The following is a 41,616-nucleotide window of genomic DNA, read 5'->3' on the forward strand; positions in this document are numbered from 1 at the left end:
AGGGATAATTCATGTAGCTTGCTTCCCGAAGGGTATTACCCCTACTTTCGAGCTATTTTGCGTAATTACTGTGAAATACCAGGAATTTTTAATTGGTAAATTCTGCCCGCAATTGGTTAACAACTCGATCTAATCCCACAGAATGGGCAGCTTTGAATAATAAGCGATCGCCTGTTTGTATAAATGTTTTTAATCTTGCTACCAAATCAGCATGGGTAGTGAAACATTCGCAAGATATATTATCGGCACTATTAGCAATAATTTCCGCATCTTGACTATCAACTAATACCAATAAACCATCCAGATGCAAATTTTTGACCATTTCTCCAACTTTTTGATGTAGTTCTGGGGATCTTTCTCCTAATTCCTTCATTGCCCCTAAAACGGCAATTTTCCGCTTTCCGGGTGTGTCTGCTAACAACTGCAAAGCCGCTAACATGGCTTCTGGGGCAGCATTATAGGTTTCATCTAAAATCACTACATCATTAGGTAAAGTGAAGCGTTGATTTCTACCTGTGGGCATATTTACTATAATACCAGATTGTAATACTTGCCAATCAATTTCTAATACCTTGGCTACTGCTAAAGCTGCTAAAAAATTAGTAGCATTATGACGACCGGGTAAAGGTAAAGGTAGACGTATTCCCGCAACTTCTACAGTTTCATGATCAGTTAATATTCCTTGAATGTCGCCACCAGAAAGGCCATAACTGATAACTTTACCCTGCCAGAACTTCGCTGCTGTTTCCATTAATAATGGATTATCATAATTAAGAATAGCAATACTATTATTTGGCATAGTTGCTAATAATTCACACTTAGCTTCTGCAATGGCTGCTTCTGAACCAAGTAATTCAATATGTGCCGTTCCTACATTAGTAATTACCCCAATTGTCGGTTTAGCAATTTCTGTCAATTCGGCAATTTGCCCCCTACCCCGCATAGCCATTTCGATGACAGCAAAGTTATTTTGCTTAGTCAATTCTAAAAGGGTTTTGGGGACACCAATTTCATTATTAAAATTCCCGTAGGTTTTATGAACTTTGCCTTTTGTAGCCAAAACTGCGGAAATCAGTTCTTTAGTAGTGGTTTTACCTACTGAACCTGTGATGCCAATGACAGGAATAGCAAAGCTTTCGCGCCACCATTTAGCAATTTGTTGATATGCCTTTAAAGTATCTTTAACTCGTAAAACCGGAAAACCGGGATTTTCGTAATGATGATCAACTATTGCAACTATAGCCCCTTGAGCGATCGCTGTTGGTACAAAATCATGTCCATCAAACTTTTCTCCTCGCAAAGCCAAAAACACTTCCCCTGGTTGTAAAATGCGGGTATCTGTTTGTATCCCAATACCCAACTGAGTTAAGGTAGATACAGATACATTGACAGGTTCGGCTATAAGAACTTCAACCAGTTGAGAGATAGTGATAGAGACTGACATACTGATAAACGATTGGGTATTTTAAAGGTAATAACCTTATCATTTTTTGTGTCACTTTCATTGACTGGAGTTTAGATTAAATGTAAGGATTCAGGTGAGGTGATAAGATCCCCGACTTCTTTGATTGATCATCATATTTATCTACAGTCATTAGTTACCATTGAAATGTAATTTAAGCTACCTTTTTAGTTAATATATAAAAACACTAAAATATCCAATTTTCTTTATATTCTCTTAGCATTTAACACTTGTGCGTAATCCCTCATACATGATATGACTAATAAAAAGATATACGAGCTATAAACAGTAATAACGCAACTATTGGATTTATGCTTGAAGTTTAACTTGCTGACTCTTTATGCAATAATTTTGACACATACTATTTAACGGACTATAGAGTTTGTGACTTTGACAAAAATTACCCCTGGACAACCACTGACTGATACACAGAAAAATGGCTTACAGTTAGTATCCCTATTGGGTGGGGGTAAACGTGATGTAGTGTTGGCCATTGATGTAACGGAAAGTGTCGGTTTAAATGACCAAGGACGTATTCGCCTACGTCAGATAGTTGAAGACAGTCTCAAACCTGGAGATTCTGTTTATGTTGTTCCCTTTGCTCAAAATGTGGTTTTTGATGAGGTTATTTCTGTAGAAAATCCATTAGGAAAACCTATATATTTTAGCAAAAAAAATTCAGAAAATATTAATAAAGTATTAGCAAAAATTCCTTTTAATTATGATCCTAACCGCTATGGTACAGATATTCAAAGAGCAGAGTTAACAGTATATCAAGGTATCGCGCAGATTAATCAAAATCGCCTTGCAAAAAATCAATTAATTAAACCACAGTCTGTTATTTGGATAACTGATGCAACGTTAGGTACTAGGCCAGGAATTACTTCCGAAATTTGGATAGAAACTCCTGCCGATAGTCCTTTTAGAATTGCGACATCACCGGAAAGTCAAGAGAGACAGAATTGGATTAATAGTTTACCTTTACAAGAGCGATCGCTCATCATTAAAAATCAAGATAATAAAGATTATAAACTATCTGTAGTAGACCTTAATCCTACCATTCAAGAATTTTGTACACCAGCCCCCGGAGGTCAAGAAACTTGTTTAGTAAATCCTTATTTACTTAAACAGCTATGGTTTCCCAGTTTAATTTTATTATTATTAATAGCTGCTGGTGTTTGGAGTCTATGTAAATTTGCCAGATTACAGAAAAAATGGAAATTGCGAATTAGATGTGGAGATAATGCAGAAGATGAAGAAAAATTATGCATACTACCAAATAAGAAAGAAATCGCCATAGGTGAAGATAGCCCCAATTCTGTTGACTGTCCAGGAGGAGATATTAGAGGCTATTTACAACGTCAAGGAGAAAAACTTTATTTAGTCCCAACACCAGAAGCAAACATTCAACTAAACAACAAAAAAGTGACATCAAAGACTCTCATAACCAATTCTAGATTTACGCTAAATTGTCCAGATCCACGCCAGCGTGATTATCAAATAAGTGTTAAAGTTGAAAAATAGTATTTAGGGGAAAAACTATGACTCAATCATCTGCAAAAGAAACCCAATCTAGAGGCATTAATCGCACAATTTGTATCGGTTTAGGTGGCACTGGTAGAGATGTATTAATGCGAATTAGACGGTTAATTGTTGACCGTTATGGAGACCTAAATAAGTTACCAATTGTCAGTTTTGTTCACATTGACACAGATAAGGCAGCCACCCAAGTTACAGGAATTAGAACAGGGAGTACCTATCATGGTGTGGATTTAAGTTTTAAAGAAGCTGAAAAAGTCGGTGCTACGATGTCATCAAGAGATGTCACCAGGTTTGTAGAAGAATTAGAACGGAGTTCAGAATATAGTAATTATGGACCTTATGAGCATATTCGGAGATGGTTTCCTCCGCAATTATTGCAAAATATCCCAGCAGTAGAAGAAGGTGCAAAAGGGATTAGACCTGTGGGAAGATTGGCTTTTTTCCACAACTACCGAAAAATTCAAGCAGCCATTGAATCCGCAGAAAAACGCACGAAAGGACATGAATCTTTATTACTACAATCAGGTTTAATTATAGAACCAGGACTAAATATTTTTGTTGTCGGTTCTCTTTGCGGTGGTACAGGAAGCGGAATGTTTTTAGATGTTGGCTATACCCTAAAAAATCTTTATGGTGAAGACGGCGCTCAAATTTTAGGTTATTTAGTAATTAGTCCAGAATTATATGGTAATACGACTAGCATGATTGCTAATACTTATGCTGCATTACAAGAACTGAATTATTATAGTTCTCCTGGGACAAAATTTGAAGCACTTTATGATACTCAAAATGTAGTTTCTGTAATAGAAAAGCGTCCACCATTTAACTACACTTATTTGATAAGTAATCAAGCAACAGCAGAATATTCAATACTTACCCAAGGTAAACTATGTAATGTAATTGCCCATAAGATTGCTTTAGAATTTTCTGGTGAATTAGCAGCCTCTGTGAAAAGAAATAGAGATAATTTACAAGAACATATAACCAAGTATGATGATCATCCACGTCGTAATAGCCAAAACTACTTAACATTTGGACTATCAGCAATTTATTTTCCTCGTGATACTATTATCGAAATTGCTTTAACAAAGGTAGGTTTAGAGTTAGTCAGATTTTGGTTAAATGGTAAAGGTCAAAGTCCAGATCCTATTAACTTACTTGAGCAATTTTTAATTCAATATAGTTGGCATAATGACTTAGGAAAACGAGATGGTTTAACTAATAAATTAGCGGAGTCTGTAGAAGAATCTAATAAGACCTTTAGTAATAGTCTCAAAACTTGGCAAAATAAATTATCCCGGTTAATTGCTGAATGTAGAAACAAGGATGACCGCACTAATATCCGTCAGCAATTAGCAACGGAATTTTATAAACAATTTCGCACAGTGCAACCAGGAGAAACAGAAAGTAGTCGCGGTTATTGGTTGACGAAATTAATACAAGCTACTCCTAAGATTACCAAAGAACTTAGTGGGAATATTGATGATTATGTGATGCAATTACTCACACCAGTAGATCCTAATTTCTCCATTAAAAATACACACAATTGGTTAGATTCTCTTCGACACGAATTACATAAATATCAACGATATTTACAAGAATCAATTACTGATTTTGGAGGCATGAAGCGCTTAGAAGATGTAGAAAGAAAATGGGATAATGCAGAACAAACAATTGAAGATATGGAAAATAAACTAGGTTTTCCCTTTGTTGATTTCAAAAACATTCCATTTCAGGACGAGTGCAAAAAAGTAATGCAAGAAGTTTACAAAATTATCAAGCATAATTTTGAATTAACTGTATTGCAAGAAACTTTGAAAATTGTCAATCAATTACAAAAGCAAGTTCAAGAAAAAGAAAAGCAAATTGCAGCTTTTAGTAGTTTAGTAGAGGACTTAGAAAGTGCTTATGAAAAAGAGGAAAGAGAATTAAAACAATTGAATTTCGACGAAATGAGTGGAGAGGCAATTTTTGATACTGAAGATATAGAACTCTGCTATCAAACAATGATCCCAGAAAATGATAGTCGTCCTCAATTAATATTAGCAAGTTCAGAACTTACTGAAGAAACAGATAGAGGAGCATCTTTAGGATTTTTCCTGAATATGGAACGCACTACTTATTCTCAGATAAAAGAAAAAATTGATCTGAAAGTTAATACTTTATTTGCTTTTCGCGGTAGAAATATTGTTACTTCTGTGATTAAACGATTCATGCAGAAATATTCTTTATCTGCACGTTCAATTCGTTTAAAGCAAATTATCCAGGAATCTCAACCACTTTTACGTTTAGATGTAGAGGATAGGTATTTTGTAGATGATAAGGGCAAAAGCAGTAAATTAATAGGTTACAAGGATACAGAAGAATTAGAAGTGGGACAGTTTAAAAGTTTATTGACACAGGATTTATCTGTACAACAAAGTGACTTACAAGAAATGCAAGCAGATGATGAAATTTTATTTGTGAATGAATACGGTGGGTTTCCTTTGAGATTAATTATTGGTTTGGGAAGAATGAGAAACCCATATTTAAAAGAAAAAAATTCTGGTAAATCTTTTTTGCATAATGATTATCATATATCCTTTCCTGATATTATGCCACCTAGTGCTGGAAAAATGGAAGAAGTGGAAAATATTTTTTATCCTTGTTTAGCATTAGAACTGTTAGCAGAAAACCATGATACTCAAGAATTAGAGTTTCAATATTATGACCATTTTCAGAATAGCTATGATACTGTTTCCTTGAGTGGAATTTGGATAGAATCTTTGGAATATCTAGCTAGTCACCCCAATATGATCGAAGCATTAAAGCAAATTTTGGATAATACAATTTTAGAAATTGAAAATAAGCCAACATTGTGGGAAAATGAATATTTACCCAAATTGCGTCAATTTCCTGATAAGCTGACCAGAATTTCCGAAGATAGTCCTAATTCTCTCTATAAGACAAGAGTATATACAGATACAAGGAATACTAACGATAATACAAGGGAGGGGGTTATAAATCGTTTTTTGAAGAAAATGGAGGCGAAATTCAGAAACACAAATTCAATTTTACCAAGAAACAATACAGGAACTCAAAAATCTATTGTGGGGGAAATAGTTGCTAATTCTTCTGATAATCGCTCAAGACGACGACAAGAATTAGAGCATCTTAAACAAGATTTAGATGAGGGTTTTATGACTTTAGAAGAATACGAACGAGAAAAACAAAGAATTTTTCTCCAATATCCACTATAGTTTTTTATAGGTGGTTCATATCTACCCAATTCTCACAGATTTTTTACACTACTTCTTGCACTACCAAATGTCATTTTTATGCCACCAATACCACTTTACTTAATTCTCATCACTCTCTTTCTGGTTGTTATCCCATCTCTAGTTACTATTTTTCTTCGTATATCTCTTTATCTCCATTTAATAGATTTGACTAAGAAAGTTCAAAGATTAATCAACACAGGATCATCGGGAGTAAAACCGAAAATTATCCAAACGTTAGAAGATAGATTTGAGGAAGCTAGTAAACAATTAGAACAGGTAAATACAGGAGCATTAATAGATCAAATTTATAGTCAGGAAAAAATAAAGGGATTTACCTGTGAAAAAATAGATTATTTATGTCGTATTCTGCCAAATTTACTATTAGCATTTGGGTTACTGGGAACTTTTTTAGGTATCACCATTAATTTAGCAGCACTTAGTCAAACTATTAATCAAAGTAATGCTAATGATGTCAGCAACTTAGTTAGTGAATTAAAAAAACCTCTAGAAGGGATGAGTATTGCTTTCAGTACAAGTTTAATAGGAATTGCTTTGAGTTCTGTATTAACAATATTCAATAGTATATGGAATACTAATTTTGCAAAATATCAATTAATCAGTTCTTTAGAAGATTATCTAGACAATATTTATCTTCCTCAAGTTCAAGGCGATACTCGTCTGGATAAAATAGTTAATAGAATGGTATCCCAGCAGGATGAATTTTTAACAAATTTTGGGGAAACGGTGCGAAAAGCTGTAGAACAATCTATGGGAAAAGTCGCAAAACAAATTGCTGACGGGAATAAAGAAACTACAGATTTAGCTAGACAGGTTTATGAGAAATTTACAGACGCTGCTGGAACTATATCTAGTGCTGCTAATGAGTTCAGAAGTTCAATGTCAGAATTAAATATAACATCTCAGATATTTAAACAGTCTGCTGAAACTTTTAATCAAAGTGAGTTTCCTCTCAAATTATCATTAGCTACTGTAGATTTGAGTAATACACAACAAAAATTTTCTGAGTCAGCTACAAGTTTAGCAGCAACAACGGAATTGATTATAAATGCCTTAATTGAAATAGAAAAATGTAGTCAAACTTTAATTAATTTAGGAGAAGAAATAAACAATACAAATAGAACTTCAATTCAGGTATTAAACTTACATCATAATAACCAAAATCTTCTCACTGAAATTATTCCCCAACTTCAACAAGGAGCTAATAGTTACGAAAAAGCAGTTAATAAACTGGATGATTTAGATCAAAGAGTGAGCGATAAAGTTAATAGTTTTGATAAATTAATTACAACCATTGATCAGTTGTTAAAAACTGTGAAAACATATACAAATGATGTGAATACTACTATTAGTATAGCATCTAATCAAATAGATACTAATAATCAAAAACTGATGGAATTATTAGAGAATAATAATTATCAGCTAATTTCTGAATATCAAAATGTCAGTAATACAATTATTCAAGGAATTGACAGACAAACTGATATCAATAAGAAGGGTTTCGAGGCTAATATTAAAGGTTTGGAGCTATTAATAATCAAGAATCTTGAGGAATATCAACAAAAATTTGATGACACAAATACCGATACATAAAGTGCGTTACGCTGGTGCTAACACACCCTACTTTTTAAGTTGACTAACAAATTTACAAAAATAAAACATTGCAATTATGGCTCGTCGTTCACGCTACACAGAATATAATGAAGACCTAAACGTTTGGCCAGCATTTACAGATTTGATGTCTAATGCGTTTATGATTTTAGTTTTATTTTTATTTCTAACTACTATCATATCACAAATTACTAATAGTCAAAATAAAGATGCACCACCAATTATAGTTATTAGAGATAAAGGTGATTATAGATTTGATTTGGGTAGTGCAGCAATACCGCCAAAAATGCTAAGTTATATTTTCAGGGAAATAGTACCAGCAATAGAAACTACTAGCAACAAATATGGTATTAACGTTGTAGAAATAATTGGACACACAGACGCTACACCTAATGTTAACGTAAGCAGTAATTTAGATGTAAATTTAGAAAAAGTAGTTAGTGGTACATTTCCAGTGACAAAACTTCAATATGGTTCTAATGCTGATTTAGGCTTAATGCGTGCTTTATCAGTTGTGAAAATTTTGCGTAATATTCAAAACAAGCAAGGTAGATTAAAAGGTTTATCATTTCGTGCTTATTCTGCTGCACAATTAATATTGCCAAATGGCAAATTAGCGGAAGTTGCACCTGTCAAAAATCAACAACAGGACGAAACAAGAAGACGAATTGAAATCCGCTTTACCCGCTTGGGAGAAGTGCAAGAAGTTCGATGAAAATTACATTTTCTCTATCAAAATCTGATCCTTCTCCCTTCCCTGTTTAGAAAGTAAAGGTAGTCCGCAGTACCCCTATAGTAGTGGTGTCATTCCTGTTATCTCCTTCAGGATTAAAGAGAATGACCGCACTTGGAGTAATACTGATATTATCACTCATATCATGTCCGGGTAATGACTTACCGTCAAACCACAAATTAAATCTGGTTGCTGAAGTAAAGATTGACACCGATGAAATAACACATCCTCTACTTCTTAGAAAAGTAGGGGATATTGCTGTTCAATTATGAGTTACTTTCACCTCATTCTTGCGTTTTTGATGATTCTTGATGAACAATAGCTAATTTAACTATAAAATTAGATCCTATATATAACTTGCTTTTAACAGATATAGAACCACGGGAATGACTAAGTAACAGTTTAACAATTGTTAAACCTAAACCAGCACCATTATTATCTGTAGATAGTCTCGTTCTGATGCGATAGAAGCGATCAAAGATTTTGGGAATATCACTTTCAGCAATACCAATACCTGTATCACGAATTTCTAATAGAATATAATCCCCTTGTAATTTAGTAGATACCAATACTTGACCACCTGTAGGAGTAAATTTCAGGCTATTATGTATTAAATTGATCATAATTTCTCTCAAACCTCCGCTAACACACCAAACGGATGGTATTTGCTCAGGAATTGTGTAGCTAATCATAATCCCTTTTTCCTGTGCTAATGCTTGGTAGGTGCTGACTACACCAGGAATAATATCTGATATATTCACTGGTTCTAATTTTGTCTGTACTAGGTTGCGTTCTAGTTCTAATAAATGCAATAATCCACTGATCAGAGAATTTTGGCGATCGCATTCCTGATTAACTATTTGTAAATAACGTTCTCGTTGTGGTGCTTTCAGATGTGGGGAGTTTAATAATGATAATGCTGTTTTAATATGTGTTAATGGTGTTCGTAATTCCTGACAAATATTATTTAAATATTCATGGTTTAGATATTCTTGATTATCTATATTTTGATGATTTTGTCTATCTTTTATGATCTTTCTATTCAAGGTTTGTTGATTTATTTCTTCTTGTCGTTGCATTTGTTTTATCCATAAATTATTCATCAGCATAACTGCTGGTGTATGGGGAAAAGTAAAATCAGTATTTATAGTAGGTACATTAGGTGGATTTGCTTTCTTTATCTCATTGATCACCTTCTGAATTATCTCACCATCAAAGGTATTTATAGTTAATAAGGGAGACCTTTTTTCCTGATTTTGATTTTTCTCTTTTTTTGCTACTATTAAACTACAAAACTCCGGGGATAAAATTAGTAAAAAATATTCTTGTTTCAGTTGAAAATCGCTAGATAAAATTATCTTAATATATTGATCGCTAAATTCTTGTTTATTGGTTTGATAATTATAAATATGATGAATATTTAGGGATTCTTGATAACGTTCAATTTCTGAATACCATAGTTTTCCCGATGGTAATTTGACTAACATTGTGGCTATAATTTTTTGCTCAATGAGTAAATCAATATTTGCTCTCACTGTTGAGATAAGTGTGATCGGAGTTAGTAATACTGGTATGGTCAATTTGGAAACATTCAAAGTTAAATTGTAAATTGAAAAATCTTTAATTAAATAATAATTCATGATTTGTAGGATGATTTCAGTAATATTTTACGGATTAAAAAAAGAATTTTATACTTAACACCAAGCGTATTAGCTTATAAATATTTTATATTTATCAAACTGATTTTGCCCTAAATAAAAATATTTTTTGATTTTTTGAAGGTGGGGAAACCCCACCTCTACAAGTTATACCATTTTGGATTTTGGATTGTGAAATTCTTGATATCTTATAGCGGTATGCACTTGAATGAGATACAGAATTTACCTAAAAAACTATACACTCTCATGACTTTCAACTCTGTTCCCTGTTCCCTGTTTCCTGCTATAGCTTTTCATCTTTCCATTTGTCCAATTCATTTTTCAAATTGGTGTTAATTTTGGTTATTTATTCTTTGGTTTAAAGCTGCCCGCGCTTGTTCTCTATCGTCAAAATGGATTTTTTCAGTACCGAGAATTTGATAATCTTCGTGACCTTTACCAGCCAATAATACACCATCCCCAGGTTGAGCCTGTAAAATTGCGGTATGAATTGCCGTAGAGCGATCGCTGATAACCATTGGTTGTACTATATCAGGAATCCCTGCGAGTACGTCCTGTAATATTCTCTTTGGGTCTTCCGTGCGGGGGTTATCTGAAGTCACCACAACTACATCAGCCAGTTCCGCCGCTATTTTACCCATTTTCGGGCGCTTTGTGCGATCGCGATCGCCTCCACAACCAAATACACAAATCATTTTACCCGGTATAAATGGGCGAGCAGCTTTCAATAAATTCTCTAAGCTGTCGGGAGTATGGGCATAATCTACAATCACGCTAATATCTTGTTGTGGACTAATTTGCACCCGTTCCATGCGTCCTGGAACACCAGGAAACCCAGGAATGGCATTTACTACCAATTGCAAATCTAACCCCAAATGGACAACCGCACCCACAGCAGCTAAAAGATTTTCTAAGTTATATTGACCAACTAAAGGCGAGCTAAAAGCGACATTTCCTTTAGGAGTATGTAAAATTCCACTCACACCATTGGGTTGATAACTTAAATTACTCATCCAGAAATCTGCGGTATTATCGTTAACGCTATAACTCCAAACTTGTTCCCGATACAAAGATGCAATTATGCGTTTACCGTAGATATCATCAGAGTTGATAATTGCTTTTCCTTGGAAATAATTAGGACTAAATAACAACGCTTTCGCCCCAAAATAGTCCTCCATATCCTTGTGATAGTCTAAATGGTCTTGGGTGAGGTTAGTAAATACACTCACTTCAAAAGCACAACTTAATACTCTCCCCTGGTCTAAAGCATGAGAACTGACTTCCATTACCGCAGTTTCACATCCAGCATTCATGGCTTCTGCTAATTGCTTTTGTAAATCTACTGCAAAAGGGGTAGTATTCACAGCAGTTTCTGCAAAACCAGGCCAGCGCGTGTAAAGTGTACCTATTAAAGCCGTCGGTAAATTAGCGTGAGTTAAGAAATATTCAATTAGGTGCGTAGTGGTAGTTTTGCCATTTGTCCCCGTCACACCCACCATTTTCAATTTTTGTCCTGGATAACCATAAAAAGCCGCCGCTATTTGGGCGCAAGCTTTAGTCATATTATCGGCACTAATGACCACAGAGTTTGCTGTAGGCGGATTTTTTTGCATTGCTGCTGGGGAAACTATGGCCGCTACAGCACCAGCACCTAAAGCACCCGGCCAAAACTCCCCACCATCTACCCTAGTTCCTGGCATCCCAATAAACAAATCTCCCGCAGTACAGGCATGAGAATTTGTTTTCAATCCCTGAATATCAATATCTGGTATATTTACACACTCAATACCATCTACAGCCGCTAATAATTCCCGCAATTTCATCTAGTGAACCTCGCCACAAGCTTGTCTTGGGCTTATTTAAACATTATTTTTTTATTTATGGGGAGAGATACAACAAAATTCAGAAAACCGTTCTGTTGGTAGAAACAGTAACTCGGAATAGTTTCACTTTTTTATTGGCGGGAAACCCTTTAACTTTGATTATTTTACCACATTCTAGTTCTTCTTCACTCCATATAATTCAATACGTTTATATTTTTCTTTGCCAAAAGTATCATCAACTAAACGATTATCCTTTAAAGGAGAATAATAAATTTTATCTAGACTATCAATATAAAGCATCAGATTGTGTACCGCACCACCGCGCCGAGACTGATTTTGCCAGTTGCATCGCTTTTTATAGTACGAAAATACTATAATATAGCGGTCGCCTGTGCCAGTTGCGTAAGTCCTGTATAGCAATCCTCAACTATTTATGAACAACAAGATCCCCGACTTCTCTAAGAAGTCGGGGATCTGGCTAAATTAAGCAGTTTTCACATAATCACCTAACATTTTTTCCAACCGTTCCACACTGAGACGAGGAGAAGGACGAGGTACAGGTTTTTCCTCACCGTCCTTAGTCACTAAATACAGTACAGGAATTTCATATTGATACGCTGCAAACCAATCATCATGGATGGTAATATCGCGCACTTCTAACTCAAAACTGAGGTTTTTGATTTGTGCTAGTTTTTCCTGTAACCCTTCACAAAGATGACAACCGGGTTTGCTATAGAGAATTAATTGCATAAGTTGGGATTTAATGAAAGTAAACCGTGACTTTTTTCATATTTTTATAGCAGACGTCTGATCAGAATTTAGATTCAGGTATGATAAAACTCACCACATATCAAGACTTTCAACCCTTCTACTATAGCTGTTACCAAAATTGTAACGGTGGAGGATTTATCAATCTGTCCATGAGATAGTGAACAAGTCATACATGATCAACGTACGACTTGATAGACACCGGAAAATCAAAGAGTAATTGAGGCAAAAGAATGAACCTACAGAAATTGAATTCTGTCAACAGCAATTTTCTACAACGACGTTACGGCGTAAGCTTGGGAAGACGTTATGCTTTAGCTGCTGCTAGTGTGATGCTTTTGAGTGTTTTTGGTTTTTATCCGGTAGATAACACTAAGAGTGTTTTATCTAAGTCTGATCTCCAAGGTTCTGATACCAACTTTATATGAAGAACCACAGAATTAAGATATCAATGTAAATTAACCGCAGATAATAATTATTCTATGCTGGATCATACAAAATTGGTATGAGTCAGCAAAAAAGGCTCAAGTAGAAATACTTAAGCCTTGGTTACATCAAATTAATTTGTTGAACTAACAGATTAGTTCAAATAGCTGAACCTGTAAAACTTAGTAACGGTTACGTCCACCGGAGTTACCCCGGTTGCCACCAAAAGAACCTCTATCTTCTTTGGGTTTAGCCTTATTTACTTTCAAGTCTCTTCCCATCCACTCTGCGCCATCAAGAGCTGCAATAGCAGATTCTTCTTCTGCATCTGTACCCATTTCTACGAAACCAAAGCCGCGTAAACGACCTGTTTCACGATCTGTAGGTAACTGAACCCGCTTAACAGAACCATATTCTGCAAACACGGCATTAAGGGTCTCTTCTGTAACGTCGTAAGAAAGATTTCCTACATAAACTGACATAGATTGTCTCCGAAATTATAAATGTGTAGAGATTTAAGTTTCGGAGAAAAGTTTGTAAATGCCAAAAACAAAAAGCTTGTCAATACTAAAAACAAATGCTGTTAACCGAAATAATTCTCACCTCCCATAATGACACACCAAACCATTTTGAAGGAGAAAAAACCAAAAGTGTTACATAAAGTAATATGAGCAAAGATAAATCTGATATTATGTCTGCCTAATCACTTACGATATAGCTGGGATTATCAATCGCGGCTACAAAGACAAAACCCACCTAGGTGGGTTTTATGGTGAAATTAGACTGATTTTTGACTAGATAAATCTGTTGGTGGTCTATCATTACTCCAAGCCCACCAGACAAAACCGCAATGACAATGATAGAATTCTTGCCATTTACGACGATGATCTGCGGTAGTTACGGGCGATCGCCTATTTAACCACACATTAACAGCTTCCCGACTACCAGCGTGGCATTTGGGACAATGAAATTGATGGGCGTGTATGGCTTGATTTATCCATTCTGGCGGATTGGGATCAAAAGCATCCATATAAATATAAACTGTAATTTTATCAGTGACTTCATATACTTAATTATGACTAATAATTGACACTATGGAACCAAATATTGAAATTCGTCGCTTGTTAGATATCATGCCCGCTTCTGGACGGATGATGACGAAAATTGTCAGTAAACCAGAACAACAGCAAGTAATAGATGCTGCTTTTCCCCTACCTTTTAGTCAAGCAAGACCAATATATATTAATTTTGATTTGTGGCGACGTTTAACCAAGCCGCAACGGGATTTACTGCTGTTGCAGATGGTATCCTGGGTAACTGGCGTGAAATGGTTGCAACCGAATATTTATCAAGCTGTGGTGTTGGCTGGGTTGACGGGAGGAATAGTGGAGGCGGTGCAATCTGATGTGGTAGGTATGGTGATAGCTGGGGGACTAACTGGTTTAGCAGCAATGCGAATTTGGCGAATGAATAAGTCCCAGGAGTCAGAATTAAATGCTGATATAGCAGCCATTAGAATCGCCCAAAGAAGGGGTTATTCAGAAACAGAAGCAGCAGAACATTTGTTAACAGCGATTGAAGCAGTAGGGAAAATAGAAGGGCGTTCTGGTTTAAATTTTAGCGAATTAATTCGTTGTCAAAATTTGAAAACGGTTGCCGGTTTATCAACAGTAGGAATACCTGACAATTATCAATAGATTTACAGCGGAGTGACGGAAATTGACATTAGCATTGGGAATGATTGAAGTCTATGGTATACCTACTGCAGTGGAAGCAGCAGACGCAATGTGTAAAGCTGCACAGATTACTTTTATCGGTTATGAAAACACTGATTTAGGACGAATTACGGTACTAATTCGTGGTGACGTGGGAGAGGTAAGTGTGGCAGTTGCGAAGGGATTACTAGCCGTATCAACTGTTAATGGAGGTGAAATACTTTCTTATCATATTATTCCCCGTCCTCACGAAAATTTAGAATATGTTTTACCAATTTATCAAAGCATGAATATTTCCCAATTTAATGCTGATATTCGTTTTCCTCCTCCGTTAAGTAATTGAAATTTATATCCCTCTTCCATGACTCTAGGGAACGCAAAATTTAATACCTTGATTTACAGGAATTCTCATTTTGAAATAGGCGTTGCTGAAACCAAGTATGAATTTAGGTGTAGAGACGTTCTGGCAGAAAGTCTCTACAGGGTTTAGATATCATCAAAACTCATTTTCAGACATCAAATTAGCAACGCCGAAAATGACAATTGCTGGCGGGCAAGACTTGTACTGAGCTTGTCCTTAGCGTAGCGTGGCGTTAGCCATAGTATGCCCACCCCACAATATTTATGATTGAAGCTAACCTACATTAGCAACATAAGGACTGGTCAATTTATCCAATTGCTGAATTAACAAACTGAGGAATAAACCCACATCCGTAACCACACCTACTGATTCTATTGAACCGCGATCGCTCAATTTTGTCACCACTGCTGGGTTAATATCTACACAAACCATCTTCACACCTGCGGGAGTCATATTTCCCACCCCAATAGAATGCAGCATAGAAGACAACATCAGAATCATATCTGCACCTTCAATGATTTTAGAATATTCCTGTTGTGCTAAAATCAGGTTCATTTGGGTATCGGGTAAGGGTCCATCATCCCGAATTGAACCAGCGAGGGAAAAAGGAATGTTATTTTTCACACATTCATACATGATCCCGCTTTTCACAACTCCGGCTTCTACAGCTTTAGCAATGCTACCAAAACGGCGGATAGTATTAATCACTTTCAAATGATGCCGATGTCCACCGCGTACGGCTACACCGCGCTTCATGTCCACACCGAGGGATGTTCCCAGCAGGTTTTGTTCCATGTCATGGACTGCGATCGCATTTCCGCCTAAAAGTCCTTGTACGTAACCTTCCCGAATCAGTCTGGATAAATGCTCACCGCCACCTGTATGAATCACAACTGGTCCAGCAGTGACAACTACTTTACCACCGCTATCCTTGATTTTACGTAATTCCCAAGCCACTTGTTCAACGACTAATTCCACCCGTCTTTCACTGGAAACACCGGAAGACATGAAGCTGAATTCTTGGGAGTTGCGTTGTTCGCGTGATTCAGCTTTGCGGACAGTGCGGATACCTAAAACATCAACAACTACTTTATCGCCGATTTCTAAATCCCGGAGTAGTTTACATTTCGCTACTATGCCATTAGGAGTTTGAGAAATAGCGATCGCTCCATCCATGCGTTGATTTTGCACTTTCAGCCATTCTCCATTTACCCGCACTTCTGTGGGATAAATCGTACTAACATAGAAATCATCAGGAGCAACACCCGCTTGTAAAACTGGTTCTAATTTGGAATCTCGTTCATCTTGGGGTAAATCTACCGCACCCAAATCAATCAACTGAGATATAATCTCTTCCATCACCTCATGGGATGGTGCGGATACCCTGACTTCAGCCGCAGATGTACTTTGACGTTGTTCTCCCAAGTTGAATTTCAGAACTTGGAAACTTCCCCCCATTTCCACAATTAAATCTAAAGCGCGGTTAATCAAACCTGCATCTAGCAAGTGTCCTTCCATGCGGATGACACGACTTTCTACAGATACATTAGCGTGAATTTCCTCGCCTATAGGTTCTGTTACCCGCAAAGTTAAGCATTTAGCCGCACCACCCGCTTTGAGAAATTCCGTTAATGGGGTTTCAATGACTTGGAAACCAACTTCTCCTAACCGTGATTTTAAGCTATCGCTGGCCTTGTTCATAATCACGATGCTTTCAATATTCACCGCATTACAAGCAAAATTAACCGCATCAGCTTCCGCGATAGCAATACGTTTCTCTGGTGCAACGCGCATCTCTATAACCCGATTGGAGTAAGAGTCAAACGCACCGGGATAATAAAGTAAATAACCATTTGTCAACGGACAGAAGCAAGTATCAAGATGATAAAATCTTTCATCCATCAACCGCAGGGAAATGACTTCAATATCTAGCCATTTAGCCAAGTATGGGTGAGAATCTAACTCAGAACGGAAACCGTAACCCGCCCATAACCAACGCCCTTCTCTATCTAAAAGCGCATCTCCTGCACCTTCAAAAGGTAAGTCTTTGGGAAGAGTGTAAACATTAAAACCATTATTTTCAAACCACTGTTGAAAATACGGTTCTTCTCCCTGCCGTTCTTTATGTAAAAAGCGACTCAGAACCACATTTTCACCAAGGATTAAACCCGCATTAGCACTGAATACCATGTCAGGCCAGCCTTTCTCCGGTGCAACTAAATCAACAATGGCGTGATTTTTGATAGCATTGTATAATTTATTCCACTGTTCTACAGCGCGATCGCGTGAGGACTTATGAATATTCCCTTCCATCCAAGGATTAATCACATAATCCACATCATAATGGTCAGGAGCGCACATCAAAAAACGAATTTGGGAAACCATAAAAATTTTACGAACTTCTAAAATGCTACTAATGTCTTCTGGATACAGAGTTTCGGTGTTCTAAATCTGTCAAATCTGCTACTAAATCCCTACTCTTGTCTCTTGCTAGGCTTTACAAGAATATCGTTATTATTCTATTACTGCTAGGGACAATGTGAGCGGTAACGTCACAAAGGTTGTGTTGTAATGTAATATTAACTTGTTAATTGATGGGTGACTCTGATTGTTGGCTGAACTTGCTCTACAATAATTAAATTATGGAGTTTTTTTATTATGCCCCCTACCCTAAAAGCAGTCTATCGTAACGGTACATTCATTTTGGAAACAGCCTGTAATTTACCTGAAGGTTCTGAGGTGGAATTACTCATCCAATCAAGTTCTGTTGTTTCACCTCCCATTTCCGATGTAGAAAGCAAACAACGTTTTCTCAAATCTCTAATTTCACGAATGCAGTAAAATCTGATTCCATTAAATGCACCTCATTTTAAACGGGAGATGCTGCATAAACGCCGTTGATACTAATATCTTAATTTATGCAACGCTCCCCGTGATCCTATCAAACAAAAAAATATTATCAAATTTCTTTACAAGATTGTTTTTTGGATGTATTCCATATTAAGATTGTATCATGACTTTCTTTTTACAAAATGGAGAACATAACTATGTTAGCTAATCATATCTCTCCACCAGAAATCAAAATTCTTAAAGAAGGAGAAGAGGTAATAAATTTATGGCCTATAGATTCAGGCTATCATGTTGTTATCAAGAATCAAAAAGGAGAAGTTTTCGTAATTTCCATAAGTTTAGATGAGAACAAAATGCCCAGAATTAACCAAACTCCTAACTTAGTAATTACTCACATAGATGAGACAAATGTTATGGAAGTTAGTACGGTGAAAGAAACTTCACAAGGAAAAGTAAAAGTAACTACTTTTTAGAAAAATTATCAGGTATTTCATATTCATAAAAGGTGTTAATCATGACTAAACAGTCGGAGAGAAATCGGGCAATTACTGTCAGAATTGATATGTTGACAGAAACGGAACAAGAAGAGATTTCTAGTGGAATAAAAAAACTAAAAAAACAAATTGCTCCAGAGGCAAGAGGAACTATAGTTGAAGGAGATATGAAATCTCTTCCCGCACAGGAATTGAAATTTCTTGATTCCAGTGATAGTGATGAATAACAGCCGATTAATGAGTTAAATTTCATCCCCCCCTTTTCTCTCAATGAAACATCAATCATTTAAAACATTTAGGATAGGGTCAGGACTTACGCAAAATAGAACGAAAGTAGGGGTAATTCATGAATTACCCCTAGGAAATAATCAGGGTTGCAGTTACATCTTGGGTAAGTCCTAAGGGGAATCAATAGTTTTTTAATGCTTAAGAAAATATCAAAATGGGCAAGCAACGACCTTACGAACATAGAAAAGTACAAAAGGAAGTTAAAGAAGTTGAAGGATATCAATGTATGGTGTGTGGAAAAATTACACAAAAAGCACATGGACATCATCTGATTCCTTACAGCGAAGGAGGAGAAGCTGATCTACAAAATATGATCACCTTCTGTCCAGAGTGTCATCGTAAGTATCATAGTGGTGAATTAAATATAGATATTGATAGGTTTTAATTTAGTGGAATAATAATGAGTAGATTAACACTGAGATTACCAGAAACACTACACCAACATTTAATCAAGTTAGCTGAAACTGAAGGTGTTTCTTTGAATCAATATATAGTTTATGCTTTAACTCGCCAAGCTGTATCCACAGAGTTTATTCAAGTAACATCAGAAAAAGAAATAATTGAGCAAGAACAGAGTTTTCAAACACTGTTACAAGGTTTAGGAACAGCTTCCGAAAGTCAAATTAAATCAGTTTTAGCTGAACGTGAAATAGTACAACCAGAAGCAGAATTAACTCCTGAAATTATTGCTTCTCTTCAACAAAAAATAACTAATTCAACAGGAATATGATAAAATAAATGCTGAATTAATAAGTAATTACCAAGTTCTACTATGGCAAAAGTTAAACTGGAAAATATTAAGCGAAAATTCAATAACGTCACCGCTATCGAAGATATTAACTTAGACATTCCTGATGGTGAATTTTGGGTTTTAGTTGGCCCTTCTGGTTGTGGTAAATCAACAATTTTGCGAACAATTGCAGGTTTAGAAACTGCCACATCTGGTAACTTATATATAGGCGATCGCTTAGTTAATGATATCCCAGCTAGAGCGCGGGATGTAGCTATGGTATTCCAAAATTATGCTTTATATCCCCATAAAACCGTAGCCGAAAACATCGCTTTTGGCTTACAAATGCGAAAAATTGATCCTAAAATCATTCAAGAAAGAGTATTAACTGTAGCTAGATCCCTAGCATTAGATCACCTTTTAGATCGCAAACCAAAACAGTTATCTGGGGGACAACAACAACGAGTAGCATTAGGGAGAGCGATCGCTCGTCAAGCACAATTATTTTTACTGGATGAACCCTTATCTAATTTAGATGCTCAATTGCGAGATGATACCAGAGCAGAATTAAAACAATTACATCAACAATTAGGAATAACGACAATTTATGTCACCCATGATCAAGTTGAGGCAATGACTTTGGCTGATAAAATCGTCGTGCTTAACCAAGGAAAAATTCAACAAATTGGTGACCCTCAAAGTATTTATGCGTTACCTGCTAATGAAATGGTAGCCAGTTTTTTGGGAAACCCTCCGATGAATATTCTCCATGCTATTTACAAAAATGATGGTTTTGATATTATTGGTCAGCTATTACCAATTCCTACCAACTTTCAACAGAATTTAAAATTGATCACAGGAGAAACTTATCATTTAGGAATACGCCCAGAACACATCAATATTACAGATAATATAGGAGGATTAACTGTAGAAATCAAAGTTGTAGAACCACTAGGAAGAGAAACTTTAGTGCGTGTGAGTTTACCAGGTTCTTCCAGCTTTATTAATGTGCAAATTGGTGGCAATATTCGGCTACATCCAGGACAAAAGCTAAATTTAGAATTAGACTTAAATCAGTTATTTCTATTTAACTCTAAAACTGGAGAGAGAATTTTTCCTCTATCATAAAACCTAATTACCAGATACAACTTTCAAATCTGTAGCTTTCAAAATTTCCTTAGTATTTTGTCGCACGATTAGAGTTGCAGTTGCATCACTTTTTTCAGTAATAGGTTGTTCTAAAATGTAGACATAATCTCCATTTGTCCAACCAGTAATACATTTACCATCTCGACAGGTCACTTTACCACCTGTTAAATCGAGACATTTTCCGTTAGCATCACACCCTTTATAACTGACATCTCCTGTACCATTTACCCCTTTCCAAGAGTCAGTATTACTTAAAGTAATCGTCCATTCACCATTACTTAAAGTTTGGGAATTACTACTTTTAGAATTGTCATTTGCTGATTCTTTTTCTCTATCTTCACTTATTAACTCCATTTTGGTAATAATGGATTCTTTGCGAGTTTTACCACAAGGTTCTGCACTTTCACAATCATTAACTGATTGGGTTTCATACACCAGACGGACTTTTTTATCAACAAACTTTTTATCCTGTTCGCAAATTTCAAAAGTCGCACCAAGGTTATGTTCAGTTCCTTTTTTATCTACTAAGGTAACGTAACACATTAAATCACCATTGACTAACTCCTTAACTGTACCTACTTTGGGTTTTTTACCTTCTTTTTTCTGATTTTTATTACTATCTACATTTTTACGGACAAGTGTTTTCTTAGATTCTGGATTATTTTCCTCCTCTTTTGTTTCTTTTTTAGAAGAAGATTCTTCTTCATCCTCTGTTTCAGTTGCTACGACTGGAGAAATTTCCGTTTGACTTTGTTTGACAGTATTACTTGCGTCTTCTTTAATTGTCTCCTTTGGTGTATTACCACAACCTATCAGAGATATACAGGTAAAAATTACAGCTATTGTAGGTATTATTTTTTTCATGGTAGAACATCCTGGGACTTACTCTTATTAAATACACCATATTTCATTACAATAACGGATAAGCTTCATGTTTCGTAACTTCATATTTTTTAATTTGTAGGGGTAAACCATGAACTAAACCCCTACAGGATAAATAACAAGATATTCTATCTAGTCTAAATCAGGTTCAACACCAAGCGATCGCAGTTGGGCAATTAATCTTTCTGTTTTTTGCCGTTCCTGTTCAGCTTTTTGTCGTTCTTGTTCTCTACTTGTTAAAACCCAATTACCGTTTTGATCATACCAACGTAACCAAGGCATTTCTACATCTTTATAACTTCCTTGCCACACTCCTAAACCTAATTCTATTTCTGGAATCCAAAACCGATCATTTGATAAATTTACTTCAGCATAACGAGCGCCATTTAACTGAAAAATTCTAAATTCAGATTGATAACGATCAAAAATGGCGTAATAGGGTATTCTTAAAATTTGTTCGTAAACTTCCCATTTAGCAGGAGGTTTTTCCACATCTCTTAATATTTGCCCTAGGTCTTCTTTTTCTGTTCCAGGTGAGAGTAATTCCACGACAATATGGGGGTTTACTCCTTCTTGCCACACTACATAACTCAACCTTAAATCTTGATTTTCATACAGATAGGGTACACCTAAAACTCCAAACCAATCTGGGCGTTTATACCATGAAGGATGACGCAAATCATAGTACAGATTCAGATCACTGCCTGTAAATATTTCTTGACTGGAATAATTTGGTGGATGGAATGTTTCTGCTAATAATTGCGGTTGCAATAAATGAAATTGATCTGGCAAACCAGGTTCCTCCGGGTCTTCGCTAGGAAGATCATACATTGTTGGTAATGTTTCTTTAGGGGAAAGTGGCGGATCTGTTTGATACATTCTTAACAATCCTAAAGATGGAATTTCTATTTCTATTATCTAGTAAGATGATACTGTTTGTGAACATGGTAACAAATTTTGTACATCTCTTCTTCTGGTCATTCCCATTCAAATGAGGTACAAGCAGTAATAATTGAACGCAGATAAACGCAGATAATTTTGTACCTCATTAGACTGAGAAACGCTATATACCAATTCTCTGTGAGGTTGCCCTATATTTCCGTAGGGGCAATTCATGAATTGCCCCTACAATGTATAATTTGACAAAAATATGATTATTACATCTTCATCCTAAACTCCTGAACTACTCAATTCTGACTAATCAGATTTTCTGATTTTGTTAATTTCTTGTTGTAATTTTTCGATTTCCTTGCGTAATGCTTCCGCTTCATAATCGGGTGTTTCTGGGGTAACATTGACTGAGCCAGATGCAGGAGATTTTTGATAGTTTCCGCGTTTGATTTGTTGATATTCTGCTGATACTGCCCAACTGCGTAAATAATGTAATCTTTCTACCGGAAAAGGATGACTCAGCATCATACCTTGAGCGCCATTGTAAAGGAGAAACTTATATACTTGATTTAGTCCATCCTCATCTAGTGCTTGATATTTTTCCGACTGTTGAATAAATTCTTGTAAACTACATTCATGGGCATATTTATGACTACCGCCAGAAATTTTCATCATAGATGTCATGACTGGGTTTAAATCATCCATGACTAATAAAGCCGCCCGATCTGCGGATAATTCAGCTTTGCGTCGCCACTCAAAAAAGGCATAAATCAAAGCTTGACTGACAAAATTACCTAAACCAAAGGTTAATTCACCAATAGCTTCAGCCGCACTCATCGCCCATATCGCCATTTGAATTAAAATAGTATGACCACATTTAATATGTCCCAGTTCATGAGCTAATACTGAGCGAATTTCTTCTTCATTCAGTAAATCTAGTAACCCAGTGTTAACGACTATGTAAGGATTTTCTTGTCCTAGCGCATAACTATTAACTTGGGGATTTTGGGAGATGAACAGCGCGGGTTCTGGATAAATGTCCAAATCTCGCACACATTCCCGAAACATCTGGTAAATGGTGGAATATTGGCGAGGTCCGACTTGAATGGAATTACCCATTAAATAGACGAGTTGAGGACGTTCGTAGATAAATTCTACAAATTTACGAGCGATTAAATCAAACCCTGGTAAGCTGCGTAGAGCTTCCTCTGCTTGGCGATCTAGGGGATGTTTAAAGGCTTCACTGGAAATTCCTGGATAAGTTGGCATAATTTTAGGAGAATAGGTGAATGGTCAATCAATTTTGGATTGACAATTTTGGATTTTGGACTGACTCCACCCTACAGTGTGGAACTTCTCTGATTTTAGATTAGCGATTTTGGCATTAGTTCCGCCTTGAAGAGGCCGGGGCTTATACCGAAAATTCCCAATCCAAAATCTAAAATCCAAAATCTAAAATTTTTCGGTCATTAGGATAATTGACAACTGACAACTAACTAATGACAACATAATAAAAATGAGTTCGTACGGAAAAAACCAATTTTTATGGAACGAAAAGCGCGTGATTGAGGCAGAAGTTCATTTGTCATTGCATAACTTCCTGCGATCGCAGGACGGGTTTCCTTCCTGGCCCCATCATTTGACTATGGCTAGGTTGGTAGCACGCGCTTTGCGTTTAGGACGTAGTGCTTTAATTCAAGTCGGGGCGGTTTGTGGACATCAAGGGCGATATCGCACCAGTTTTATCGCCTCTGCTTTAATGTGGCACGGTTCTGTAATTATTGTCACTACCGAAACTGTCCAACAACGTTTGTTAAAGGTGGAAATTCCCCGACTGCAACAATGGCTACCAGCAAATAAGCCCATTAGAACTGGTGACGCTTGGCCAAGTCCTGATTTTCAAGGTTTGCTGTTAACTTCCCCCCAAGCTTGGTTAAAAGCACAATTGGCTAATAATAATCAATTTCCTGCCAATATTCCCACAATTATTGATGGTGTTGATGATTTAGAAGATTGGGTTCGTTCTGAACTTACTCAAAGCATTGAACCCCATGATTGGGATCAATTAATGCTGGCTTATCCCTACCAAGCGGAAACAATTCGGGAAGTTAGGGTAGAACTGACATATAAATTATTCCAACATCCAGAAAATCCCTATCATTGTTATCTAATTTCTCAGCCAGAAATCGAGATTTTACAAGATTTATATTTAGCTTTAGATAAAAATTATCTTCCCGATGCTTGGCGCGATTTTTGGCAACAATTCCAACAGTTAGAAAACTCTTCTTGTTCACCGCTATTTTGGTCAACTATTGCCCGTCGTCAAGGTTTATTTTCTTTACATTCTGCCCCCATTGAATTGAGCAAAATTCTCGCCCCAATTTGGCAACGTCAACCTGTAGTTTTAATTGGTAGTGCTTTAGAACCAGAAACGGAGGCATCTTTATTTCGCCAACGCTTGGGTTTAGAAGATGTGACTTGCTTGAAATTTGCCCCGGATAATCAAGGGGAAGCAATTCAATTGTATGTACCCTATAAGCTACCTTTACCAAATACACCGGAATTTGAACCAGCTTTAATTCATCAAGTTCGCACTTTAGTATGTTTAAGTGCCACTGCACCAGGCATGACAGTAATTTTAGTGGGAGATGTGCCACTCAAAGGTAAGGTGGGGGCAATTTTAGCTTCGGAATTTGGCTCACGGGTGCAAGTGGAAAAAACTTGTTTAGATGAAAATGGGATTTTGATTAGTGGTTGGGAATTTTGGCGATCGCATCAAGGAGTTTTACCCGCACCACGATTATTAATTATTGCCACTTTACCCTTACCATCCTTAGAAAATCCTTTGGTAGCGGGGAGAGTTGCTCATTACAAGCGATCGCACCAAGATTGGTTTCGTCTGTATTTGTTACCCACAGCCATGAATGAATTACAAAGAGCGATCGCACCTGTCCGCGAAACCCAAGGTATTGTTGCCTTACTAGATAGTCGTGTCGTGAACCGCAGCTATGGATCTCAAATTCTCTCTTCTCTCAGCCCTCTGGCAAGGTTAAACTATCTCGATCCCAGTTTATTCTCCTCTGTACATGAAGATGATTCTGCTTAATTACTGGCATAATCACCGACCAACGACTAATTTCTATTAAAATCTAAATTGAACACTCCAACAAGCAAATTATCAAATTATGGGTGAAGCAAAACGGCGTAAAAACACATTGGGAGAAGAATACGGCCAAGACACCACCAAAATCCTACCTTGGGTTCCCATCACCAAAACCCAAGCTTCACAATTTGTATCTATCACAACTCGTGGTGCATGGATAGGTATTGGCATGATGGTTGTTGTTTGGGTAACAATCCGTTTTATCGGGCCCGCCTTTGGTTGGTGGGAAACTGTTGGGTAATAGTTGACTGTTGACTGGGAAAAAACATTCTCCCCTGAACTCTTGAACTCCTGAACCTCTCAAATAAAAATGCTCTTACATTTAAGCACTTGGCCGGAAGTTGAAACTTATTTACAAAAGTCCCAAGGAATTATTTTACCCATTGGTTCAACAGAACAACATGGCCCAACGGGATTAATTGGCACTGATGCGATTTGTGCAGAATCTATATCCAAGGGTGTTGGCGAAGCAACTCAAGCAATGGTAGCTCCAACAATTAATGTAGGTATGGCATTGCATCATATTGCATTTCCAGGTACAATTAGTTTACGTCCTAGCACTTTAATTTTAGTAATTAAAGATTATTTAACTTGTTTAGTCAAAGCTGGTTTTACCAAGTTCTATTTTATTAATGGACATGGGGGAAATATTGCCACTTTAAAAGCAGCTTTTTCGGAAACTTACGCTCATTTAGAAGATTTACAAATTCCCAATTCCTCAAAAGTGCAATGTCAAATTGCTAATTGGTTTATGGGTAGTTCCGTGTACAAACTAGCTAAAGAACTCTATGGAGATCAAGAAGGTTCTCATGCTACCCCCAGCGAAGTAGCTGTTACCCAATATGTTTATCCAGAAGCAATTAAAAAAGCATATCTTAATCCAGAAGTTGCTGGTGGACATAAAATTTATAGTGCTGTTGATTTTCGTTTACGTTATCCAGATGGCCGTATGGGATCAAATCCTGATTTAGCAACTTCAGAACATGGTAAGCAATTTTATGATTTAGCTGTAGAGGAATTAAGTAAAGGGTATTTAGAGTTTCTAAAACAGGAATAGATGAACTGTTGAATAAGTCCCGACAGGTGATGAACACACCGCAAAATTTTAGATTAAAAAAATTTGGTGCAAGTCTCGACCTTGAGGACGGAAAAATACTCGCCGCGCTGTGTACGCTTCGCTAACGTAAATCCAAAATCTAAAATCCGAAATCCAAAATCTATTCACCAAGAACCGAGAAAATAGCAAATAATAAATTATGGACAAACGCTATTTTTTGCAAATGAGCGCTGTATTACTCGGCGCATCCTTTTTTTCTCAGTATATCAATGGGAGTTCAGAATCTATGGCAACATCTAATACAGAATTTGCAGTTACAAAAACGGAGGAAGAATGGAAAAGTATCCTCACACCAGAACAGTTTCGGGTATTGCGGAAACATGGTACAGAACCATCCCATAGCAGTCCATTAGATAAAGTATATGAACCTGGTACTTATGTCTGCGCTGGTTGTGGACAAGCTTTGTTTACTTCAGATACCAAGTATAATAGCCGTACTGGCTGGCCAAGCTTTTTTAAGCCCATTGAAGGAGCGATCGCTACCACTGTAGATCGATCATTTTTCATGACCAGAACAGAAGTTCATTGTAGTAATTGTGGTGGACATTTAGGTCATGTCTTTAATGATGGGCCACAACCAACTGGTGAACGCTACTGTATGAACGGTGTATCCTTGCAGTTTATAGCTGCATAGGATTAGCAATTCTTAATTTTCACAGGGGGTTTAAACCCCTTGTTTTATTCCCTAGAAAGCAAGAAATTGTAATATAGCAGGTAGTGTTTACATGAAATTTTTGCATAAGAAGAGCCAGTAAGGATTAAATTAATGCAAGTTCTCAAAAGATCCATCAAGCCAGAAAATTATATATCATTTCTCTACACCTACCCAACCACTTGGGGTACTGCTGGTGATATTTGTTTAGTGCGTGAATCTGTGGCTAAATCTAGTGGATCGAAATTCATCGGCCGCAGAATCCAACTAGCTATTCCCAAAGGCATGGAACGTGATTATTTAGTAAATATGCCTATAATTAAAGTCGCAGGTCATGTCGGTGAAGGACATCCTAAAGATCCCCAGTCAGAATGGGAAGCTTATGATGGTGTAGATCCAGAAATAGCCAGTGCTGTACTGAAGATTTGGGGTTTTAAGTTAGTTGAATTGTAAGGGAGTTTAGCTTAAACATTTTCATGTTTGAGCTTCCCCTAGTGCGTATTCTATGAATTTATGCATAATAATAATTTAACTATATGCTATTATACCTATTAAGACTAGGACATTAACTAGGGCGGAACGTCTCTAAAACAAATAATCAAGCGCATCTTCATCCAGAAATATACAGTATCTTCCCCAACATCAAAGACAGCGACTATTATAGATAGTACATGAGTTCTATTTTATCCAATTGACCACTATCTCAAAAATTCTTCCTCAAGATTCTTTGATCCCCCTTTATCAGTTGCTACATACAGTCCTAAACTGTAGATGAGAGTTAAAAGGCTGTCGGGAGAAATTTTGTGAAAAAAGTTTTAGCAATTATTCTTGGTGGGGGTGCAGGTACTCGGCTTTATCCGTTAACCAAACTTCGCGCCAAGCCAGCAGTGCCAGTAGCTGGGAAATATCGTTTAATAGATATCCCTGTTAGCAACTGTATCAATTCAGAAATATTCAAAATCTACGTTCTTACTCAATTTAACTCCGCCTCCCTGAATCGTCACATTACCCGTGCTTACAACTTTAGTGGGTTTAGTGATGGGTTTGTAGAAGTGTTAGCAGCACAACAAACCCCAGAAAATCCTAATTGGTTTCAGGGTACGGCTGATGCTGTGCGTCAGTACATCTGGATGTTACAAGATTGGGATGTAGAAGAATTTCTGATTCTTTCGGGTGATCACCTTTACCGCATGGATTATCGTCAGTTTATCCAGCGTCATAGAGACACAAATGCTGATATTACCTTATCCGTAATTCCCATTGATGATCGTCGTGCCTCGGATTTTGGCCTGATGAAAATTAATGAATCCGGTAGAGTAATTGACTTCAGCGAAAAACCCAAGGGTGAAGCTTTAGCGCAGATGCGTGTTGATACCACCGTATTGGGATTAACAAAAGAACAAGCCGAATTACAGCCATATATCGCCTCCATGGGGATTTATGTCTTTAAAAAAGATGTTCTGATTAAGTTGCTAAAAGAATCTTTAGAACGGACTGATTTTGGTAAAGAAATTATTCCTGATGCAGCTAAGGATCACAACGTTCAGGCCTTCTTATTTGATGACTACTGGGAAGATATTGGAACAATTGAAGCTTTTTATGAAGCTAATTTAGCCCTAACTCGGCAACCTCTCCCACCCTTTAGCTTCTACGATGAAGCAGCGCCAATTTATACCCGCGCTCGTTACTTACCACCCTCCAAACTGTTGAATTGCCAAATCACAGAATCTATGATTGGCGAAGGTTGCATTTTGAAAAATTGCCGCATTCAACATTCAGTTTTAGGAGTAAGATCACGGATAGAATCAGGATGTATCATTGAAGAATCCCTGATCATGGGTGCTGACTTCTACCAACCATCTGTAGAACAGCAATGCAACATCCAAGAAAAAGAGATTCCCGTGGGTATTGGTACAGACACCATGATTCGCCGTGCCATCATTGATAAAAATGCCCGCATCGGTCACAATGTGAAAATTATCAATAAAGACAACGTTCAAGAAGCGGAACGGGAAAATCAAGGTTTCTACATCCGTAGCGGTATTGTGGTTGTTCTCAAAAATGCTGTCATTCCTGATGGGACGATTATTTAATTAGTGGTAATTGGTAATTGGTAATTGGTGATTGGTGATTGGTGATTGGTAATTGGTAATTGGTAAGTAATTATACTCTGTTACCTCTTAACTGTCACCTGTCACCCTTCGGCTGATGCTCACGACAAAGCCTGTAACCTGTCACCTCTTCCCTATGACTAAATTAATTCTTCTAATTGGTCTTCCTGGTAGCGGTAAATCAACTTTAGCAAAACAATTACTGAGAGAATGCCCTCAGATGGGATTAATTTCTACAGATGCCATCCGGGGGCAGCTTTTTGGTTCAGAAGCAATTCAAGGGGCTTGGGCGCTAATTTGGCGTGAACTGGAACGACAATTAGAACAGGCTGTAACAGCAGATCAAAAAGTAATTTTTGATGCTACTAACGCCCAGAGGCAAAATCGCCGGGAGGTGATTAAACTATTCCGTGATTGTGGCTTTAGTCAGATTACGGGGATGTGGGTGAGAACTCCACTATGGCTATGTTTAGCACGAAATCAAAGACGCGATCGCCAGGTTCCTGAAGAGGTAATTTTCCGCATGCACCGTCAACTGCAGGACGTTCCCCCCAACACAGAAGAAGGAATAGATGAGCTTATTTGCTTTTCACCATGGCAGGAGTACGGGAATTTCGCTGCTACATTCAGCGAGAACCCCACTTGATTTTGAGGATTATTTGTTAACTTAATAATCAGAACTTTTTGCCTGGTATTTACAGGACTTACGCAAACCCGAAGGAAAGCAGGGGTAATTCGTGAATTACCCCTACAAAAGAATAAGGGTTTCAGTTGCATCTCCCCTAAGACCTAATTTAGCTTAACCGACTTCAAGCCCCACGACTGACCCAAAGGGCAGCGTGGGATGAATGGTGCGCGAATTAACGACAGTTTTTCAACCAAAGCGACAGCGTTCGCGCAGCGTCTCGAAGAGAGGGAAAAAAACATGGAGTCAATTCACAAATCTTGTATTATACTATTTTATAATAAATACCTTTCACTCTAATATGTTAAGAGTAGTCAAAGTCAGATTATATCCAAATCCCCAACAACAGCAATCATTAGCACAAGCTTTTGGTAGTTGTCGTTGGCTATGGAATTATTTTTTGAATTTGATGAACCAAACATATAAAGAGACTGGAAAAGGTCTGTCTGGGTACGAGGTTAAAAAGATAATTCCTCAGCTAAAGAAAGAACATGATTGGTTATCACTAACTTATTCTCAGTGCTTGCAACAAGTCTGTTTAAATCTGGGAGTTGCTTTTAATAATTTCTTTGAAAAAAGAGCTAAATACCCCAAGTTTAAATCTAGGCATGGTAAGCAGTCTATTCAGTACCCTCAAAATGTCAAGGTTGCCGATAATCAATTAATTCTACCCAAGATAGGAAAAGTATCAGCAATTATCCACCGAGAAATTGAAGGGAAAATTAAAACTGTAACTATCACCAAAAATTGTAGTGAACAATATTTCGCTGCCATTTTATTTGAAGATGGCAAAGAAAAGCCAGAATCAATTGCAGAAGGTAAAGCAATAGGTATTGATTTGGGGTTAACTCATTTTGCAATTACCAGTGATGGTTCTAAGTTTGATAACCCCAGGATACTAAATAAACATGAAAAAAACTTAAAAATAAAACAACAGCAATTATCTAGAAAACAAAAAGGCTCTAACAACCGAAATAAAGCCAGAAAGAAAGTTGCTAGAGTTCACAGAAAAATAACTAATTGTAGAGAAGATTTTCTCCATAAACTATCTCGTAGGATAGTTAACGAAAGCCAAGTTATTGTGGTAGAAAATCTTCAGGTTAAAGGTATGATGCAAAATCACTGCCTAGCCAAATCTATTCAACAATATATCTTAGCAAAAACATAACGTAAATTACTATTAGGAGGCTGGTAGATGGCTGCAACCGACTTTAAAGATTATTATGCAATATTAGGAATTAGTAAAACTGCCACAGGCGAAGAAATTAAACAAGCATTTCGCAAACTAGCGCGTAAATATCATCCTGATGTTAACCCCAACAACAAACAGTCCGAAGCGAAATTCAAAGAAGTCAATGAAGCTTATGAGGTTTTATCTGATCCAGAAAAACGCAAAAAATATGATCAATTTGGTCAATATTGGAAACAAGCAGACCAGGGTTTCCCCGGTGGTGGTTTTAGTCCGGATATGGGCGGTGTTGACTTTGGCCAATACGGCAGTTTTAATGACTTTTTAACTGAATTATTTGGTGGTGCAGGCCCCCGCAGCAGCCGACAAAGTTACTCCCATCGGACTTCCACAGCTAGACCAGGTGAGGGTTTTGGTGGTTTTAACGATTTTAGTTTTCAAGATCCGAGTGCTCGTGGATCACAAGATACTGAAGCTATTATTAGTTTAACTTTTGCTGAAGCATTTTCTGGTGTGCAAAAACGGTTTAGTTTGGGAAATGAAACCATTGATGTGCGTATTCCTGCTGGTGCTAAAGCTGGTACTCGTTTACGGGTGAAGGGTAAAGGCCAAATTAACCCCATGAATCAACAACGGGGCGATTTATATTTAAAGGTAGAATTACAACCGCATAGTTTTTTCCAAATAGAAGGTGATAACCTGCTGTGCGAAGTATTAATAACTCCTGATGAAGCAACTCTAGGGGCATCCATTGATGTTCCTACACCCGATGGCCAGGTTAATGTCAAATTACCTGCGGGAGTCCGTTCTGGTCAATCTCTGCGGTTACGTGGTAAGGGTTGGCCTATATCTAAAGGTGGACGGGGTGATCAATTTGTGAAAGTGGGGATCGCTCCACCCAAAGAACTCACCGCCCAAGAACGGGAATATTACGAAAAAATCCGATCTATTCGTACTTATAACCCTCGCAGTCATCTGGCACAAGTGAAATTGTAATTAGGGTTTGGGGTTAACAGTTCTAACCCACATTCCGCAGATGTGAATCAGACTATCGATATTTTGGAAAAATCCCAGCCAGAAAAATTTTATCTACCTGTTTTTTCTGGTTGAGTCTAACTTTATCTACCAGAAAATAGAGAATATTATGAAAATTAATTTCACGAGGTTTTCAAATAGATTATCTTTCTTGATTAGTCCCGTTTTGTCACTCTCGGAAAACAATAATCGAATCCATCTTTTGTAATTCTTATTTCATCAAAGTTTAGCACTTTTTTATTTATTAAAAAATAAAATTGCTGGATAAAATGTCAAACCTAAAGCCCTGTAAACCTTCAGGTACTCCATTTTCCCAATCTGACAAAATAGGGCTATTCCCTGCTATATTAGAATATTTGTAAATTTTAAGAATATGCAACCCGATTGGAAAACCGTTAAAACCTACGAAGATATCATCTATCAAAAAAGCGACAGTATCGCCAAAATCACCATTAACCGTCCCCATAAACGTAACGCTTTCCGTCCTAAAACCGTATTTGAACTATATGAGGCTTTTTGGGATGCTAAGGAAGATACAAGTGTTGGTGTAGTCTTATTTACTGGCACAGGTCCTCATACAGATGGTAAATATGCCTTCTGTTCAGGTGGTGATCAAAGTGTGCGTGGTGAAGCAGGTTATATGGATGATGCGGGTATTCCTCGTTTAAACGTCTTAGATTTGCAACGTCTGATTCGTTCCATGCCTAAAGTCGTCATTGCTCTAGTAGCGGGTTATGCTATTGGCGGAGGTCATGTTTTACATCTAATTTGTGACTTAACCATAGCTGCTGATAACGCCATTTTTGGGCAAACTGGCCCCAAAGTAGGTAGTTTTGATGGTGGTTTTGGTGCTAGTTATCTAGCTAGAATAGTAGGGCAAAAAAAAGCACGGGAAATATGGTTTCTCTGTCGTCAATATAATGCCCAAGAAGCCTTAGAAATGGGGTTAGTTAATACAGTAGTCCCCATAGAACAACTAGAAACAGAAGGGATAAAATGGGCGCAAGAAGTCTTAGAGAAAAGTCCCATTGCCATTCGTTGTCTGAAATCAGCATTTAACGCAGACTGCGACGGACAAGCGGGTTTACAAGAACTTGCTGGTAACGCTACTCTTCTTTATTACATGACCGCAGAAGGTGCAGAAGGAAAACAAGCCTTTTTGGAAAAGCGTCCCCCTAACTTCCGGGATTTTCCCTGGTTGCCTTAAAATTGTTAATTTATACCAAAATCGCACCTATGAGGAAGGTGCGATTCCTAGGTCGCGCTTCGCTATCTCTAAAAAGATCAAAATTGGCAACACGAAAAATTGGTGAGTCAAATCTTAATTGAAGTGAACAGAAAATAATAGGTGATTCAATTGGTATTGTAGGCTTTGATTTTGTATCTATTGTCTTACGGAAGTAGGAATATCTTCAGAACAGACAACAGTAAACGGCTCTAAATCGGCCGGAAGACTTTGAGCAGAAGAAAATGTAGTTCTTGCCACTGGTAAACTCCAAGCATCTTCCAGAGTTTCCCAAGAAGGCGCAAAAGCTGCTATAGCCAAAGGACAGGCTTTCCAAACTCCTTGAACTGGTGCGCTCAACTTTTCACACATACCACCACGACGACCTTCTGGTTGGTAATGACGACAATAACGACAGGTAGATGTTAAACCCTTAATTGTTTTCATGTGCCTTCATCTTCAGTACCGTTTAGGATTAGTTATCATATTTATATATTGTGCTTCTTAATGAAAATGGGGATCAACGGCAACAAAATATGATTGGCTCTGGGTTCCAGGCATTTTTGTTAGTAAAATAACTTTATGATGTTTTTATATTCTTGTTATATTTGTAAACGTTTCCTATAGTGGCTACATATTCTCTTTAGACTAAAACCCGCTGGGGATCAAGGTCAAAACTTGGATTTTAGATTTCCTTCCTATTAGAAAACCCCACTTTAGATAGATTAAACCTCAGTATTTATTGCTTTATTAACTCAATCTTCCACCAGAGTTAAATATTTTCAGTAAAAACCACAAACAAAATTTACCGCAATAATTTATTAGCACACAGAGAACAAAGATCCCACCGTTGAAGTTCACCTGGTGGAGTTGGACATTGACATTCAGGACATAAAGGCAGATGATGCGATCGCTCTTGCATCATTTTCGCCCAATTCTCAAAAGCCCTCTGGGGATTTTCAGCATTGGGTATAAATCTCTTACCAGTTCTATCATCAGGAACATAACTGGGGTGTTCTGATGCCAAAACATTTGTTTGTGTTCCCATCTTTCCTAAATTAGTCCATTCTGCTGTGGAAAAACGCATATCTACCAAAGACGCAGACAGCTTATGATTTAACTTCATCAGTATGGTTCTCCGTTGAAAAGTCAAATTTTGCGCCCATGCAGCACTAGAAGTTGCCACCCACAAAACATCACGTTGAATTGATACAGGACGAGTTTCCACCCCTACCTTAGCCCCTACAACCTCCGTCCAACACTTCAGTAACCTTGGAAATAAATCTTGTTCCCATATTGCAGATTTTTGAATACTGGCTAAAATATCATCAATTGACTTAAAAGACATAGAGGACTCCAGTTTTAAGTATACTTAGAACTTATTTTCGCTAATATAACTGTAGCCAGGAGGATTAGGACATTATTGATCCTTAAAACCTAATAACAGCAAGAGTTTCACCCTTGCCTTCTCCTATATATTCACAATTAATTAATCTCATCTATCCTTCTCATACCAATCACAATTCTTTTATGAGTCATCCCAACTCTTCTTCAACCCCAGAATTAAATCCTACCCTATCTACAGCACTAGCTAGTTTAGAAGTACAGTTAGAACAAGAATTAACCCGATATAGACGCACACGCAAAACTTTTCGGCAACAAACATCAGTAAGTACAGAAGCTTATATCCGAATTCCTAAAAACCCCGACTTAAATGATATTCAACTTCCAGTAGTACCTCCCACAGCAACTCAAGCAATTAGTCTCCCCCAAGAATTAACAATCCCAGAAGTACAGGAAAATCCTATTCCTGAAAATGTAGCAATATCTAATAGCAGTATTGTCCACACCAAAATTCAAACCCCTGAAAACCAAACTCTTCTAGCAACAAATAATACTCCCCAAATACCAAATGACTATTTAGAATCTAGTGAAGGACTTTTACGCAATCTCACAGGGGGACAAGAAACTAAAAAAACTAATGTTCCCAAATCTCGTGAGACTGTTTTATCACCCGTCGGTATTACTTCAATTTTCTGCCTATTATTAGCAACCTTGACATTAAGTTATGTCATTTTCAATCCCAAAAACTTACCTAAACTTAATTTCAGTAACGCATTCAATAGTAATTCATCATCAACTGGAGAGAACACAGAGGTAACAAACAATAATTCTCCAACAAATATAGAAGCAAAAATTACTCCCATACCTAAATATCCTAATTTAGCAACCCAGGAATTTCGCCAAGTCAGGGATCCTCAAGATATCGTAGATTTAACACCCAAAGAAAAACCCACTAGCCAAAGCAAACCCACTCCCTTAACTATTCAACCATCCGTTAATCCCATTCCTCCCTTACCAGTCATTTCACCCCTCCCTAGTTTACTTTCCACGCCTTTACCAAAATTTACACCCAGTCCATTACCACTTTCGGAAAATGTAAAACCCTCACCTAGTGCATTATCAATTCCCGAAAATGTGAAACCTTCAGCAGATGGGTACTATTACATTATTGCTGATAATAAAAATGAACAAGTTTTCGCTACAGCACGGCGAGAAGTTCCTGATGCTTATTTATCACCAAATCGCAAATTTATTTATTTAGGCGCACTTAAAACTAAATATGATGTTAAACGGAGATTGCAGCAATTAGAAGCGAAAGGCATTGAAGCACGGTTACAACAGCCTTAAACCATGTAAAATTTTAAAAAACTGGAGATGATTTAGGATGAGAGGATCACCAACTTCACAGTCCCCTAAATGACTAAAGTAGAGTTAACATGGAAGTTATTAAACGTATTTTACAGGTGATTCGCGCCAATGTTAACAGTTTAGTTAGCAATCCAGAAGATCCAGAAAAAATTCTGGAAAAAGCTTTCATGGAGATGCAGGAGAATTTGGTGCAATTGCGTCAAGGTGTAGCCGCAGCGATCGCCACCCAAAAGCGTACAGAACGTCAAGCCGCCGCCGCCGCATCCCAAGCAGAAGAATGGCATCGTCGCGCTCAATTATCCTTGCAACAAGGTAATGAATCTCTAGCACGGGAAGCCCTCACCAAGCGCAGATTTTACCAAGAAGCCGCCACAACCCTCACTAACCAAATTCAGCAGCAGCAAGATATCGTCGCCAAATTAAAACAGGATATGCGGACTCTAGAGCTAAAACTCGCTGAAGTCAAAACTAAAAAAGATATGTATATTGCTCGCGCACGTTCCGCTAAAGCATCCTATCGGCTGCAAGAAATGTTGACGGGAACTTCTGATACATCAAGTTTAGGTGCATTAGAACGCATGGAAGAAAAAGTTTTACAGATAGAATCCCAATCAGAAGCTATGAATTTACTGGGTAGTGACGATCTAGAACGAAAAATTGCTTCCTTAAATGCTGATCAGGACATTGATACAGAACTCACCGCCATGAAAACTTATATACTAGAGCAAGGTCAAAATTCTCAGGCAAATCACCAATTACCAACCAACCCACCATCTTAACTTTTGCTGGTGAATATAGCTAATGGATAGGCCGATGATTCAAAATAAAAAAAGATAGTAATTCAGACTGGAAAAACTACATTGGCATAGGTAGCTATTAATATAGTAGAAAAGCTAACTATAACCAAGCGCGTAAACCTCAACAGGAAAAATAAATTTATGGGATTATTTGATCGTCTTAAACGAGTTGTTAGTTCTAACCTGAACGACTTGGTAAATAAAGCCGAAGATCCAGAAAAAATGCTTGAGCAAGCTATCCTGGAAATGCAGGAGGATCTCGTCAAGTTGCGTCAAGGTGTAGCCCAAGCCATAGCAGCACAAAAACGTACAGAAAAGCAATATAATGATGTACAAACTGAAATTAATAAATGGCAACGTAACGCTCAACTAGCTTTGCAAAAAGGTGACGAAAACCTAGCTCGCCAAGCACTAGAGCGCAAAAAAACTTGTACGGAAACATCTACAGCCCTTAAAACTAGTCTTGATCAGCAAAATATTCAAGTAGATACCCTTAAAAAGAATTTAATCCAGCTAGAAAGCAAAATTTCTGAAGCCAAAACTAAGAAAGAGATGCTCAAAGCTCGTATTACTGCGGCCAAAGCCCAAGAACAATTGGGAAATATGGTTAGTGGCATGAATACAAGTAGTGCTATGGCTGCATTTGAACGCATGGAAGAAAAGGTGTTAATCCAAGAAGCTCGCGCTCAGTCTACCGCAGAACTAGTAGGCGCGGATTTAGATCACCAATTTGCTAGTTTAGAAGCTAGTAGTGATGTTGATGATGAGCTAGCAGCCCTCAAAGCATCCTTAGCACCCGCACCCGAACGACCACAACTAACCCCAGGACAACCAACAAATACAGCTAAACCTGCTCAACCAGTTGATGCTGATTTAGAAGCCCTACGCAAACAATTAGATAACCTGTAATTAATCTCTAGTTTTTGCCAACAATTCCACTAACTTCATCCCACACATCCCAGTTGTGGGATTTTGTTTCATTTATAGTAAATCTAAAACATAACGCAAGTAGGGGTAATTCATGAATTACCCCTCCCAAAGATATATTTTGCGTAAGTCCATTTAGGACTAACTCACAACTTGACACTCCCCGGTCTAAAGACACGGGGATTCTACATTCATCGTCAAAACTTGGCTTTTCCAGGTTTGCACCCTTACGGGTTCGCCAGTCACTCATGGGGGAAACCCCCAAGACCGCGCTGGCTCACCAAGTAGAGTAGAGGCTTTAACTCCTGTAGCGTTACTTTGGGGATGCTCTGGTTACTGAGCGATAGCTTGCATGGAGTAGCCATAGGCGATGAAATCTTCCTGTCTTCATAGTTCATTTAATTCTCAGATTGGGATAGAGTATTTTGTAAACCAAGTGGATCAATATATACCAATTTATGGAGACCATAATGAATAAGGGTGTAATCACTATTACTGATGCTGAGTTTGAAACCGAAGTATTACAAGCCGAACAGCCTGTATTAGTCTATTTTTGGGCTTCCTGGTGTGGTCCTTGTCAATTAATGTCACCAGTGATGAATTTAGCGGCAGCTACTTATAGCGATCGCCTCAAAGTTGTCAAAATGGAAGTAGATCCTAATCCAGTCACCGTTAAACAATATCAGGTAGAAGGTGTCCCTGCCCTCAGACTCGTCAAGGGAGATCAGCTATTAGAATCTACAGAAGGAGTAATTAATAAGGAGAAATTACTCAGTCTTTTAGATCAGCATTTAAATAATAATTAGTTCTCAGTCAGTGATCAAAAATCATCGAGTTTTGATCACTGACTCATAATTAATGACCAATAACTAATAATTAAAATGCAATTTGCGACCCGGTTACAACCCTTAAAATCTAATGTCTTTGCTGATATGGACACATCCAAGTCCATAGCTTTAGCTGCTGGTAGAGAATTAATTGATTTATCTTTGGGATCTTCAGACCTCTCAGCCGCTAATCATGTCCTAGAAGCGATCGCCCAATCTCTCTATGATCCTAGCACCCACGGCTACTTACTATTTCGTGGTACTCAGGGTTTCCGTCAAGCCGCAGCCCAATGGTATGAACAAAAATTTGGTATCCCAATTGACCCAGAAACCGAAGTTTTACCCCTCATTGGTTCTCAAGAAGGAACAGCACACATCCCTTTAGCTGTACTTAACCCCGGTGACTTCGCTTTATTACTAGATCCTGGTTATCCCTCCCATGCAGGAGGAGTTTACCTAGCTAGTGGGCAAATTTACCCCATGCCATTAACAGCAGAAAACGATTTTTTACCGGTTTTTAATGATATTCCCGCCCCGGTTTTAGCCCAGTCTCGCTTAATGGTATTGAGCTATCCTCACAATCCTACCAGCGCGATCGCACCTTTATCTTTCTTTCAAGAAGCAGTAGTCTTTTGTCAACAACATAATATAGTTCTCGTTCATGATTTCCCCTACGTAGATTTAGTCTTTTCAGAAGAAACCCAAAATCCAAAATCTAAAATCCAAAATCTAAAATCCTCTGTTCCCTCAATTTTGCAAGCTGATCCTGAAAAAAGCATCTCAATTGAATTTTTCACTCTTTCCAAGTCCTATAATATGGGTGGTTTCCGCATTGGTTACGCAATTGGGAATCCGCAATTAATTCAAGCACTCAAGCAAATCAAAGCCACCGTTGATTTTAACCAATATTTAGGAATTCTAAACGGAGCGATCGCCGCCCTTACCGGACCTCAAGATAGCGTTAAATCTGCCGTTGATATTTTTCGTCAACGCCGTGACACCTTCATCCAAGCCTTACACCGTATCGGCTGGAACGTCCCCACGCCCCAAGCCACAATGTACATTTGGGCAAAATTACCTCCCCAATGGAGTCATAATTCCATTGAATTTTGCACCGAATTAGTTAGACAAACAGGTGTAGCTGCTTCCCCAGGAGTCGGTTTTGGTAAATTTGGCGAAGGATACGTTCGCTTCGCATTAGTCCAAAAACCAGAAATATTAGAAATTGCCGTCGAAAGAATTGCTCAATTTCTCCATTAATCCATTCTCATACTCAAATCCAACCACCTAGACTGAGTAATAGGCGCACTCGTAGAAATATAATCAACTCCAGTTTCCGCCACAGCGCGAATCGTCTCTAAAGTCACATTTCCTGAAGCCTCAATTTTCACCCTACTGTCAGCCTCACGAATTAGCAACACAGCCTCATTCATCATTTCTACAGGCATATTATCCAACATAATAATATCGGCCTTGTACTTTAAAGCTTCCCGCACCTGTGCCAAACTTTCCGTCTCGATCTCAATAGTCAGTGGATAAGGAATGTGACACCGAACGCGGGAAATAGCTTCCCCAATACCCCCAGCCGCCACAATATGATTATCCTTAATCATCACCGCATCATCCAATCCCATCCGGTGATTAATCGCACCACCCAAGGCCGTCGCGTATTTTTCCAAAATTCTCAAACCTGGCGTAGTTTTGCGCGTATCCACCAACTGAGCAGGCAAATCCGATATTTTCTCTACATATAGATTAGTCAACGTAGCAATTCCACTCAACCGCATCGCCAAATTTAACGCTACCCTTTCCCCCATCAACAACGTATCCAGGGAACCATTAAGTTCTGCTACCACCTGTCCAGGTTCACATTTTTCCCCCTCAGCAGTGATATTAACAAAATTAACTTGATCATTCAAAAGCTGAAACACTCTAGCTGCAATCGGCAAACCAGCAATTATCCCTGGTGCTTTCCCTATCCACCGAGCTTTACTCCTCGTAGAATTTGGCAATAGCAGAGATTGAGTAGTGCGATCGCCCCTACCAATATCCTCCAACAACCAACTTTGCAACAATTGATCCAGCACCAAAAACGGTGGTAGCACAGCCACAGAACTCTTCATATCATCTGCAATATCTACAGCCACTCAACAATATCAATAATTTTGTGAATACTCAAAAAAACATCACAGTTGGACTTCAACCTAAGCACTTACCACCAGCCAAACCATAATTTTTAGAAATTTTAACAGCCATAACTCTTATTTCACAAGAGTTACAGACAAAATCGCTAACTCACCCCAAAAAAAGATTGAAAAAGTAGTTGACATTCTAAAGGAGGTTCGATATATTAAATAAGTGCCTGAAGCGAAGCGAAGACAAAGCCACGCCGAGAGCGCACCGAACCTTGAAAATATTATAGTTTGAAAGACAGTATACAACAAGTACCTGCGTCAAGTAAAGAAAATGATAGGACTGAAGTAAAAAACAGTCGAAAAGAGCAACAAACTCAAAA

At 37.7% G+C, this 41,616-nt stretch carries 41 protein-coding genes and 3 pseudogenes; 28 read left to right on the forward strand and 16 right to left on the reverse strand.

The window, feature by feature from the left end; genetic code table 11:
• Positions 1 to 88 precede the first annotated feature (88 nt).
• Positions 89 to 1,444 carry a UDP-N-acetylmuramoyl-tripeptide--D-alanyl-D-alanine ligase gene (locus CUN59_RS11880; RefSeq protein ID WP_104388041.1) on the reverse strand — a complete coding sequence of 452 codons (1,356 nt, stop codon included), beginning with the start codon at positions 1,442 to 1,444 and terminating at the stop codon, positions 89 to 91.
• 402 nt (positions 1,445 to 1,846) lie between these two features.
• Between CUN59_RS11880 and CUN59_RS11885 the strand changes: the two genes are divergently transcribed.
• From CUN59_RS11885 to CUN59_RS11900, 4 genes are all read left to right on the forward strand, one after another.
• On the forward strand, positions 1,847 to 2,986 hold the full coding sequence (locus CUN59_RS11885; protein WP_104388042.1) for a vWA domain-containing protein: 1,140 nt from the start codon (positions 1,847 to 1,849) through the stop codon (positions 2,984 to 2,986).
• A gap of 17 nt (positions 2,987 to 3,003) precedes the next feature.
• Positions 3,004 to 6,243, forward strand: a complete 3,240-nt coding sequence (locus tag CUN59_RS11890) for a tubulin-like doman-containing protein (RefSeq protein ID WP_104388043.1) — start codon at positions 3,004 to 3,006, stop codon at positions 6,241 to 6,243.
• A 78-nt stretch (positions 6,244 to 6,321) separates the two neighbouring features.
• Positions 6,322 to 7,875, forward strand: a complete 1,554-nt coding sequence (locus tag CUN59_RS11895; RefSeq protein ID WP_104388044.1) for a hypothetical protein — start codon at positions 6,322 to 6,324, stop codon at positions 7,873 to 7,875.
• Positions 7,876 to 7,951: 76 nt separating this feature from the next.
• Positions 7,952 to 8,608: a flagellar motor protein gene (locus CUN59_RS11900; protein WP_104388045.1), complete on the forward strand. Its 657-nt coding sequence runs from the start codon at positions 7,952 to 7,954 to the stop codon at positions 8,606 to 8,608.
• A gap of 46 nt (positions 8,609 to 8,654) precedes the next feature.
• Here the strand turns inward: CUN59_RS11900 and CUN59_RS21095 are convergent.
• The 5 genes and pseudogenes from CUN59_RS21095 to CUN59_RS11920 all read right to left on the reverse strand — a co-directional run.
• A pseudogene (locus tag CUN59_RS21095) lies at positions 8,655 to 8,768 on the reverse strand (carbohydrate porin); the annotation flags it as partial.
• A gap of 142 nt (positions 8,769 to 8,910) precedes the next feature.
• Positions 8,911 to 10,266 (reverse strand): DICT sensory domain-containing protein, encoded by a 1,356-nt coding sequence (locus CUN59_RS11905; RefSeq protein ID WP_104388046.1) that lies wholly within the window; start codon positions 10,264 to 10,266, stop codon positions 8,911 to 8,913.
• A gap of 350 nt (positions 10,267 to 10,616) precedes the next feature.
• The gene (locus tag CUN59_RS11910) at positions 10,617 to 12,107 is read right to left on the reverse strand and encodes a UDP-N-acetylmuramoyl-L-alanyl-D-glutamate--2,6-diaminopimelate ligase (protein WP_104388047.1); all 1,491 of its coding nucleotides are present in this window, start codon (positions 12,105 to 12,107) and stop codon (positions 10,617 to 10,619) included.
• A gap of 88 nt (positions 12,108 to 12,195) precedes the next feature.
• A pseudogene (locus CUN59_RS11915) lies at positions 12,196 to 12,422 on the reverse strand (IS701 family transposase); the annotation flags it as partial.
• 168 nt (positions 12,423 to 12,590) lie between these two features.
• Entirely contained in the window at positions 12,591 to 12,857 is a 267-nt protein-coding gene (locus CUN59_RS11920; RefSeq protein ID WP_104388048.1) for a glutaredoxin family protein, read from the reverse strand.
• 251 nt (positions 12,858 to 13,108) lie between these two features.
• On the opposite strand from CUN59_RS11920, the gene CUN59_RS11925 reads away from it, so the two are divergent.
• Positions 13,109 to 13,303, forward strand: coding sequence for a proteinase inhibitor I4 serpin (locus tag CUN59_RS11925; RefSeq protein ID WP_104388049.1), 195 nt, complete (start codon positions 13,109 to 13,111; stop codon positions 13,301 to 13,303).
• Between the two features lie 180 nt (positions 13,304 to 13,483).
• Here the strand turns inward: CUN59_RS11925 and rbp are convergent, their stop codons facing one another.
• Positions 13,484 to 13,783, reverse strand: coding sequence for an RNA-binding regulator (rbp, locus tag CUN59_RS11930; RefSeq protein WP_104388050.1), 300 nt, complete (start codon positions 13,781 to 13,783; stop codon positions 13,484 to 13,486).
• A 296-nt stretch (positions 13,784 to 14,079) separates the two neighbouring features.
• Complete coding sequence (locus CUN59_RS11935) at positions 14,080 to 14,331, reverse strand: hypothetical protein (RefSeq protein ID WP_104388051.1); 252 nt, start codon at positions 14,329 to 14,331, stop codon at positions 14,080 to 14,082.
• Between the two features lie 64 nt (positions 14,332 to 14,395).
• On the opposite strand from CUN59_RS11935, the gene CUN59_RS11940 reads away from it, so the two are divergent.
• Positions 14,396 to 14,998, forward strand: coding sequence for a DUF3318 domain-containing protein (locus CUN59_RS11940; RefSeq protein ID WP_104388052.1), 603 nt, complete (start codon positions 14,396 to 14,398; stop codon positions 14,996 to 14,998).
• Positions 14,999 to 15,020: 22 nt separating this feature from the next.
• Positions 15,021 to 15,359 carry a carbon dioxide-concentrating mechanism protein CcmK gene (locus CUN59_RS11945; protein ID WP_104388053.1) on the forward strand — a complete coding sequence of 113 codons (339 nt, stop codon included), beginning with the start codon at positions 15,021 to 15,023 and terminating at the stop codon, positions 15,357 to 15,359.
• A 291-nt stretch (positions 15,360 to 15,650) separates the two neighbouring features.
• On the opposite strand, the gene argZ is transcribed toward CUN59_RS11945, so the two are convergent.
• Positions 15,651 to 17,762: a bifunctional arginine dihydrolase/ornithine cyclodeaminase gene (gene argZ, locus CUN59_RS11950; RefSeq protein WP_104388054.1), complete on the reverse strand. Its 2,112-nt coding sequence runs from the start codon at positions 17,760 to 17,762 to the stop codon at positions 15,651 to 15,653.
• 273 nt (positions 17,763 to 18,035) lie between these two features.
• Between argZ and CUN59_RS11955 the strand changes: the two genes are divergently transcribed.
• The 6 genes from CUN59_RS11955 to CUN59_RS11980 all read left to right on the forward strand — a co-directional run bounded on the left by CUN59_RS11955 (position 18,036) and on the right by CUN59_RS11980 (position 20,867).
• A complete protein-coding gene (locus CUN59_RS11955; protein WP_104388055.1) occupies positions 18,036 to 18,218 on the forward strand; it encodes an antitoxin family protein in 183 nt (60 codons plus the stop codon).
• 206 nt (positions 18,219 to 18,424) lie between these two features.
• The gene (locus tag CUN59_RS11960) at positions 18,425 to 18,700 is read left to right on the forward strand and encodes a hypothetical protein (RefSeq protein ID WP_133164017.1); all 276 of its coding nucleotides are present in this window, start codon (positions 18,425 to 18,427) and stop codon (positions 18,698 to 18,700) included.
• A gap of 41 nt (positions 18,701 to 18,741) precedes the next feature.
• The gene (locus CUN59_RS11965; protein ID WP_104388057.1) at positions 18,742 to 18,948 is read left to right on the forward strand and encodes a hypothetical protein; all 207 of its coding nucleotides are present in this window, start codon (positions 18,742 to 18,744) and stop codon (positions 18,946 to 18,948) included.
• 215 nt (positions 18,949 to 19,163) lie between these two features.
• Positions 19,164 to 19,394, forward strand: a complete 231-nt coding sequence (locus tag CUN59_RS11970) for an HNH endonuclease signature motif containing protein (RefSeq protein WP_104388058.1) — start codon at positions 19,164 to 19,166, stop codon at positions 19,392 to 19,394.
• 15 nt (positions 19,395 to 19,409) lie between these two features.
• Entirely contained in the window at positions 19,410 to 19,739 is a 330-nt protein-coding gene (locus CUN59_RS11975) for a toxin-antitoxin system HicB family antitoxin (protein ID WP_104388059.1), read from the forward strand.
• Positions 19,740 to 19,781: 42 nt separating this feature from the next.
• Positions 19,782 to 20,867 (forward strand): ABC transporter ATP-binding protein, encoded by a 1,086-nt coding sequence (locus CUN59_RS11980; RefSeq protein WP_104388060.1) that lies wholly within the window; start codon positions 19,782 to 19,784, stop codon positions 20,865 to 20,867.
• 3 nt (positions 20,868 to 20,870) lie between these two features.
• Here CUN59_RS11980 and CUN59_RS11985 read toward each other — a convergent pair whose 3' ends face one another.
• The 3 genes from CUN59_RS11985 to CUN59_RS11995 form a co-directional block, all read right to left on the reverse strand.
• A complete protein-coding gene (locus CUN59_RS11985) occupies positions 20,871 to 21,752 on the reverse strand; it encodes an LptM family lipoprotein (RefSeq protein ID WP_104388061.1) in 882 nt (293 codons plus the stop codon).
• Positions 21,753 to 21,902: 150 nt separating this feature from the next.
• Positions 21,903 to 22,649, reverse strand: coding sequence for a Uma2 family endonuclease (locus CUN59_RS11990; protein WP_104388062.1), 747 nt, complete (start codon positions 22,647 to 22,649; stop codon positions 21,903 to 21,905).
• A gap of 318 nt (positions 22,650 to 22,967) precedes the next feature.
• A complete protein-coding gene (locus CUN59_RS11995) occupies positions 22,968 to 23,930 on the reverse strand; it encodes a M48 family metallopeptidase (RefSeq protein WP_104388063.1) in 963 nt (320 codons plus the stop codon).
• Between the two features lie 292 nt (positions 23,931 to 24,222).
• Here CUN59_RS11995 and CUN59_RS12000 point away from each other — a divergent pair, with 292 nt between their 5' ends.
• The 10 genes and pseudogenes from CUN59_RS12000 to menB all read left to right on the forward strand — a co-directional run bounded on the left by CUN59_RS12000 (position 24,223) and on the right by menB (position 33,820).
• Positions 24,223 to 25,767, forward strand: coding sequence for a helicase C-terminal domain-containing protein (locus tag CUN59_RS12000; protein ID WP_104388080.1), 1,545 nt, complete (start codon positions 24,223 to 24,225; stop codon positions 25,765 to 25,767).
• Positions 25,768 to 25,846: 79 nt separating this feature from the next.
• Positions 25,847 to 26,065 carry a DUF2839 domain-containing protein gene (locus tag CUN59_RS12005; protein ID WP_104388064.1) on the forward strand — a complete coding sequence of 73 codons (219 nt, stop codon included), beginning with the start codon at positions 25,847 to 25,849 and terminating at the stop codon, positions 26,063 to 26,065.
• Positions 26,066 to 26,134: 69 nt separating this feature from the next.
• Positions 26,135 to 26,881, forward strand: coding sequence for a creatininase family protein (locus tag CUN59_RS12010; protein ID WP_104388065.1), 747 nt, complete (start codon positions 26,135 to 26,137; stop codon positions 26,879 to 26,881).
• 199 nt (positions 26,882 to 27,080) lie between these two features.
• Complete coding sequence (gene msrB / locus CUN59_RS12015; protein ID WP_104388066.1) at positions 27,081 to 27,575, forward strand: peptide-methionine (R)-S-oxide reductase MsrB; 495 nt, start codon at positions 27,081 to 27,083, stop codon at positions 27,573 to 27,575.
• 132 nt (positions 27,576 to 27,707) lie between these two features.
• Positions 27,708 to 28,046 (forward strand): hypothetical protein, encoded by a 339-nt coding sequence (locus CUN59_RS12020; RefSeq protein WP_104388067.1) that lies wholly within the window; start codon positions 27,708 to 27,710, stop codon positions 28,044 to 28,046.
• A 350-nt stretch (positions 28,047 to 28,396) separates the two neighbouring features.
• On the forward strand, positions 28,397 to 29,686 hold the full coding sequence (locus CUN59_RS12025) for a glucose-1-phosphate adenylyltransferase (protein ID WP_104388068.1): 1,290 nt from the start codon (positions 28,397 to 28,399) through the stop codon (positions 29,684 to 29,686).
• Between the two features lie 154 nt (positions 29,687 to 29,840).
• Positions 29,841 to 30,350, forward strand: a complete 510-nt coding sequence (locus CUN59_RS12035; protein WP_104388069.1) for an AAA family ATPase — start codon at positions 29,841 to 29,843, stop codon at positions 30,348 to 30,350.
• Between the two features lie 340 nt (positions 30,351 to 30,690).
• Positions 30,691 to 31,536, forward strand: a pseudogene (locus tag CUN59_RS12040) (RNA-guided endonuclease InsQ/TnpB family protein); the annotation flags it as partial.
• 48 nt (positions 31,537 to 31,584) lie between these two features.
• Positions 31,585 to 32,574 carry a DnaJ C-terminal domain-containing protein gene (locus CUN59_RS12045; RefSeq protein WP_104388070.1) on the forward strand — a complete coding sequence of 330 codons (990 nt, stop codon included), beginning with the start codon at positions 31,585 to 31,587 and terminating at the stop codon, positions 32,572 to 32,574.
• Between the two features lie 412 nt (positions 32,575 to 32,986).
• Entirely contained in the window at positions 32,987 to 33,820 is an 834-nt protein-coding gene (gene menB / locus CUN59_RS12050; protein WP_104388071.1) for a 1,4-dihydroxy-2-naphthoyl-CoA synthase, read from the forward strand.
• A gap of 177 nt (positions 33,821 to 33,997) precedes the next feature.
• On the opposite strand, the gene CUN59_RS12055 is transcribed toward menB, so the two are convergent.
• Complete coding sequence (locus CUN59_RS12055; RefSeq protein WP_104388072.1) at positions 33,998 to 34,285, reverse strand: hypothetical protein; 288 nt, start codon at positions 34,283 to 34,285, stop codon at positions 33,998 to 34,000.
• 358 nt (positions 34,286 to 34,643) lie between these two features.
• The gene (locus tag CUN59_RS12060) at positions 34,644 to 35,186 is read right to left on the reverse strand and encodes a DciA family protein (protein ID WP_104388073.1); all 543 of its coding nucleotides are present in this window, start codon (positions 35,184 to 35,186) and stop codon (positions 34,644 to 34,646) included.
• Positions 35,187 to 35,368: 182 nt separating this feature from the next.
• Between CUN59_RS12060 and CUN59_RS12065 the strand changes: the two genes are divergently transcribed.
• The 3 genes from CUN59_RS12065 (at position 35,369) to CUN59_RS12075 (ending at position 38,256) form a co-directional block, all read left to right on the forward strand.
• On the forward strand, positions 35,369 to 36,529 hold the full coding sequence (locus tag CUN59_RS12065; RefSeq protein WP_104388074.1) for a hypothetical protein: 1,161 nt from the start codon (positions 35,369 to 35,371) through the stop codon (positions 36,527 to 36,529).
• An 89-nt stretch (positions 36,530 to 36,618) separates the two neighbouring features.
• On the forward strand, positions 36,619 to 37,329 hold the full coding sequence (locus CUN59_RS12070; protein ID WP_104388075.1) for a PspA/IM30 family protein: 711 nt from the start codon (positions 36,619 to 36,621) through the stop codon (positions 37,327 to 37,329).
• A gap of 159 nt (positions 37,330 to 37,488) precedes the next feature.
• Positions 37,489 to 38,256, forward strand: a complete 768-nt coding sequence (locus tag CUN59_RS12075) for a PspA/IM30 family protein (protein WP_104388076.1) — start codon at positions 37,489 to 37,491, stop codon at positions 38,254 to 38,256.
• 7 nt (positions 38,257 to 38,263) lie between these two features.
• Here the strand turns inward: CUN59_RS12075 and CUN59_RS12080 are convergent, their stop codons facing one another.
• The gene (locus CUN59_RS12080; protein WP_104388077.1) at positions 38,264 to 38,524 is read right to left on the reverse strand and encodes a hypothetical protein; all 261 of its coding nucleotides are present in this window, start codon (positions 38,522 to 38,524) and stop codon (positions 38,264 to 38,266) included.
• A gap of 220 nt (positions 38,525 to 38,744) precedes the next feature.
• Here CUN59_RS12080 and CUN59_RS12085 point away from each other — a divergent pair, with 220 nt between their 5' ends.
• Both CUN59_RS12085 and CUN59_RS12090 read left to right on the forward strand, forming a co-directional pair.
• Positions 38,745 to 39,080, forward strand: coding sequence for a thioredoxin family protein (locus CUN59_RS12085; RefSeq protein ID WP_104388078.1), 336 nt, complete (start codon positions 38,745 to 38,747; stop codon positions 39,078 to 39,080).
• Between the two features lie 75 nt (positions 39,081 to 39,155).
• Complete coding sequence (locus tag CUN59_RS12090) at positions 39,156 to 40,361, forward strand: LL-diaminopimelate aminotransferase (RefSeq protein WP_104388079.1); 1,206 nt, start codon at positions 39,156 to 39,158, stop codon at positions 40,359 to 40,361.
• Here the strand turns inward: CUN59_RS12090 and nadC are convergent.
• Positions 40,358 to 41,224 (reverse strand): carboxylating nicotinate-nucleotide diphosphorylase, encoded by an 867-nt coding sequence (gene nadC / locus CUN59_RS12095; RefSeq protein WP_104388081.1) that lies wholly within the window; start codon positions 41,222 to 41,224, stop codon positions 40,358 to 40,360. The genes CUN59_RS12090 and nadC overlap by 4 nt on opposite strands.
• Positions 41,225 to 41,616 lie beyond the last annotated feature (392 nt).

This window comes from Cuspidothrix issatschenkoi CHARLIE-1 (genome assembly GCF_002934005.1).
Taxonomy (GTDB): domain Bacteria; phylum Cyanobacteriota; class Cyanobacteriia; order Cyanobacteriales; family Nostocaceae; genus Cuspidothrix; species Cuspidothrix issatschenkoi.

Coding starts and splice junctions, on each gene's coding strand:
- CUN59_RS11880 (WP_104388041.1), bottom strand. CDS start 1,444: ATGTCAGTCTCTATCACTATCTCTCAACTGGTTGAAGTTCTTATAGCC.
- CUN59_RS11890 (WP_104388043.1), top strand. CDS start 3,004: ATGACTCAATCATCTGCAAAAGAAACCCAATCTAGAGGCATTAATCGC.
- CUN59_RS11895 (WP_104388044.1), top strand. CDS start 6,322: ATGCCACCAATACCACTTTACTTAATTCTCATCACTCTCTTTCTGGTT.
- CUN59_RS11900 (WP_104388045.1), top strand. CDS start 7,952: ATGGCTCGTCGTTCACGCTACACAGAATATAATGAAGACCTAAACGTT.
- CUN59_RS11905 (WP_104388046.1), bottom strand. CDS start 10,266: ATGAATTATTATTTAATTAAAGATTTTTCAATTTACAATTTAACTTTG.
- CUN59_RS11910 (WP_104388047.1), bottom strand. CDS start 12,107: ATGAAATTGCGGGAATTATTAGCGGCTGTAGATGGTATTGAGTGTGTA.
- CUN59_RS11920 (WP_104388048.1), bottom strand. CDS start 12,857: ATGCAATTAATTCTCTATAGCAAACCCGGTTGTCATCTTTGTGAAGGG.
- CUN59_RS11925 (WP_104388049.1), top strand. CDS start 13,109: ATGAACCTACAGAAATTGAATTCTGTCAACAGCAATTTTCTACAACGA.
- rbp (WP_104388050.1), bottom strand. CDS start 13,783: ATGTCAGTTTATGTAGGAAATCTTTCTTACGACGTTACAGAAGAGACC.
- CUN59_RS11935 (WP_104388051.1), bottom strand. CDS start 14,331: ATGGATGCTTTTGATCCCAATCCGCCAGAATGGATAAATCAAGCCATA.
- CUN59_RS11940 (WP_104388052.1), top strand. CDS start 14,396: ATGGAACCAAATATTGAAATTCGTCGCTTGTTAGATATCATGCCCGCT.
- argZ (WP_104388054.1), bottom strand. CDS start 17,762: ATGGTTTCCCAAATTCGTTTTTTGATGTGCGCTCCTGACCATTATGAT.
- CUN59_RS11955 (WP_104388055.1), top strand. CDS start 18,036: ATGCCCCCTACCCTAAAAGCAGTCTATCGTAACGGTACATTCATTTTG.
- CUN59_RS11960 (WP_133164017.1), top strand. CDS start 18,425: ATGTTAGCTAATCATATCTCTCCACCAGAAATCAAAATTCTTAAAGAA.
- CUN59_RS11965 (WP_104388057.1), top strand. CDS start 18,742: ATGACTAAACAGTCGGAGAGAAATCGGGCAATTACTGTCAGAATTGAT.
- CUN59_RS11970 (WP_104388058.1), top strand. CDS start 19,164: ATGGGCAAGCAACGACCTTACGAACATAGAAAAGTACAAAAGGAAGTT.
- CUN59_RS11975 (WP_104388059.1), top strand. CDS start 19,410: ATGAGTAGATTAACACTGAGATTACCAGAAACACTACACCAACATTTA.
- CUN59_RS11980 (WP_104388060.1), top strand. CDS start 19,782: ATGGCAAAAGTTAAACTGGAAAATATTAAGCGAAAATTCAATAACGTC.
- CUN59_RS11985 (WP_104388061.1), bottom strand. CDS start 21,752: ATGAAAAAAATAATACCTACAATAGCTGTAATTTTTACCTGTATATCT.
- CUN59_RS11990 (WP_104388062.1), bottom strand. CDS start 22,649: ATGTATCAAACAGATCCGCCACTTTCCCCTAAAGAAACATTACCAACA.
- CUN59_RS11995 (WP_104388063.1), bottom strand. CDS start 23,930: ATGCCAACTTATCCAGGAATTTCCAGTGAAGCCTTTAAACATCCCCTA.
- CUN59_RS12005 (WP_104388064.1), top strand. CDS start 25,847: ATGGGTGAAGCAAAACGGCGTAAAAACACATTGGGAGAAGAATACGGC.
- CUN59_RS12010 (WP_104388065.1), top strand. CDS start 26,135: ATGCTCTTACATTTAAGCACTTGGCCGGAAGTTGAAACTTATTTACAA.
- msrB (WP_104388066.1), top strand. CDS start 27,081: ATGGACAAACGCTATTTTTTGCAAATGAGCGCTGTATTACTCGGCGCA.
- CUN59_RS12020 (WP_104388067.1), top strand. CDS start 27,708: ATGCAAGTTCTCAAAAGATCCATCAAGCCAGAAAATTATATATCATTT.
- CUN59_RS12035 (WP_104388069.1), top strand. CDS start 29,841: ATGACTAAATTAATTCTTCTAATTGGTCTTCCTGGTAGCGGTAAATCA.
- CUN59_RS12045 (WP_104388070.1), top strand. CDS start 31,585: ATGGCTGCAACCGACTTTAAAGATTATTATGCAATATTAGGAATTAGT.
- menB (WP_104388071.1), top strand. CDS start 32,987: ATGCAACCCGATTGGAAAACCGTTAAAACCTACGAAGATATCATCTAT.
- CUN59_RS12055 (WP_104388072.1), bottom strand. CDS start 34,285: ATGAAAACAATTAAGGGTTTAACATCTACCTGTCGTTATTGTCGTCAT.
- CUN59_RS12060 (WP_104388073.1), bottom strand. CDS start 35,186: ATGTCTTTTAAGTCAATTGATGATATTTTAGCCAGTATTCAAAAATCT.
- CUN59_RS12065 (WP_104388074.1), top strand. CDS start 35,369: ATGAGTCATCCCAACTCTTCTTCAACCCCAGAATTAAATCCTACCCTA.
- CUN59_RS12070 (WP_104388075.1), top strand. CDS start 36,619: ATGGAAGTTATTAAACGTATTTTACAGGTGATTCGCGCCAATGTTAAC.
- CUN59_RS12075 (WP_104388076.1), top strand. CDS start 37,489: ATGGGATTATTTGATCGTCTTAAACGAGTTGTTAGTTCTAACCTGAAC.
- CUN59_RS12080 (WP_104388077.1), bottom strand. CDS start 38,524: ATGAGTGACTGGCGAACCCGTAAGGGTGCAAACCTGGAAAAGCCAAGT.
- CUN59_RS12085 (WP_104388078.1), top strand. CDS start 38,745: ATGAATAAGGGTGTAATCACTATTACTGATGCTGAGTTTGAAACCGAA.
- CUN59_RS12090 (WP_104388079.1), top strand. CDS start 39,156: ATGCAATTTGCGACCCGGTTACAACCCTTAAAATCTAATGTCTTTGCT.
- nadC (WP_104388081.1), bottom strand. CDS start 41,224: ATGAAGAGTTCTGTGGCTGTGCTACCACCGTTTTTGGTGCTGGATCAA.